This is a genomic window from Streptosporangium sp. NPDC002524, assembly GCF_040295985.1.
Lineage (GTDB): Bacteria > Actinomycetota > Actinomycetes > Streptosporangiales > Streptosporangiaceae > Streptosporangium.
Genome location: NZ_JBEOWK010000023.1, coordinates 57,216 through 114,886, shown reverse-complemented (window position 1 = coordinate 114,886; position 57,671 = coordinate 57,216). Strand labels below are relative to the sequence as shown.

Annotated in this window: 39 protein-coding genes (2 of these 39 cut by a window edge); 15 read left to right on the top strand and 24 right to left on the bottom strand. The window is 73.4% G+C overall.

Annotated elements, in window-relative coordinates; translation table 11 throughout:
- Positions 1 to 429, top strand: the 3' portion of a protein-coding gene (locus ABT053_RS32620; RefSeq protein ID WP_350974292.1) for a nuclear transport factor 2 family protein. 36 nt of this gene lie to the left of the window's left edge; only the last 429 of its 465 coding nucleotides appear in the window; the start codon falls outside the window, past its left edge; its stop codon occupies positions 427 to 429.
- A 214-nt stretch (positions 430 to 643) separates the two neighbouring features.
- Entirely contained in the window at positions 644 to 1,318 is a 675-nt protein-coding gene (locus tag ABT053_RS32615) for a pyridoxamine 5'-phosphate oxidase family protein (protein ID WP_350974291.1), read from the top strand.
- Positions 1,319 to 1,505: 187 nt separating this feature from the next.
- Here ABT053_RS32615 and ABT053_RS32610 read toward each other — a convergent pair whose 3' ends face one another.
- A complete protein-coding gene (locus tag ABT053_RS32610) occupies positions 1,506 to 2,816 on the bottom strand; it encodes a M23 family metallopeptidase (protein WP_350974290.1) in 1,311 nt (436 codons plus the stop codon).
- A gap of 310 nt (positions 2,817 to 3,126) precedes the next feature.
- Positions 3,127 to 4,353, bottom strand: a complete 1,227-nt coding sequence (locus ABT053_RS32605) for a ricin-type beta-trefoil lectin domain protein (RefSeq protein WP_350974288.1) — start codon at positions 4,351 to 4,353, stop codon at positions 3,127 to 3,129.
- Between the two features lie 174 nt (positions 4,354 to 4,527).
- On the opposite strand from ABT053_RS32605, the gene ABT053_RS32600 reads away from it, so the two are divergent.
- Both ABT053_RS32600 and ABT053_RS32595 read left to right on the top strand, forming a co-directional pair.
- A complete protein-coding gene (locus ABT053_RS32600) occupies positions 4,528 to 5,376 on the top strand; it encodes a helix-turn-helix domain-containing protein (protein WP_350974287.1) in 849 nt (282 codons plus the stop codon).
- Positions 5,377 to 5,570: 194 nt separating this feature from the next.
- Positions 5,571 to 6,212 (top strand): response regulator, encoded by a 642-nt coding sequence (locus ABT053_RS32595; RefSeq protein WP_350974286.1) that lies wholly within the window; start codon positions 5,571 to 5,573, stop codon positions 6,210 to 6,212.
- 234 nt (positions 6,213 to 6,446) lie between these two features.
- Here the strand turns inward: ABT053_RS32595 and ABT053_RS32590 are convergent, their stop codons facing one another.
- The 11 genes from ABT053_RS32590 to ABT053_RS32540 form a co-directional block, all read right to left on the bottom strand.
- Positions 6,447 to 8,174, bottom strand: a complete 1,728-nt coding sequence (locus ABT053_RS32590; protein WP_350974285.1) for a sensor histidine kinase — start codon at positions 8,172 to 8,174, stop codon at positions 6,447 to 6,449.
- Between the two features lie 72 nt (positions 8,175 to 8,246).
- Entirely contained in the window at positions 8,247 to 10,088 is a 1,842-nt protein-coding gene (locus tag ABT053_RS32585) for a hypothetical protein (protein WP_350974284.1), read from the bottom strand.
- Positions 10,089 to 10,126: 38 nt separating this feature from the next.
- Positions 10,127 to 14,407, bottom strand: a complete 4,281-nt coding sequence (locus ABT053_RS32580) for a DUF6603 domain-containing protein (RefSeq protein WP_350974283.1) — start codon at positions 14,405 to 14,407, stop codon at positions 10,127 to 10,129.
- A complete protein-coding gene (locus tag ABT053_RS32575) occupies positions 14,404 to 15,696 on the bottom strand; it encodes a ComEC/Rec2 family competence protein (RefSeq protein WP_350974281.1) in 1,293 nt (430 codons plus the stop codon). The genes ABT053_RS32580 and ABT053_RS32575 overlap by 4 nt, the downstream gene beginning before the upstream one ends.
- Positions 15,697 to 15,741: 45 nt before the next feature.
- Entirely contained in the window at positions 15,742 to 18,435 is a 2,694-nt protein-coding gene (locus ABT053_RS32570; RefSeq protein ID WP_350974279.1) for a LamG-like jellyroll fold domain-containing protein, read from the bottom strand.
- Positions 18,432 to 18,596: a hypothetical protein gene (locus ABT053_RS32565; RefSeq protein ID WP_350974277.1), complete on the bottom strand. Its 165-nt coding sequence runs from the start codon at positions 18,594 to 18,596 to the stop codon at positions 18,432 to 18,434. Before ABT053_RS32565 ends, ABT053_RS32570 begins: the two co-directional genes overlap by 4 nt.
- A gap of 230 nt (positions 18,597 to 18,826) precedes the next feature.
- The gene (locus ABT053_RS32560; protein WP_350974276.1) at positions 18,827 to 22,231 is read right to left on the bottom strand and encodes a hypothetical protein; all 3,405 of its coding nucleotides are present in this window, start codon (positions 22,229 to 22,231) and stop codon (positions 18,827 to 18,829) included.
- Positions 22,232 to 22,775: 544 nt separating this feature from the next.
- Positions 22,776 to 24,173: a helix-turn-helix domain-containing protein gene (locus ABT053_RS32555; protein ID WP_350974274.1), complete on the bottom strand. Its 1,398-nt coding sequence runs from the start codon at positions 24,171 to 24,173 to the stop codon at positions 22,776 to 22,778.
- Between the two features lie 124 nt (positions 24,174 to 24,297).
- A complete protein-coding gene (locus tag ABT053_RS32550; RefSeq protein ID WP_350974273.1) occupies positions 24,298 to 25,812 on the bottom strand; it encodes an FAD-dependent monooxygenase in 1,515 nt (504 codons plus the stop codon).
- A gap of 617 nt (positions 25,813 to 26,429) precedes the next feature.
- Positions 26,430 to 28,898 carry a hypothetical protein gene (locus ABT053_RS32545; protein ID WP_350974271.1) on the bottom strand — a complete coding sequence of 823 codons (2,469 nt, stop codon included), beginning with the start codon at positions 28,896 to 28,898 and terminating at the stop codon, positions 26,430 to 26,432.
- Positions 28,899 to 28,957: 59 nt separating this feature from the next.
- Entirely contained in the window at positions 28,958 to 32,815 is a 3,858-nt protein-coding gene (locus ABT053_RS32540; RefSeq protein ID WP_350974269.1) for a DUF5682 family protein, read from the bottom strand.
- On the opposite strand from ABT053_RS32540, the gene ABT053_RS32535 reads away from it, so the two are divergent.
- Positions 32,807 to 33,442: a hypothetical protein gene (locus ABT053_RS32535; protein WP_350974268.1), complete on the top strand. Its 636-nt coding sequence runs from the start codon at positions 32,807 to 32,809 to the stop codon at positions 33,440 to 33,442. The genes ABT053_RS32540 and ABT053_RS32535 overlap by 9 nt on opposite strands.
- Here ABT053_RS32535 and ABT053_RS32530 read toward each other — a convergent pair.
- The 4 genes from ABT053_RS32530 to ABT053_RS32515 all read right to left on the bottom strand — a co-directional run bounded on the left by ABT053_RS32530 (position 33,355) and on the right by ABT053_RS32515 (position 41,564).
- Positions 33,355 to 34,560: an ATP-binding protein gene (locus tag ABT053_RS32530; protein WP_350974266.1), complete on the bottom strand. Its 1,206-nt coding sequence runs from the start codon at positions 34,558 to 34,560 to the stop codon at positions 33,355 to 33,357. The two genes, ABT053_RS32535 and ABT053_RS32530, sit on opposite strands and share 88 nt — an antisense overlap.
- Before the next feature lie 399 nt (positions 34,561 to 34,959).
- A complete protein-coding gene (locus tag ABT053_RS32525) occupies positions 34,960 to 40,062 on the bottom strand; it encodes a DNA-binding protein (RefSeq protein WP_350974264.1) in 5,103 nt (1,700 codons plus the stop codon).
- Positions 40,059 to 40,919, bottom strand: coding sequence for a DUF4132 domain-containing protein (locus ABT053_RS32520; RefSeq protein WP_350974262.1), 861 nt, complete (start codon positions 40,917 to 40,919; stop codon positions 40,059 to 40,061). The genes ABT053_RS32525 and ABT053_RS32520 overlap by 4 nt, the downstream gene beginning before the upstream one ends.
- Positions 40,920 to 41,147: 228 nt before the next feature.
- The gene (locus ABT053_RS32515; protein WP_350974260.1) at positions 41,148 to 41,564 is read right to left on the bottom strand and encodes a winged helix-turn-helix transcriptional regulator; all 417 of its coding nucleotides are present in this window, start codon (positions 41,562 to 41,564) and stop codon (positions 41,148 to 41,150) included.
- Between the two features lie 115 nt (positions 41,565 to 41,679).
- Between ABT053_RS32515 and ABT053_RS32510 the strand changes: the two genes are divergently transcribed.
- Positions 41,680 to 42,537, top strand: a complete 858-nt coding sequence (locus ABT053_RS32510; protein ID WP_350974258.1) for an SDR family oxidoreductase — start codon at positions 41,680 to 41,682, stop codon at positions 42,535 to 42,537.
- Positions 42,538 to 42,645: 108 nt separating this feature from the next.
- Here ABT053_RS32510 and pdxR read toward each other — a convergent pair whose 3' ends face one another.
- Positions 42,646 to 44,205, bottom strand: coding sequence for a MocR-like pyridoxine biosynthesis transcription factor PdxR (gene pdxR, locus ABT053_RS32505; RefSeq protein ID WP_350974256.1), 1,560 nt, complete (start codon positions 44,203 to 44,205; stop codon positions 42,646 to 42,648).
- 311 nt (positions 44,206 to 44,516) lie between these two features.
- On the opposite strand from pdxR, the gene ABT053_RS32500 reads away from it, so the two are divergent.
- Entirely contained in the window at positions 44,517 to 45,887 is a 1,371-nt protein-coding gene (locus ABT053_RS32500) for an MFS transporter (protein ID WP_350974254.1), read from the top strand.
- Between the two features lie 223 nt (positions 45,888 to 46,110).
- Here ABT053_RS32500 and ABT053_RS32495 read toward each other — a convergent pair whose 3' ends face one another.
- The 3 genes from ABT053_RS32495 to ABT053_RS32485 all read right to left on the bottom strand — a co-directional run bounded on the left by ABT053_RS32495 (position 46,111) and on the right by ABT053_RS32485 (position 48,206).
- The gene (locus ABT053_RS32495) at positions 46,111 to 46,872 is read right to left on the bottom strand and encodes an SRPBCC family protein (protein WP_350974253.1); all 762 of its coding nucleotides are present in this window, start codon (positions 46,870 to 46,872) and stop codon (positions 46,111 to 46,113) included.
- A gap of 47 nt (positions 46,873 to 46,919) precedes the next feature.
- Positions 46,920 to 47,708, bottom strand: coding sequence for an ArsR/SmtB family transcription factor (locus ABT053_RS32490; RefSeq protein ID WP_350974251.1), 789 nt, complete (start codon positions 47,706 to 47,708; stop codon positions 46,920 to 46,922).
- Positions 47,709 to 47,849: 141 nt separating this feature from the next.
- Complete coding sequence (locus ABT053_RS32485; protein WP_350974250.1) at positions 47,850 to 48,206, bottom strand: ArsR/SmtB family transcription factor; 357 nt, start codon at positions 48,204 to 48,206, stop codon at positions 47,850 to 47,852.
- Between the two features lie 384 nt (positions 48,207 to 48,590).
- On the opposite strand from ABT053_RS32485, the gene ABT053_RS32480 reads away from it, so the two are divergent.
- The 4 genes from ABT053_RS32480 (at position 48,591) to ABT053_RS32465 (ending at position 51,406) form a co-directional block, all read left to right on the top strand.
- Positions 48,591 to 49,472 (top strand): cation diffusion facilitator family transporter, encoded by an 882-nt coding sequence (locus tag ABT053_RS32480; protein ID WP_350974248.1) that lies wholly within the window; start codon positions 48,591 to 48,593, stop codon positions 49,470 to 49,472.
- Positions 49,473 to 49,845: 373 nt separating this feature from the next.
- Positions 49,846 to 50,445, top strand: a complete 600-nt coding sequence (locus ABT053_RS32475; protein WP_350974246.1) for a hypothetical protein — start codon at positions 49,846 to 49,848, stop codon at positions 50,443 to 50,445.
- Between the two features lie 73 nt (positions 50,446 to 50,518).
- The gene (locus ABT053_RS32470; protein WP_350974245.1) at positions 50,519 to 50,746 is read left to right on the top strand and encodes a hypothetical protein; all 228 of its coding nucleotides are present in this window, start codon (positions 50,519 to 50,521) and stop codon (positions 50,744 to 50,746) included.
- A 117-nt stretch (positions 50,747 to 50,863) separates the two neighbouring features.
- On the top strand, positions 50,864 to 51,406 hold the full coding sequence (locus ABT053_RS32465) for a nucleoside/nucleotide kinase family protein (protein ID WP_350974243.1): 543 nt from the start codon (positions 50,864 to 50,866) through the stop codon (positions 51,404 to 51,406).
- Between the two features lie 326 nt (positions 51,407 to 51,732).
- Here the strand turns inward: ABT053_RS32465 and ABT053_RS32460 are convergent, their stop codons facing one another.
- Entirely contained in the window at positions 51,733 to 52,605 is an 873-nt protein-coding gene (locus tag ABT053_RS32460; protein WP_350974242.1) for an alpha/beta fold hydrolase, read from the bottom strand.
- Between the two features lie 71 nt (positions 52,606 to 52,676).
- Here ABT053_RS32460 and ABT053_RS32455 point away from each other — a divergent pair, with 71 nt between their 5' ends.
- The gene (locus tag ABT053_RS32455) at positions 52,677 to 53,198 is read left to right on the top strand and encodes a CGNR zinc finger domain-containing protein (protein WP_350974240.1); all 522 of its coding nucleotides are present in this window, start codon (positions 52,677 to 52,679) and stop codon (positions 53,196 to 53,198) included.
- 293 nt (positions 53,199 to 53,491) lie between these two features.
- The gene (locus ABT053_RS32450; RefSeq protein ID WP_350974238.1) at positions 53,492 to 54,070 is read left to right on the top strand and encodes an HAD-IA family hydrolase; all 579 of its coding nucleotides are present in this window, start codon (positions 53,492 to 53,494) and stop codon (positions 54,068 to 54,070) included.
- A 223-nt stretch (positions 54,071 to 54,293) separates the two neighbouring features.
- On the opposite strand, the gene ABT053_RS32445 is transcribed toward ABT053_RS32450, so the two are convergent.
- Positions 54,294 to 55,286 (bottom strand): sugar phosphate isomerase/epimerase family protein, encoded by a 993-nt coding sequence (locus ABT053_RS32445; RefSeq protein WP_350974235.1) that lies wholly within the window; start codon positions 55,284 to 55,286, stop codon positions 54,294 to 54,296.
- Positions 55,287 to 55,531: 245 nt separating this feature from the next.
- Here ABT053_RS32445 and ABT053_RS32440 point away from each other — a divergent pair, with 245 nt between their 5' ends.
- Positions 55,532 to 56,206: a pyridoxamine 5'-phosphate oxidase family protein gene (locus ABT053_RS32440; RefSeq protein ID WP_350974233.1), complete on the top strand. Its 675-nt coding sequence runs from the start codon at positions 55,532 to 55,534 to the stop codon at positions 56,204 to 56,206.
- Between the two features lie 114 nt (positions 56,207 to 56,320).
- Here ABT053_RS32440 and ABT053_RS32435 read toward each other — a convergent pair whose 3' ends face one another.
- Positions 56,321 to 57,226 carry a Sco1979 family transcriptional regulator gene (locus ABT053_RS32435; RefSeq protein ID WP_350974231.1) on the bottom strand — a complete coding sequence of 302 codons (906 nt, stop codon included), beginning with the start codon at positions 57,224 to 57,226 and terminating at the stop codon, positions 56,321 to 56,323.
- A 443-nt stretch (positions 57,227 to 57,669) separates the two neighbouring features.
- Here ABT053_RS32435 and ABT053_RS32430 point away from each other — a divergent pair, with 443 nt between their 5' ends.
- Positions 57,670 to 57,671 carry a 2-nt sliver of a serine/threonine protein kinase gene (locus ABT053_RS32430; RefSeq protein ID WP_350974230.1) on the top strand. 1,957 nt of this gene lie beyond the right edge of the window, so only 2 of the gene's 1,959 nt are visible here; the start codon is cut by the window's right edge — 2 of its three bases fall inside, at positions 57,670 to 57,671; its stop codon lies off the right edge, out of view.

Sequence of the window (57,671 nt, the reverse complement as noted above, 5' to 3'; positions counted from 1 at the left end):
ACCGCCCTCAGGAAGGTCCGGCTCGCGGAGGACGGGTGGAACACCCGCGACCCGGAGAAGGTGGCGCTGTCCTACACGGCGGACTCGCACTGGAGGAACCGCGCGGAGTTCGTCGACGGGCGCGACGCGATCGTCGCGTTCCTCCGGCGCAAGTGGGCGAGGGAGCTGGATTACCGGCTCATCAAGGAGTTGTGGGCGTTCGACGGGAACCGCATCGCCGTGCGCTTCGCCTACGAGTGCCACGACGACTCCGGCAACTGGTTCCGCTCCTACGGCAACGAGAACTGGGAGTTCGACGAGGAAGGGCTGATGCGCGCGAGGCACGCGTCCATCAACGACCTTCCGATCGCGGAGTCGGACCGCAGGTACCACTGGCCCCTGGGACGCCGCCCCGACGACCATCCGGGACTGAGCGACCTGGGCTTCTAGGAACCTCCCGGGGACCTTTTCAGGAATCTTCAGGAGACCTTCCGCGGGCCTTCCGGGGATCTTCTGGGGACTTCCCGGGGACCTCCCGCGGACGGACGAGCGGGCGGACGAGAGGACGGACGAAAGGCCCGCCTTCCGGGGACCTCGGCCTCTGCTCCCGGGGCCGCCGCCGGAGTGGGATGGAACCGTCCGCGACCTTCCCCTTGGAGATGTCATGATCGAACGCGTAGTGACCCCCGATGACCTGGGCAGGCGGGTGGCCCGGCTGCGCGAGTCCCTGGGCCTGAACCGCGAGCAGCTGGCCGGCCGGGCCGGGGTCGACGTCGGATACGTGGAGTACCTGGAGGAGAGCGCGGCCTCGCCGGCGGCGGAGACCGTGAGCCGCCTGGCCTCCGCCCTGGAGGTCGGCGTCGAGGAGTTGCTGGGCGCGACGGCGGACCTGCCGCCCGGTCGCGGCCGTCCCGCCGCCGGTCCCGTGCTGGAGAGGCTGACGGAGCGGGAGTGCCTGCGGCTGCTCTCCCCCGGCGGGGTGGGCCGGGTGGCCTTCAACGACCCCGGCGGACCGGCGATCCTGCCGGTCAACTACGTGCTGCGCGGGGGCTCGATCGTCTTCCGTACCGCCTTCGGCGGGCCGCTCGACGAGACCCTGCGCACGGGGGTCCGGGGCGTGGAACTCAAGATCGGCTTCGAGGTCGACCGGATCGACGAGGCCGGCCGCGCGGGCTGGAGCGTGCTCGTCAGGGGTGGCGCCCACCACGTCTCCTCCGCCGAGGAGCACGCCGCCGCGGTGGCCTCCGGTGTCCAGCCCTGGGCGGGCGGCGACCGCGAGCTGTACGTCGCGATCGCCCCCGCCGAGATCACCGGCCGCCGCATCCGGCACGCCCCCTGATCCCGTACGGGTGCGGAGGAAGGCGACGTGATCGGCCGCGGGCCGCGGCCGAGCGGCCCGTCGGAGGGGACGGTGCACGCCCGGCCGGGTGTGAGCTCGTGGCAGCGGTCCTCCGGCGAGGGAGGGTCCGGTCAGCGGATCGCGCGCGGCGCCTCCGGCGGCGCCGCGCGCGATCGTCGACGGAGGATCAGAAGATGGCCGTGGTCCCCGTGGGGTTACCCAGCCACGGTGTGCTGTAGGCGTAGTGTCCACCGGCGGTGGAGACCATCACGTAGCCGTGGGCCCCGTCCGTCCGATAGCCCACGTCGGAGATCTCGCCGGTGACCCCGCCCGGAGAGCCGCCCAGATACCGGGCATTGCCGTAGGCGTAGATCTGCCCGGCCTTGCTGACCATCACGTAACCCTGGCCGTCGCGCGTGGGCGACATGGCGACGATGGCACGGCTGAACCCCGCCGGGCTGCCGCCCAGGTACTGGGCGTTTCCGTAGGCGTAGACCTGGCCCGCGGAGGTGAGCAGCCAGTAGCCGCCCCCGTCCGGTGTCATCTCCACGTCGACGAACCTGCCCGTGTAGCCGGTCGGGCTGCCGCCGCGGTACGCGGCCGAGCCGTAGGCGTAGATCTGACCGCCCGCGCTCATCATGACGTAGCCCTGGTTGTCGGGCATCGCGGCCATGGCGACGATCTCCTGGCTGTAGCCGGTGGGGCTGCCGCCCTTGTACGGCGCGTTCCCGTACGCGTAGACCTGGCCCGCGGAGCTCAGCAGCCAGTAGCCGCCCCCGCCCGAGGTGACCTTGCCGTCGACGAAGCGGCCGGAGTAGCCGGTGGGAGAGCCGCCGTAGTAGCCGCCGTTCCAGGCGTAGACCTGGCCGGTGCTGGAGAAGTCGGTGTAGGAGTTGGGGCCGGTGACGTGGACGCCGCCGCCGTTGACCACGGCCTCCGGCGCGGGGGTGCCGGTGCCGATGCTGATCGAGGTCGGGGTACGGGCCGTGATGAGCGTGCCGGAGCCGGCGTTGGCGGAGCAGTGCACCGTGCCGTTCCTGCGGATCTCGAAGTGGACGTGCAGGCCGCTGGAGTTGCCGTTGACGGCGGTGTGGCCGATCAGCTGGCCACGGGTGACCGTGGCGCCGTTCGCGACCAGCGGGTTGCTCGGCGACTCGGCCAGGTGCGCGTAGCGGGTCGACCAGCCACCGGAGTGGACGATGTCCAGGTAGTTGCCGTACCCGCCCGGGTTCACGGGTTGCCAGGAGACGGTGCCGTCGTAGGAGGCGTAGACGGGTGTGGAGGGATTACGGGCGATGTCGATGCCCTGGTGCGTTTCCCCGGCGCGAACGACGTTGCAGGCGCTGCTGACGGAGCCGTCCGCCGGCCACCACAGATAGCCGTCCGGGGCGGCGTGCGCGGGCGCCGTGACGGCCGTCACGGCCCAGAGAAGGGCGAGCACGGCCGTGAGCACGACGGTTCTTCGCAACCGGGCCGGTGTCCGGCGGGGGTGGGCCATCGCTGGATCCGATCTCTCCGGAAGAGGGGGGAATACGGGGTCGGTCACCGGGTGACTCCTTTACGGGATGCCGCAGCGAACCGGCTGCGGCGGTGGGGGCGGTGGTGAGGTGAGGTGAGGTGCGGCGGCTGGACGCGCCGACGAGGGCGACGGCGGGAGGGCGTGCCGTGGCGGACGGACCGTGGCGGCTGTGCGCCCGGAGTGCCTGTTCGCCCGGAGTGCCTGTTCGCCCGGGATGGCTGTTCGCCCGGGGTGCGTGGCGGGGCCGCGTCCGGTGGACGCGGCGCCTTCGTGGTGCCGGGCGGGAGTGTCAGGTGCGTTCCCAGATGGAGACCCAGTCGATCTGGACGTTGCCCTTGGCGGTGTCGGCCGGCCCGTTGGGGGTCGTCTCGGTCTGCAGCACCCAGTGCATCGGCCGGTTCGGGATGAGCGCGGTGTTCGTGCTGGTGCCGATGGTGGTTCCGTCGAGGATGAACCTCACCGACTGGGGGGTCCACTCGGTGACGGCGGTGTGCCATTCGCCGTAGGTGGCGGTGGTGCGGAAGGGGTCCTGGGCCTCGGGGTCGCCCCGGTGGTGCATGAACGCCTCGATGCGGCCGTCCAGGGTTCCCTCGGGGAAGTCGATCTCCCCCTCGGACCAGTTGTCGGAGTCCGGCCAGAGCAGCCAGGCGGTCTTGTAACCGGCCACCGCGTCGGCACGGAAGCGCACCGCGTAGCGGCCGTAGGTCAGCCCGTGGTACGCGTCGGCGTGCCCGGGGATGATCGGCAGCGGCGCCGAGACGAGGTGCCTGCCGGCCTCGGTGTGCAGGTACATGTTCATCATGCCGTTGCCGACGCTGATCACTTTCTGCGGGTCGTACCAGCCGTGGCCGGATGTGTCGGAGTCGTTGCTGTAGGCGGTCCACTTGCTCGCCACCGCGGCGGGGAAGCCGCCCAGCGGTACGGGGGTGGCGAAGTCGTCGGTGAAGACCTGCCGCCATCCGGGCAGGTCGCCCCTGGGCATGGCCTGTCCCGAGGGGTCGACCGTGCCGGTGGGCACCTGCCAGAGCTGTGCCGGGCCGGCGTCACAGGTGTAGACCCAGATCGGGTTCCCGTCACCGGTGCCGGCGTGCTTGGAGGCCAGGCACAGGCCGGAGTTGGGGTTGACGAGGGTGCCGTTCGGCCGGGGGGTCCAGATCTGCGCCGGGCCGCCGTCGCAGGCGTACAGCCACACCGGGGTGGTCGAGACGGTACCGGCGCCCTTGACCGCGAGGCAGTGATTGCCCTGCACCCGGATCGTGCCGTCGCCGGGCAGGGTCCACTGCTGACGGGCTGCGCCGTCGCAGGTCCGCAACACGATCGGGTTGCCGTTGGCGGTGTTGCCGCCGGCGTTGTCCAGGCACTTGCCGGCGATGCCCTTGACCGGGCCGGTCACCGCGGCCGCGTGAGTACTGGGCGATGCGGTCATCGCGGCCGTGTGGGTGCTGGGCGACGCGGTCATCGCCGCGAGCACCGCGGTCACCGTCGCGAGCCTTTTCCAGCGCGTCGCTTTTCCCATGAGGTCTCCTTTTCCCCTGCCGTTGGCTTACTGCCTCAGAGGTTCCGGGAAACCCGGGCCGGCGAGGAACCGGTAAACGTCCCGCGTAACGTTTCAGCTCATTTACCTTCCCGAACACGGTTCCATGTGGAACGTTTCACGGAGTGAGTGACGAACCGATCACAGGGAGGAAACATGAGTCAGGAGACACCGCGCCGCCGTAGTCCCGGGCAGCTCCGAGATCTGCCGGCGGATGTGTCTCCAGCGCGCGCGGCCCTGGTTCAGGAAATGCGTAAGGGACGGGAGAGAACGAACCTGAGCCTGAACGATCTCGCCCGGGACATGTTCTCCTCCAAGGCGACCGTGAGCCGTTGGCTCAACGCCCGTTCCCTGCCCGACGAGAAGCAGGCGATCCGCTGGGCCGAGCTGTGCGGCACCGAGGTGCCGACCATGGTGGGCCTGTGGCAGCAGGCCAGCGCGCTGGAGCCCTCCGTCGAGCCAGGGGACGCGCCTTCCCCGCCGGAGCAGGACACGCCTCCCCAGCCGGAGCGGGAGAGGCGTCGCAGGAGGATTGTGGTGATCCTTTCGATCACCCTCCTGTTGTGCGTCGCCGGAGTCTCGATAACGATCTGGACGAAACGCTCCACCGCGCCGCCGTGCGCGGTGGACTATCCGGTCTCGCTGTACGTGCCGCCGCAAAGCGGAGAGGTCATGGACGTCACGGCCGAGGTTAAATGCGGGCTGGCACCGGACCGGAAATACCTTATCGTCGAGGAGGTCCCCAACGTCGACCTGCGTAATCCTCATCCGGCGTATTACGTCAAGGCCCAGGTCCTCAAAACCCGCATCGGGGAATCCTCCGTGACCCGCCTCATCTTGAAGGAACCGGTCGGTATGCGCGCGAAGTTCTACGTCATCAGCGTGGACGCCGCCGGCGAACGGCAAATGGCGCAGAACCATATCGTCGACAATGGCCTGCTGAACCTGCCCGACGGCGCTCGGCAGGAGTCGGCGGTGAGCTGGCACGTCAAGGCATGGCAATGAGGGCCTTCCCGCGTTCCCGCTTCGCCGTGACCGCCCTCCCGGCACGCCCGCCGGTCTGGCCGTACGCGGGGTGCGGTGACCGCCGGGGCCCTCGGGCGCGGACGGCGTCTCCGGACCCGTACGGCCCCCGAGGAGGCGACACCAGGGACCTTGGTCCCTACCTGCGAGGTCACGGGAGGACTAGCGTTCGAGACATGATTCGCGTGTTCCTGGTCGACGATCACGAAGTGGTACGGCGGGGCGTGGCCGCGCTGCTGGAGTCCGAGGGCGACATCGAGGTGATCGGCGAGGCGGGGACCGCCGAGTCCGCGGTGGCCCGCATCCCGGCGCTGCGGCCGGACGTCGCCGTCCTGGACGTGCGACTGCCCGACGGCAGCGGGGTGGACGTGTGCCGGGAGGTCCGCTCCAGGGTGCCGGGGCTCGCCTGCCTGATGCTGACCTCCTTCGCCGACGACGACGCCCTGTTCAACGCGGTGATGGCCGGGGCGTCCGGCTACGTGCTCAAGCAGATCCACGGCTCGGACCTGGTCGGCGCCGTGCGTACGGTCGCGGGCGGCCAGTCGCTGCTGGACCCGCAGACGACCTCGGCCATGCTGGCGCGGTTGCGCGAGCAGGCCACCCGCAAGGACCCCCTGGAGGCGCTGACGGACCAGGAGCGGCAGATCCTGGAGCTGATCGGCGAGGGCCTGACCAACCGGCAGATCGGCGAGCGGATGCACCTCGCCGAGAAGACCGTGAAGAACTACGTCTCCAACCTGCTGGCCAAGCTCAGCATGGACCGCCGCACCCAGGCTGCCGCCCTGTCGGCCCGCCTGAAGGCCCAGCGGCGAAACTGACGGCGTTCCCGCCCCCGGCCGGCCCTCCCGGCCAGGTGGAACTCCTTCCTGACCGGCGAGGATTCCGTCCCCGTCCCCGTCCCCGGGCAGCGAACCCTTCGTTCCCGGCTGACAGGGGCTCCGTTACCGACCTGCGGGCACTTCGTTCTTGGCCTGCGAGGACTCCAGTCCCGACCGGCGGAGCGGGGCCGGAGCCAGAGCCAGGGGCAGGGCCAAGGGCAGGGGCGCCGAAGGTCATCCGGGGGCCTGTGAGCCGTCCCCCTTCGGGTCGAGCGGGACGCTCCAGACCAGCCGGGTGCCGCCCCGTTCCGGGGTCTCGATGGACAGGGAGCCGCCGAGGTCCTCGGCCCGCTCCTGGAGGTTGCGCAGCCCGCTGCGCCTGCCTTCGGCGGGAAGGCCGACGCCGTCGTCCGTCACGGTGAGGACGAGCCGCTCCTCGCCGAGCTCCGCCGACACCTCCGCCCTGGAGGCCCTGGCGTGCCGCACCACGTTGGACAGCGCCTCGCGCAGCACCGCGGGCAGGTGCTCGGCGATCTCCGGGGGGACCCCGCCGTCCAGCGGTCCCTCCATGGTCAGGCCGGGCATGAAGCCGAGGTGGGCGCGTGCCCCCTCCACCAGGTCCACGATCTGGGCGCGCAGGCCGGCGTCGTCGTCGCCGGGGGCCTGCAGGGCGAAGATGGTCGAGCGGATCTGCCGGATGGTGCCGTCCAGCTCGTCGATCGCGGTGCGTAGCCGGCCCGAGGCCTCGGGCCGCTCGACGAGCCGTACGGTGCTCATCAGCGTCATGGCCACCGCGAACAGCCGCTGGATCACCACGTCGTGCAGGTCCTTGGCGATCCGGTCGCGGTCCTCCAGCAGCCCCAGCCGCTCGGCGTCGGTCCGCCTCTCCGCCAGCTCCAGGGCGATCGCGGCCTGGGCGGCGAAGGCGTGCAGGGTGCGCACCTCCGCCTGGTTGAACGGGATGCGGCCCTGGCGCTTGCCCAGCGACAGCACGCCCCGCACGCCTCCGGCCGCGCCGAACGGCACCGCGGCCACCGGGCCGAGCGAGACGTACTCGGCGATCACGATCGAGACCTCGGTCTCGGCCGGGTCGGTGACCATGACGGGCTCGCCGCCGGTGAACGCCAGGCCCGCCAGGGACCTGGCGATCGGGGCCTCCGCGTCCACCACCCGCTCGTGGTTCTCGCCGTCGGCGACGACCGCCCGCAGGACCCGGCCGCTCGCGTCCGGCAGCAGGACCGCCGCGATGTCGGCCCCGGCCATCTGCCGCGCCCGCCGCGCGATCAGCGTGAGCACCCGGCCGGGCTCGGCGCCCGACAGCAGGCTGGTGGTGACCTCCGCCGAGGCCTGCAGCCACATCTCCCTGCGCCGCGTCTCCTCGTACAGGCGGGCGTTCTCGATGGCGACGCCGGCCGCGGTGGCCAGCGCGGTCACGATCGCCTCGTCCTCCTCGTCGAACTCGCCGCCGCCGCGCTTCTCGGTGAGGTAGAGGTTGCCGAACACCTCCTCGCGCACCCGGACCGGCACCCCCAGGAACGACCCCATCGGCGGGTGGCCGGGCGGGAAGCCGTAGGACGCCCGGTGGTCGGAGATGCGCGCCAGCCGCAGGGTCCGCGGCTCCTGGATCAGCAGGCCGAGCAGGCCGAGGCCGTGCGGCCAGTGCTCGATGCCGGCGATCTCCTCCTCGCTCAGCCCCACCGGGACGAACTGGATGAGCGTGTCGTGATCTCCGGCCACGCCCAGGGCCCCGTAGGTGGCGTCGACGAGGGTGGTGGCGGTCTCCACGATCCTGCGGAGCATGGTCTCCAGATCAAGGTCGCTGCCCACCGCGACCACCGCGTCCAGCAGCGCGTGCACCCGGTCGCGGGTGGCCAACACCGCCTCCAGGCGCTCCCTCAGCTCCTCCAGCAGCTCGTCCAGCCTCATGTGCGGGATCAACGGCCCTGACTCGCCCTTCGCCATGCCTCCGAGTCTGCACCCTCGTACGCGCCCCCCACCGGCCGGGGGTGAGCGCGTACGGGGCGCGGCGGCCGGTCAGGGGGTGCGGAGGAACGTGACGCGTTCGGCGGTCTCGATCATCTGGCGGGCGAAGGCGGCCGAGTCGAGGGCGGCGGGGGGCACGTTCAGGGCCGTCGCCATCGCGTTCGCCAGGGCCGTGACGGGCACCGTCCCCGAGGCGCCGAGGGACTGGGACGGGATCGACGGGCCCGGTGAGCCGTCGGCGGCCCGCAGGGTCTTGCCGAACCGGCCCGCGAGCGGGCCCTCCGGCGGCTGTTCCACCCCGAAGTGCTGTTCCTCGGGGGCCTGGCGCAGGTCGAGACGGCCCAGCACCCCGGTGAACAGGCAGAGCAGGACCGTCGGGGAGAGCCGTTCGAGCCGCAGGAGCGGCAGCGGCGCGCTCTCGTCGGCCGAGGCGTACCCGTCGACGAGCAGCCCCGGATAGCCCGGTACGAGGTCGGAGCGGATCAGCGCCCCGGTGACCTCCGAGGTGTCCACCGGCGGCGGCCGCAGCCGGTCCCGGTCGGCGTCGGCCCCGGTGACCCGCCCGACGCTCGTCGCCCCGTCCAGCAGGTGGGCGATCCAGCGCGGGTCAAGCTGGAGGAACCTGATCGTCTCGACGGGCAGCAGCCGCTCGTCCGGCACGAGGTAGCGGTAGGGCACCCCGCGCAGCCGCGCGAGGTCGTCGAGGAAGGTCTTCACGTCGTCGGGCATCGTGTCCACGATGTCCACGATGTCCAGCGGGTGGCCGGACGGCTCGTCGCGCCCGTCGGCCATCGCCCGCCGCCGTTTCCAGGTGTATACGCTCCTGGCCACCGTGGTGTGCTGCAGCGTCAGCAGCCGCCCGAGCTGCCAGGCCGCGGCGTAGCCGATGTCGAGCATCCCAGCCGACGGGTGGTAGCGCAGCAGCTCGTCCGGGGTGCGGACGCCGAAGCGCGTGTCGGCGGAGGAGCCGCCGGAGCCGCCGGTGCCGCCGGTGACGAACGGCCCCCGGTACCAGGACGCCGTCCGCCCGCCCTGCCGCAGCGTGTGCGCGACCGGCACGTACCCCTGCCGCAGGAACGGGTCGGCCGCGGGCTCCCCGCTGTCGGGCAGCCGGAAGGGCCGCCCCTCGTGGGCGAGCGCCCGGACCAGGTAGGGGAAGGTGTGCTCCTTGGACACGGAGGAGAACCGCCAGGAGGCCAGCGTCACCAGGCGTACCAGCGCGCCGGGGGTGTCGGGGCCCGCGGCGAATCCGGAGGCGTCGTAGCGGCCCTCGACGGAGACCAGGTGGACGGCCGAGGAGACCCCCGGCGCGGGCAGCCGGTTGGCGATGACGACCGCGGTCTCGTCATCGGCCCGGCGGACGTGCGCGAGGCGTCCCAGGTCGTCCGGGCCCGGCATGATCGAGACCAGCAGGGAGCGCGGCACGTCGATCACGTTCACCGGGTCGGACGCGTTCTGTCCCCGTTCCAGGACCGGGGCCGGGATGGAGGCCCCGCCCGAGGCGAGCGTCCCGAGCGTGACGGTCTTCTGCTGCGGCCGCTCGTCGCCGCCGAACACCAGCAGCGCCAGCCAGGGCGGCGCCACAGGTGCCGCGGCGGAGGCGGCGTGCGCGCTCCGTTCCCACGGCAGCGTCGCGCGTCCGAGCACCACGTGGGGCAGCGCGGTGGAGTGCTCGCCGAGGCTCCCGTCCGGCGGGAACACCGACCGCACCGTGCCGGGCGGCAGCGTGAACCGGTCCCCGGACACGCTGAACGTCCGGGTCGTCCCGAAGGTGGTGGCGTCCACCCCGGTGGCCGGGGCGACGTTCCCCAGGTCCTGGACGACCTCGATCGTGTAGTCGCCCACCGGCAGGGACGGCTGCCGGTACGCCAGGAAGGTCAGGTCGTCAGCCATCCGAGCGCGCCTCCTGGGCCTGCGGGAAAGTCGGGTCGTCAGCCATACGAGCCCACCTCCGGGGCCTGGAGGAAGTCGGTCGCGGTCAGCCCGTTCAGGTCGATCCGCAGGTCCGGCAGCAGCTTGCCGGCGACGGCCGAGCGGGCCCGCTCCCCGGCCGCGAGGTCCAGCGTCTGGTCGGCGGCCCGGGTGAACGCCGGTTGCGCCGTCCAGGAGAAGGCCGGGTCGCTGGACAGGGACGTGGCCGCCCGCAGCCTCGACAGCGGGAGGCTCTGGACGGTCTCCGGTTCCCTCGGCGGGTTCGGCCGGACGACGTACCCGGTGAGCAGGTTCTCGCGCAGCGCGGGGCTGCCGAGCGACGGGGTGAGCCGGTCGCCCCACAGCGCGGCGGGCAGGCTCTTGCCGACCGGTTCGAACCGGAAGGCGGAGTTCACCGTGGTCCCGCCACGGGTGATCGTGATCGTCTGGACCGAGGTGAACGTGCCGGGGGCGGCCCCCACCGGCGCGATGCCGAACGGCGCGGCCCCGGTCGTGGCGAGCGCGGTCCCCGCCGACACGCCGGAGGTCGAGGGGACGGCGGCGTCGGTGAGCAGTTCCAGTCCTGCCGGGTCGACCGTGCCCAGGTGGGTGCCCGAGGAGTCCTTCGGCGAGCCGCCGCGCAGCACGACCGTGACGGCGTCGGCCGCCGGGGGCAGCTGCGCCGCCCTGAACCGGCTCCACGGGACGGGTTTCGCCGACGCGCCGGACGAGGACCCGAACGAGATGGTGAAGGAGATGACGTCCAGGTCGATCGTGGCCGTGCCGCCGAACTCCGGCCCCCAGAACCGCACGTCGGTGCCGACGTGCGCGGTGATGGTGTGGGTGCCGAAGAACTCGAACGTGTAGGAGGCGCCGACGCCGATGCGCAGCCCGGCCTCGTAGTGGTAGGGCTGCCAGGCGATGAGGAAGTCCACCGCCGCGTCGAACCAGGCCCGCAGCGAGCCGTCCTCGTAGACGGCGCTGAGCGCGGCCCCGGCCATCAGCGCGCCCGGGGTGAGCGCGTAGTAGGCCGAGCCCTTCATGCTGAGCTCCCGCGTGACCTGCCAGGAGAATCCCAGCCTCGGCACGGCCGGGTAGTGCGCGGGCACGGTGAAGTGCGGGTGGTAGCCGCCGACGGTGAGCACGAAGTCTCCCTGGTGCTCCCCGCCGAACCAGGTGACGAACGCGAACCCGCCCGTCAGGCGGCAGGCCCGCGACAGCAGGTAGGAGCTGGAGGTGAGCTGCGCCAGCAGCGAGAAGTACCCGTCGTCCGGCGCGAACGTCGCCCTCAGCGCGAGCTGGATCTCGGCGACGGGCGTGACCCCCGCCTGCGCCGCGTCCGCCACCGGCAGGACCAGGGTGGACAGGCCCAGCACGTTCATCTCGAACCGGTGCCCGAACTGGGCGGTCACCAGCAGGAACGAGTCGATCATCTTGAACGAGGTGAAGTGGATCCCCGCCGCGAGGAAGAAGTCGCCGGGCGAGGGCGGCAGGTCGTCCTCCAGGCGGGCCAGCTCGGTGGCGAGCGTGCCCGGCACGACCGTGCCGAGGGCCTCGGCCACCAGCGGGAAGTCCGCGATCCCGTCGACGGGCGGCGCGACGATCCTGCGGTTGTAGCCGAACCCGGCCGCGATCCCCTCGACGAAGAAGAACGCGGGCCCGCCGATCGGGTAGTCCAGGAAGGCGTACACGAACAGCGACGGCCCCTCGGGCAGCTGCATGTAGGAGCCGAGCGCGCCGACGGTGAACGTCTCGGTCCCGATGACGGCCTTGCCGCTGTACGCGGGCAGGTTCTTGCCCTCGTAGGAGACGGTGTTCGCCAGGAACGCCCCGCTCACCGTGACCGGACCGCCGCTGTAGGAGACGCCGAGCCCGGCGAGGTCGAACGCCGGCACTGCGGTGGGGTCGGCGAGCGACACCGCCGCCGAGAGCCCGTCGCAGGCGAGCGTGAGCCCGCCCGCCGAGATCGAGGCGTCCACCAGCACGGCGAGCCGCGCGGGCCGGTCCGGCACGTGCTCGTAGGCCAGTCCCACCCGTTCGACGTGGACCGGCCCGAAGTCGGTCTGCGCCCTGTACCACAGCACGTCGTCGGCGGTCTTGGCCCGCGCCGGCGTCACCTGGGCGGGTGTGCCGACGGGGAGTGTGACGGCCTGTTCCAGCGGCCCAAGCCGCAGGTGGCCGCTGAAGGCGAACCCCTCCGGGTACTCCCCGGACTCCAGCTTCGCCACGCCCGGCGGCAGGATCGCGTTCAGCGCGGTGACCTGCTCGGGAGTGAGCGTCCCGGTGGTGGCCAGGACGCGCAGCGGGTCGAACCCGACGACCTGGTCCCCGGTGAGGCGCGGCCCGACGACGGGCAGTTTGGACAGGTCCACCTTCGCGGTGAGGTCGACCTCGAAGACGTGGGTGTCGCCCTCGACCGCGAGCAGCGCGTCGTCGACGCCGACCACGATGTCGGCCGGGATGCCGGAGGCGGCCGAGGGCACCAGCGCCGCGACCAGCTCCTTGAGCGTGGGGGCGACGCCGCCGCGCCGGTAGGTGGCCGCGAACCGGTTCTCGGCGGCCCGCCGGGCGAAGTGCACCCCGAAGTCCAGCTCCAGGCCGGGGCGCACCAGGACCGCGATCGCCCCTTCGTACGTCCCCGCCGCCGTGTCGATCGCGACGGCCAGGTCCACCTCGGTCGTGTCGATCGGGAGGCGCATGCCGGCCGTGAAGAGGAACCGCGCGGTCCTCGTCGCGAAGGAGGCGGCCAGGTCGTGCACGGTGAGCCCGGCCAGCGGCGCGGGCAGCGGCGGCGCGCCGAACCGCGACGACAGCGATTCGATCATCTCGCCGACCGGCAGTCGCTGGCCCGGCCTGCTGCCGCCCTCGAACGCCCAGCCGTCGGCGGCGTCGTACGTCGCCGAGACGTACACGCCGACGGAGGAGACCAGCAGCGCCGCCGAGGAGGCGAACGTGACCTCGTCCCCGACGTCGAAGGCGAACCGCAGGTCCTCCAGCGCCACGCCTTCGGCGATCCTCCACTGCCCGTCGACCTCCAGCACGCCCGAGGCGGTCAGCGGGGTCGTCCCCGACGGGAGCACCGCCGACAGGTCGAAGTGCTCGACCTTGAGGTCGGGCAGGTGGGTCGCGTCGGTCTCGTTCGTGAACTCCCGCCAGACCTCGCGGATGCTCAGCGGCGGGTCGCCCTCGCGCAGGGCGCCGCCGAGCGCGAGGCGGTCGCCGAGCCCCGCGCTGATCTCCAGGGTGCCGTGCTCGCCGATCCCGAACAGGCCGGCCAGCGCGACGGTGACGCGGGCCTCGCCGAGCGGGTCGTCCACCCGGAAGGTGAGGTCCACGGCCTGCACGACGAACAGGCCGAGGTCCCACTCGTGCGACGTCTGCAGGGTGAGCGAGACGTGGGAGACCATCCGGGCGGCCCCCGGCGTGACCCGGACGGTGAGGTCGCGGGGCACCACCGGGGCGGTGACCTCGACGTCGAAGGGGATGTCCAGCGAGTCCCGCCCGAGGAAGGCGGCGACCTCCTCGAAGGCGGCCTCGCCCAGCTCGCCGAGGTCGGCCCTGAGCACGAGGCTCTCGCCCCAGCCGAAGACGTCGGCGCCGACGAGCACCTGGTGCGTCGTCCCCGACGCGGTGAACGGGATGGCGCCGGTCAGCGCGATCCGGCCGCGCGGGTCCAGGTCGCCGGTCGCGTAGTTCAGCCACGGGTCGGCGAAGATCTCGTAGCGCAGGCCGGTCAGGGTGACCAGCCCGAGGTCGAGGGTGTGGCCCTCCGGCCCGTACAGCACGATGTCCGGGACGGGCGTGAGGTCCAGGCCCAGCCCCTCGATCCCGGTGACCATCTCGATCTCGCCGGTGATCGCGTGGACCGCGCCGGGCATCATCAGGTCCAGCGGCGCCATCGGGGTGGTGATGATCAGCGTGCCGGTGAAGGCGAGCCCGTCCGGGGTGAGGTGGAGCACCGGGTGCTGAAACCGGAGCGTCTCGAAGAGGGTGGCCTTGAGCACGGGGTAGGCGGTGACGAACGTCCAGGTCTCGTCGCCGGTGCCGGTGATGTCGGCGGTGACCGCCGAGCCGTCGGTGGTGAACGTCGCGGTCACCGCGAGGCCGGTGAACGGGCCGCTCGCGCCGGTGCCCGTCACGGTCACGCCGTTCGCGAGTTCGGTGCGGCCGGTGACGGCGCCGAGGGCGAACCGTTCCCCGAGGTGGGCGGAGAGCGGGGCCGAGCCGAGGGCCGCGACGTCCAGGTCCAGGGCGGCGCCGCCGTCGCGCAGGGCCGCTTTGAGCTGGTCGGGCGTGATCACTTGTTGTCCTTGGCGAGGATCGAGTAGTGCCAGGTACCGCGCGAACCGGTGATGTAGATCGGCAGCGTGGTCTTCACCGAATCGGGGAGATAGCTGTTGAGCTTGCCCTTGGACCAGAAGTGGATGGTGTGCTCGGGGATCTTCACCGCCGCCGTCATCACGTCCGCGTACCGGTCGATGACGGCCTCGGAGGGCAGGTGGTGCATCGGGATCTGCTTGCCCGCGCTCACCAGGAGCTGCTTGGGCCTGACCGCCTCCACGTACGCGGCCAGGGACGAGGTGTTGTCGCTGGCGTGGTGGCTCGCGGTCGCCAGGTCGACGCCCTTGATCCGGGCGGAGTGGTAGTCCACCACGTACTGCTCGGTGTTGAGGGTGGCGTCCCCGGACATCAGCAGCCTCTTCTTCCCGAACAGCTCGATGAGGACCACCAGGCTGCCCCGGTTCGCGGGGGTGCTGTGGTCCTTGTGGGTGGTCGTGTTCACGTTGCCCGACAGCAGCGAGATCTTGCAGTTCGGCTCGTCGAGGACGAGGATGCCGCCCTTGCCGTCGAGCACGCCGCCCTCGGGAGGGTCCTCGTCCTCGTCCCGCTTGGGGACGGCCTCGCCGTTGAGCGCGATTACCTGGTCGCCGCCGTTCTCGTGGTGGTCCACCTCGAAGATGAGGTTCTCGTCGGCGACGTGGCTCAGGATCCACGCGCTGGTGGAACCCTTGGCGTAGGAGCCGCGCGGCTTGCTGTGGTAGACCTTCAGGAACTCGACGCCGTCGTCCATCACGGCCGAGAGCTTGTTGTAGTGGTCGGCGTCGGGGTGGGTGAGGATCAGCAGGTCCACCTTATTGCTGCCCTTGAGGAACTTCTCGTGGGTCAGGGTCCCGCTGATGATCCGCCGCAGGGCCTCCCGGTCCCCCTCCGACTCCTCCTCTTCCTCCTCCTCGCCGGCCTCCGGCAGCTCCTCCTCGTCCTTGATCACCTCGCGGTACGAGTCGGAGCCGCAGTCGACCATCACGATCCGGCCCTGGGGCGTGCACATGATCGTGCAGTCGCCCTGGCCCATCTGGACGAACGCGGCGTGGAAGTTGTCGTCGTTCCTGGTCCCGGGTGCGGCGGCGGGCCTGGCCGCGATCTCCCTGGCGCGCATCAGCGCCACGAGCTTGGCCTTCTTCCTGGCCGCCTCCGCCTCCTCCTTCTTCTTCTTGTCGCGGTCCGGCTTGGTCTTGCTGCGCGTCGAGATGCTTCCGTAGCCCTTGCTCGCGTTCTTGACGTCCGTGCGGTCGCGGGGATTGATCGGCATGTCACACCTGTCCGGGAAGGCTCGGGAGGGTTCGGGAACGGGGTCTCAGGACGGGTAGGTGATGCGCCAGCGGCCCTGGTTGATGCGGGTCTTCTGCCGCCAGGTGTAGACGTAGCGCCGGTCGTTGTCGCGCGGCTCGTAGTCGGCCGCGTAGGCGTACTCGCCCTGCTTGGTGTTGTAGAGGTCGAACTCCAGCTGGCCCGCGGCCAGGCGCTGCAGGATGCGCAGCTCGTTCTCGCCGATGGTGACGCCGCCGATCCGGAGGTTGCTGCCCACGAAGGTCTGCGCGATGACGTCGACGAGCTGGTCTATCGGGATGTTGCCGTTCTTGAACGCGATGCCCTCGGGGCGGCCCTCGATCCGGTGCCAGAACTTGTTGGCGTGGTGGAAGCGGATCGTCGGGTACGTGACGTCCGCGCCCGGCGTGTCCTCCTGGAACAGCTCCAGGTACAGCGTCTGCCCGCTCGCGCCCTGCGAGCCGTCCCTGCGCAGCTGCAGGTGGCTGTTGTCGTTCCTGATCGTCACCTTGCCGCCCAGCGGGCCCGGCGTGCCGAAGCCGATCTGGTCGGGGCCCAGCGGGTTGATCAGCAGCGGCCGGGAGCCGCCGGACTGGATCCAGGAGTAGGTCTGGTGGTGACCGATGCGCAGGTGCGCCTGGTTGACCGGGCCGACGATCACCGCGCCGCCCAGCGAGTCCTGGTTGACGTGGACGACGTGCAGCCTGCCCTGCGGGGAGCCCACCGGGCCGATGCCCACGGCGTCGCCCCTGGGGTTGAGCAGCAGGGGCCGGGAGCCGTGCGACTGGATCCAGGAGTAGTCCTGGTGGTAGCCCAGGCGCAGGTTCGACTGGTTGGTCGGCCCCAGGATCAGCGTGCCGCCCCCGGCGTCCTGGTTGGCGTGGACGACGTGCAGGCGGGTCTCGGGGGCTCCGGTGCCGATCCCGACGGAGTTGCCCAGCGGGTTGAGCGCGAGCGGCAGCCCGCTGTGCGACTGGATCCAGGTGTAGGTGCGGTCGTAGCCCAGGCGCATGTTGTGCGCGTTCTTGCGGCCGATGACCAGCGCGTCGCCGTTGGCGTCCTGGGGGATGTGGACGATCTGGAACCGCGCCTCCAGCGCGTCCGCCGCGATGTTGACCCCGGCGGAGGACTGCGAGAACAGCAGCGGGGTGCGGTCCACCATCACCGTCGCCGAGCCGTCGGCGTAGCCGGGGATGTTCTCGTACTCGACGAGGATCGGGGCGTGTCCCGGTTTGGGCAGCGCGAGGATGTTCGCGAGTTCGAGCTCGATGTACTCGCCGGGGGCGAGCACGGTGTCGGCGGTGGGCGTGACCTCCCACGTCCTGACCTTGTCCGGGCGCACCCTGGCGCTCCACCGGGTGCCGGTGACCGAGAGCCCGACGCCCCCGGCCGCGCCCACCTTGGTGAGCGCCCAGGGCGTCTTGTCGGCGTCGGCGCCGCTGTCGGCCTCGGCGTCGAACGAGACCAGGAAGGTCGAGGTCGGCAGGCCCTTCTGGAACGGGATGCCCTTGCCGGAACGCATCGTGCCGGCGATGTGCAGCCTCAGCCTGTTGGGCGTCGTGCCGTCGCTGAGCACCCGGTCGCCGCCGACGAGGCGGATGTCCAGCGGGATGTTGTGCAGGCCCCGGTGGTTGACCACGTCCAGGTACTGGATCCGGTTGCCGGCCAGCGGCATGGTCTGGCCGGAGTATCTGATGTTCCGGTACTCCAGCTCCACCTGGGTGCCGTGGGTGCCGTCCGTGCCGTCGGCGTTCAGGCCCGCCACCTCGACCGAGACGACGCCGTCCGGCGGGATCGGCCTGGCGTTCTTCCACTGGAAGTACAGGGCCGTGCCGTCGGCCTCGGGCACCATGGCCCAGTCGGCGGAGTTCGGCGTGGGGGTGAGCCCGGCGGCGAGCGTCCCCCTGCGCAGGCGCAGCGCGAAGTGGTACGTGCTGGAGGACACGCCGGTGAGCGGCATCGCCTCCACCGTGCCGCGCGAGCTGTTGGTCAGCTGAAGCGTCATCGTCTGGAGCCTGACGTCGTCGATGTACAGCACCGGCTGGGCGTCCTCGTTGACGAACGCGAAGTCCAGCGGGTGCGACCGGACGAACATCTCCAGGGGCGGCTCGTCGTCGGCCATGTCCCGCAGGATCTCCGCGGCGGTCAGCGCCCGGTCGTACGCCCGGAACTGCGCGATCAGCCCGTTGTAGGCCGCCGTGCCGTTGCCGGATCCCAGCCGGAACTCCTCCCGGTCGGCCACCCGCGAGGCGCCCCGCAGGCCCCACTCCCCCGCGAGCCCGCCGTCCACGAAGATCCGCGCGGTCACGCCGTCGTTGGTGACGGCGACGTGCTTCCAGGTGTTCGGGGGGATCGCGCCGACTCCCGAGCGGTGGCTGTCCAGGCCCCTGGTCGAGTCGTACAGGTGCTCCAGCTGCCCGTCGCCCTCCAGGCGCAGCCGGATGTTGGGCGAGCTCTTGCCGAACACGGCGACGGTCCCGCCGCCGGGCCAGTTGATCCACGCCGAGAGGGTGTAGGTGGTCAGCCCGAGGAGCGGCTGACCGGCCGGCACGGTCGCGTACTGGTTGCCGCCGCCCAGGCGCAGGCAGGCGAACTTCGGGTCGGTGACGACGGCCGGAGCCTCGGCGAAGGTGCCCGTCAGCTGGTGGGGACCGCTGTCGAGGACGGCCCTCTGCGGGGCCAGGGCGTCCAGCGGCCAGTGCAGGACCAGGGAGTCGCTCATCCGTGCCTCTCCTCGGGGACCGAGGTGAGGCCGAGCTGGCCCTGGGCCTGCTGCTGCACGGTGGCGACCAGCTCGTAGACCTGGGCGTAGGGAAGATTGCCGAGCGCGTCGAGGATCTGGTTGACCTCGGGGAGCGTCAGCGTCAGGTTGATCTTCTGCATGAAAAGGGTTCCTCCGGTCGATGTCCGGGCCTCGGTGCCCGGAACTCGGTGTCCTTGGACTCGGTGTCCTTGGACTCGGTGGCTTGGACTTGCTGTCCTGGGACTCGGTGGCCTTGGACTTGGCGTCCTTGGACTTGGTGTCCTGGATTCGTCGTCCTTGGACTCGGTGTCCTGGATGAGCTGCCGGGGTCCGGACGGGCCGGGTCCTCCGGGCGGGCCGCGCCGGTGAGCTATTCGGGGTCCGGGACGAGCGTGAGCCAGCCCTCCCTGGCCGTGGGCAGGGCGGGGGCGCCCGCGTCGTCGTGGACCGGGTCGAGCGGCCGGTCGACCCAGGTCGACGGGGTGCGCTCGCGCCAGCTCCACCGGTGCCCGGGGACGTCCGGCACGGGCAGCGCGAGGCTGTCGCCGTCCAGGAGCACGGGCGCGGTGAACTCCGGTACGCGCAACGCGTCCATCGCGGCGCGGTACTGCTCGGCGGGCAGGGTGGCCGTCTTGCCCGGCAGGAAGCCGGACGTCACGTGGATCGGGGCCCGGGGGTCGGCCAGCAGGGTGAGCGTGCGCGGCGGCAGGCCGATCCCGACGGTGAGCGGCGGCGCCGTCGTGACGGGCAGGAAGTCGCCGAGGCCGTACGGCGTGCCGGGCTCCTCGCGCCAGTACCCGACGAGCCCGTCGTTCAGCCGGTCGGCCGCGCCGACCCGCACGGGCAGCGCGACGTCCGGGTAGCCGTTGGAGTCGCGGGTGCTGCGCCGCATGTCCTGCCGGAAGACGTTCCAGTCCTGGTGGACGGCGGGCGGGCCCATGACCTGGAGGTCGAGTTCGGCGCGCAGCACGGCGAGCGGCCGGGCGGTGAGCACGTCCAGGCCGTGGTCCTCGGGTTCGACGCCCGCCGTCAGCGTGTCGAGGGCCGCCAGGAACGCCGCGAACGCGTCCGGGCCGAGCGCCTGGATCCGGGTGGCCACCGCCCGCAGGTGCGCGTTGCCGATCCGCGCGACACTGGTGACCGCGCTGCCGGGAGAGGGCAGCCAGCGGGCCAGCCCCGCGTCGGACGGCTCCGGGCTCGCGACGACCAGGCCGAGCGGGGTGCCGTCGTCGGCGTAGAAGGCGAGGCCGTCGTTCAGGTCGTCGGGGACGAGCCACCCGCACACCGGGGAGGTCACCGGCACGTCGTTCATCTCGCGCAGCTCGTGGTCGGAGTCCAGCCAGCGGAACGACAGCCGGGACGGCTGGACCAGCCTCGGCGGCATCGCGGCCCAGCCGGGGCGGCCGGGGACGCGCATCCGCGTCGTGGTGGCCGCGCCGCCGGTGTCGACGTCGCAGGCCAGCCCGAAGTTGTCGACGATCCGCAGCCGGTTCAGGCGCATCACCCCGGCGCGGATCGGGTTGAACGCCGACAAGGGCTCCGGCGCGTGCCGGGTGTCCTCGCCGACGGCCCGCGCGACCTCCGCCGCGAACCTCCGGTAATCGGGGAAGCCGAGCGGGTCGTCGATCGGGAGCTGGCGGGTGAGCCGCCGCATGAGCAGGGCGTCGTTGAAGCCGCCGAGCACCTGGGCGAGGTTGCTGTCCTCGTTCGCGGCCAGGTGCCGGTACATCGAGATGATCGTCTTGAGGCGGGCGTCCGTGCCGTTCGCGGCGTACCAGGCGATGACCGTTTCCGGGGCCTTCTGGAAGGCGGCGGGGTCGACCGTCGTCCCGTTCGCCGCGTTGTAGGCGGCGACGACGTTGCCCGCGAGGTAGCGCAGGACGCGCGCCGACATCACCGGCCTGGCGCTCCGCGACAGGACCGCGGTGCCCGAGTAGACGCTCGCGGCCCTGGTCGGGGCCTCGTACCCGGGCCTGGTCCGCAGGTCCGCCTCGCCGGGGGCGAGCTCGTAGGCGTCGGTGACGAACGTGGGCTCGTAGACGGGGTCGTCCGGGCCGAGGTTGTCGCCGCCGCCGACGGCGAGGAACTCGGCCTCCCAGTGCAGGAGCACCGGGTGCCACGGGTTGTGCGCCCAGACGTCCGGCCTCAGGCCGAGCGCGGGCAGCTCCCGCTGGAGCGTCGCGGGGTCGCGCGGGTCGGCGACGGCGAGCACCCGGCAGGGCAGCAGGCCGCCGGGGGTGTCCGCGCCGTCCTGGCCGTGCCGGTCGGAGGGGGTGGCCACCTGGCCGGTGAGCAGCACGACCGGCTCGGCGGGCAGGTAGAAATTCGGCGCCGGGACGGTGTCGAGGACGAACGTCGCGCCGGACGGTCCCGCGGTCCGGGTGTTGTAGGCCGCCAGGGCGGTGTCGAGGGCGGTACGGGCCTCGGTGACGGCGTTCACGGTGCCGCTCAGGAGGTTCGTCCGCTCGTCCAGGTGGTCGATGTGCCATTCGAGGTAGGAGCGCACCTCGTCGGGGTCGGGGTAGCTCTCGCGCAGGCCCGCGCCGGGGTAGGCGCAGATCATGTACCGGTACCAGTCGGCGAACAGCTGCTCGCGCAGGCCGACCAGCGTCTCCTCGGCGCGGTCGAGGTCCTCCTGCGCCGTGTTGAGCCGGTTGAGCAGGTCGCCGGTCTCGCGGGGCAGGGCCAGCGTCTCGCGCCGCTGGCGGGTGGCGGCGTCGGCGCCGGGGGCGTCCTCGCGGCGGATCGTCCAGAGCTTTCCGGAGGGCAGCGGCCGGAAGCCGTCGGCGTGCCGCTCCTCGGCCAGCTTGGCGCCGACGTCGAGCGGCTTGGCCTCCAGCTCGTCGGCGTGGGCGAGGGCTTCGAGCAGGTCCTCGGCCTCGTCGGGGGCGACCCCGTCGAGCACCGTGCCGAGGTGGGCGGCGAGTGCCTCGGTCGCGCTCGTGCCGACGAACACGCCGCCGTCCTGCGCGTACAGCAGCGGGTCGACGGCCCGGCCGTCCGGCCTGAACAGGAGCGACGCGTAGCAGACCGTGGACGCCGGGCGGGCGCTGCCGTCCGGGACGCCCCAGCCGAACCCGTCGGCCAGCGCGGCCCGCCACCCGGTGCCGGTGTCGAGGCCGGCGAGGGTGTCCTGCGCCTCGGCCGAGAACCAGCCCGCGACCTCGTACTGGGTGCCGCTGGGCGGGCGGGAGGCGGCGAAGTCGGTGTCGTGGAAGCCGAACACGCTGTGGCAGCCCGGGTAGAAGGCCGCGAAGGCGGGGTCGCCGTGCCCGGTCGCCGTCACCTTCGGCAGCCGGTCCCCCGGCAGGCCCGGCCGCCACGTCTCCAGCGGCACGGCCCGGCCGAGCCTGCGGAACGGGACGCCCTCGGTCGTCGGGAACGCGATCCCGGCCGCGTCCGCCTCGCCCGGCGCGGCCAGGTAGTCGCTCTCGACCACCCAGGAACGTTCCAATCGCCCGTCCCGGCGGCGCGTCACCAGCCATCGGTTCGGCACGGCGGGCACCAGCGTCTCCCGGTTCCGCTGGACGAGCCTGGTCAGCGCGTCCGGGAGGGACCAGTGCAGGTGCACCCCCGGCCCGAGGGTGAAGTCCCGGTCCTCGAAGGGGTCGGGGAGGATCTCCTCGCTGACGTACGGGGTGCCTGGCCGGACGTCCCGTTTCGTGATGGGATCGACGTACGGCAGCCTGGTGAAGTCCACCGGCTCGACGACCCCGGCCTCGTCCTCCAGATAGAGCGCCGCCAGACGCACCGGAACCACGAGCACATCAGCCATAACGTCCCTCTCTCAGCCCGGCTGCCACACAATAACGATATGCGCGACATTTCGGAAAGCCCGAAGTTCGGGGCTGTAACACGGCGAGATTTTCTCCGCAATTACCGGCGAGACTCATTCGCCTATCCCCGGAGCGGGGTCCAAGCCACCTTTCACATCGGCCTTTTCCGACCCCTCTGAGCTGGGCGGAAAATCAACCTCAACGAATTTCGCGGACCTTGTTTGTCATTCCCCGCCACAGGTCTACGTCGATTCATCCGTCGCGGCCGACCCGGAAGTCGGACGCGGCCCGCGGGGCGGTCGCATTTACCTGCACGACGTTACCTGTCGCGTTCCAGCCCAAATTCACACCCGCCGACCGGAACGCACCGGCCCTTCACGACGGCGGCCCTTCACGACGGTGGCCTTTCACGACGGCGGCCCCGCGGGTGGCCCCGTGGAACGGGAACGGCCCCTGGCCGGTGAAGGCACAGGGGCCGATCCGTCGTGCCCGGGAGCGGGGAATCAGCGGGAAGCGGGGGACGAGGGGATCAGGGAGGGGACGTCACCCGGCCTTCGACTCGTGCGAGACGCCGGGGTGCGCGGCGACCTCCGGAGCCGCCGGGACCACCTCGCGCCACGTCAAGCCGGGCGGGGTCTCCGTACGCGAGCTGACCCCGATGGTTTCGAGCGCGCTGCGGTAGGCGTTCGCCTGCCTGTCCGGCATCCCGCCCCGGCCCCACAGGTCGCCGATCTCGCGCCAGAGCCTGGCCGACTCCCGGTCGACGAAGGAGGCCACCGAGGCGACCGGGTCGGCGAGCAGCTCCTGTGCCCGCTCCAGCGCGGGACCGCCGTCTTTGGAGCGTGCCAGAGCGAGTTCGGCCAGAACGACGTGGGCCATCGCCGGCACCGTCCCCCGGACTCCGGTGAGCAGGCCGAGGGCCTGCTCGGCCAGCCCGGCGGCGGCGTCCGCGTCGCCGGAACGCAGCCGCACCCGGGAGAGCACGACCAGGCCCCGGGCGTGCTCGATCGTCCCGGGCGACAGGCGCGAGAGGATCTCGGTCGCGGAGGCGGCGAACTCGTCCGCCCGGTCGAGGCCGGCGTCCCCGGGGCGCACGGTGGCGCTCCACGCCCAGCTCAGCGCGCTCCGGACGTAGCGGACGGCCATCCGGGCGGGCCGGCCTGCGGCGACGGCGTCCGCCGCGAGCCGCGCGGCGAGCGCGGAGTCCTCCTCCGTCGCGGCCGTGCTGGCCCGCCACAGGCCGAGGACCTCCGCCTCGCGGTCGACGGCGTCGGGCGGGTGGGAGGCGCTCAGCACCCGCTCGACGTACGCGAGGTCGACCTCCATCTCGGCGAGCACGGCGGCGAGGTCGAGGGCGAGGTCGCCCCGGTCGAGCCCGAGCCGGTCGGCCTGGGCCAGGGCCTCCCTCCCGAGATCCCGGGCGCGCCGCGTGTCGCCCGCGCGGTGGTAGCAGCGGCAGAGCGCCACGACGAGCGGCAGGTCGGCGAGGCGCTCGGGGTGCGCCGCGGTCTCGTGGCGGAGCAGCTCGTAGAGCTCGACCGCGAGCGCCGTGTGCCCCTGGGCCTCCAGCGCGCGGGCCTGGCCGAAGCGCGCCTGCGCGGCGAGGGCGGCGTTGTCGCTCCCCGCGGCCCTGGCCGTGTCCGCGAAGAGCCCGGCCGCGACGGCCGGATCCCCGTGGCACAGCTCGAGCTCGGCCTGCCGCAGGGCGAGCGCGGTGTCGACGCGCTGGTGCGGCTCGATCCCGTGGAGCAGGAACTCCATGCCGCAGCCGAGCCGGTCGGCGAGCAGGCGCGTGACGACCGGGGTGGGAGTCCGCTTCCCGGACTCGATGAGCGAAACATAACTGTCAGACAGGTCTGGCCCGGCCAACTGCGCCTGGGACATGTGCCTGCTCAACCGCAATCCACGGATGCGGTCACCGATGGTTGCTTGACCGGCCATCACCAGAGCCGTTCCGTCGGCGGCACGATGAGATCCACGTCCCACTCCTTACGCACGGTTTACTGCCAATTACAGTAGATCGTACTGCCCTTCGTGGCCAACGGGGCGGTAGCGGCAGACCGATTCACCCGAGTTTCGTGGTGGACGCCACGGCAGGGCGGGCGGCGCACCACGCGGCCAGGGCCGCGCGCAGGGCGACGTCGAGGGCGACGGGGTTCCTCTCGTCGATGGCGCAGGCGATGTACCCGTCCGGGCGGACCAGCAGGACGGGGAGATCGGCGCACGCGGGAACGGCGTGGATCACCCGCTCCCCGTACGGCGAGCCCGCCGCGTCCGCCGGACCGCCCTCGGGGGCGAGGATCACGAAACGCCCGGCTCGCAGCGCCTCGTATAGCCGGATCGGCTCCCCCGCCAGGTGGATGTCCGGCACCCGCTGGCCCGCCAGCCGGTGCGCCCCCGGGAGGGCGGGATAGGAGATGCCCAGGCCCGACACGGTCTCGGCCAGCCAGCGGCCGAGGGGACGGATCCGGTTCGCGGCGAACGGGATCATGGAGCGGGCGGCCCGCGACCGCCGGGTCGAGCCCATCGCGACGGCGAGCAGGGCGCCGTGGCCCCGCAGGGCTCTCCTGCCGACCGGATGCCGCTCGGTGTGGTAGGTGTCGAGCAGGCCGTCCGGTGCCCAGCCCTGGACCCCGGCGACGAGCTTCCAGCCGAGGTTCGCCGCGTCCTGCAGGCCGGTGTTCACCCCCTGCCCGCACGCCAGCGAGTGCGCGTACGCGGTGTCGGCGGCCAGGAACACCCGGTCGACGCGATAGCGGAGCACCTGCCGCTCGTCGCTGTGGGCCCTCGACAGCCGGCGGGCGTCGTGCATGCCGAAGTCACTGCCCATGACGCGCCGGGTGGCGTCGCTGACCTCGCGGAGGCTGAGCCGGGCGCTGTCGGGAAACTGCCGCCGCCGGTCCCAGGCGACGATCTGGTACCAGCCGTCGCCGTAGGAGGAGACGAAGGAGAAGCCCTCCTCGTTGGCGAGGAGGAGCAGCTCCCGTTCCGGCCTCTCCCCCAGGAGAACTTCGGCCTGCATGACCGACTGCACGGCGGAGCGCCCCGGGAACGGGACGCCCAGCGCGTCCCGCACGACGCTGCGCAGGTCGTCGGCCCCCACGACGAACCGCGCGCGCCAGGTCCGCATCATGCCGTCGGCACGCACGTCGACGTCCACCCCGGCCGCGTCCTGGCTCAGCCCGACCGCCTCGGCGCCGCGCACGATCTCCGCTCCGAGCCGGGTGGCACGCTCCTCCAGCACCCGCTCGGCGTTGTGGCGCGGGGTGCACAGCAGGAACGGGAACCGCGACGGCAGGTGGGACAGGTCAAGATCCAGGCCGTTGAACATCCGTACCGTCTCGACGGTCGTGCCGGTGTCGATCAGCTCGTCGGCGACGTCCCGGGCGTCGAGCTGCTCAAGTGTGCGGGCGTGCAGGGGGAAGGCCCGGGTGGGCCTCGAACACCGGGGCTCCCGTTCCACGACCGTGCAGGCGACGCCTCTCGCGGCGAGGTCGCCCGCGATCAGCAGACCCGCCGGACCGGCACCAACAACCAGCACATCCGTGTCGAACGGCACCATCAGCGTCTCCAATCCCACGCGAGGCGGTTCCCCTGACGTGACCACCGGGATGAAAACCAGCGCCGATCTGTCCCTGCCCTCCCCGCACCCCTGCCTTCCCCGCACGCTGAGATCCGGCCCCTCGGCCCCTCGGACCGGCGGATCGCCGCTCCGGCACCGTCCGCCCCTCGCCGCCGCCCCGTCCGGCCGAGGTCGTACGACGACCACCGGCGGCCATCTCATGCTACGACCAGGCTTTTTCCGGCGTGTCGGCGCCCGCCCCGCCCACGGCGTGATCGCCGCACGGCCCGTACCGGACCGCCCCGCAGGTCTCACGGGTCCCACGGGCCGGCCGGAGAGGTCCCGTCGCGTACGTCTCCCGTCGCCGCGACAGGACCGGAGAGGATCCGCTCACCAGGAGGCGATGACCGGTCCCTTTCGGGGTCGAAGTCCGGATCCCGGACCACAGGCCGACGTACCAGATGTGCGGTCTCCGCGCCCGGAGCCCGGCGACCCGCTCGACCGTCTCCGGCACGGACAGCGCCGACCGGCGCTTCAGGATCGCCCGGTTGGGCGCGCGCCGGGTCAGGACCTCAGGAACGGGTCAGAATCACCACCGGGATGTCACGGGTGGTCTTGCGCTGGTAGGCGGCGTACTAGCCGTCGTCCGGGTCACCGGGATCGCGGTGGATGTGGCCGTCGTGCCAGGACGCCTGGACGAGGGCCCGTTCGGTGGCCGCGAGGTGGACCGCCGCGGCGAGCCACGCCCAGGCGTACCGGTCGCCGCCGGAGTCGGCCAGGCGGCCGAACACGTCGCGGGTGCGGCGGTCCGCCTCCTCGGTGAGCGCGGCGACGAGGTCTGCGGAGGTCCCGAAGCCCGCGCGGCGGAGCGGGGCCAGCTGGGCGAGAGAGTCGCCGTCGCGGGCGGACTCGGCGACCGCCCGCCGCCCGCCGGAGACGGCCAGCTCGACGAGGCGGCCCGCCCGCCACAAAGGTGAGTCCGCCACGGGGTCAGGGTCGGCCCCGGCCACCCCCCTCCGGGGCGGGAAGGCGTCGCGGGGCGGAAGGTGGGAGCCCTGGAGGCGGTCGTACCCGAGGTCGGCGCGGTCCAGCCACTCGGCGGGCAGGCGCAGCGTGGGCCCGGCGCCCGGAACCGGCCCGACCGCGAGCGGGCGCAGGGTGGCGGCCCTGTCGGGGTCCAACCGGCCGATCACCCGCACCCGCAGCCCCGGCCTGGACGCGAGCTGCCGCAGGTTGGCGACGTGCGCCAGCTCGGGATGGGAGTCGGCCGCCACAAGCCGGATCAACGGCCCCCGCGTCCATCCCGCCGCCGGTTCTGAGGGAGCCGGTTCGGAGGAGGCCGGCTCGGAGGAGGCCGGCTCGGAGGAGGCCGGCTCGGAGGAGGCCGGCTCGGAGGAGGCCGGCTCGGAGGAGGCCGGTTCGGGAAGGGGCGCGGCATCGGAACACCCGGGTGGGGCGGGTGACACCGGTGGCGCAGGTGGCGCAGGTGGCGCAGGTGATACGGGAAGCGGATCGGATCCAGCGCGGCCCGATCCTGTGCGGTCCGATCCGGCGTGATCCGGTCCGGCGTAGCCAGATCCGGCGTGGTCCGGTCCGGCGTGACCCGATCCTGTTCGCTCTGATCCTGCGTGGTCCGATCCCGTGCGGTCCAATCCAGTGTGATCCGATCCGGCACGATCCCGTTCCGTGGAGGGCGGTAGCTCTCTGGCGAGCAGCCGGTCCCCCTCGGCGCCGACGATCTCCAGGTCGCATCCGACCGGCTGTTCCGCTCCCCCGCCGTCCTGCGGATCGCTCCACGAGGTCCCGGAGAACACCGCGTCGGCCACCGTCGCGAGCGGCCGGGCGAACAGGGCCGCCAGCGGGCCCTCCGTCCAGGGCAGGCCCGCGACGGGGTTGGCCCGCACCCCTCGGCCCGCGCCCAGGCGTCCGTCCGGGGAGATCGTCGCACCCGAGATCTGCAGTCCCCGGCGGGCGAGCTGGGCGTGGTCGAGAGCCGCCGCGCCGATGGCGACGGTGGCGGTGGCGGCACCTCGGGCGCGGGCCGATCCCCCGGGCCTGACGTCGGCGACGGAGAACCAGCGGCCGTCCTCGGCGACGAGGTGGGTGACCACACCGCCGTAGCCGGTGGCGCTGATCACCGGCTCCCTGCAGACCCCGTACACCTTCAGTCCCTCGCCCCGCCGGTAAGCGCGGCGCGCGATTCCTACCAGGGCGGGGTCGGGGTCGGCCGCCGCGAGCCTGCCCGCGGTCAGCAGGAGTTCCCGGAGCGCGGAGACCAGGTCGGCGAGGCGGTGGCCGTCATGGCGGGCGCGGGCGGCCCGCAGCTCGCGGACGGCGCGCAGGGCGGCGGCCTCGGCCCGGTGCAGGCCCGCCACCCGGGCCGTGTGGGCCGCGCGGAGCAGTTCGGCCTGGGGAACCGCTCCGGCGCCGGGCACCCCGCCCGCGAGAACCCCGGCGGCGGCGTTCCACAACCCGGACGCGGCGGCGATCTGCCCGGCGTCGGGACCGGGGGTGGGGGCGGGGGCGGAGGGCGAGCCCGCCCCCGGGGCCGCTTTCCCGCCGGGGACCTGGACGGGATCGGTGATCGGGGACGCCGTCCCGCCGGGGACCCGGGCGGGGTCGGCGACCGGGTTCACGCTCGTGTCCGAGCTCGTACGCGAGCCGGGCCCCGTCTCCGTACCCGAACCCGAACCCGCGCCGGTGCTCGTCCCCGTACCCGAACCGGCGCCCGGATCCGGGTTCGCGGGCAGGTCCGCGGGCGGGTCCGGAGGCGCCGACAGGGCAGGGTCCGCGACCGGGCAGGCGCTGAGGACGGCCGCGCGGTGCAGGCAGCGGGGCGCGAGCAGGCAACTGCACCGGGCCGCGCCGGGGTCGGCGATCACACCGGGCGGCCCCGGTGGCCCCGGGGTGAGGGTGACCACCGCGTCCTCCCCCCAGCTGATGGACACGCTCCGACCGTCGGCGACGGCCGGAAGCCCCGCGCACCGCTCGATCGCCGCGTCGAGTTTCTTGCGCAGCCGGGGCGTGAGCTCCTCCACGGCCGAGGCGACCACGTGCGGCTCCACCGGCGGCAGCTGCCCCGCCGGAACCGGCGGGGCTTCCAAGGCTTCCGGGACTTCCGGGACTTCCGGGGTTCCCGGGGAGACGGCGGAGGCTGGGGGGTTCAACGGGTTTCTCCTCGGAGACGGTCGCCCACCCAGCGGGCGAGGGCGAGCGGGCTGAGTGCGGCGACGGGCATGCCCGCCGCGACGAGCTGCTGGGCGACGGGCACCGAGTAGCGCGGGGCTCCGCTGTCGTCCAGGGCGGCGCAGCCCAGCAGGTGGACGCCGGAGGAGACGAGGGAGCGGACCTCGCCGAGAAGCCCCCCGAGCGGGTACCCCTCCTCGAAGTCGCTGACCACCACGACGAGCGTGCGGCTCGGCACGGTGACCAGGGAGCGCGCGTGGGCGAGCCCGGCGGCGATGTGCGTGCCGCCGCCGACCCGCACGTCGAGCAGCAGGGACAACGGGTCGGCGACCCGGTCCGTCAGGTCGATCACGCTGGTGGAGAAGGCCAGGAAGTGGGTGGAGAGCGTGGGAACGCCTCCCAGGACGGCCGCGGTGAGCGCGGACCAGATCACCGAGGCCTCCATCGAGCCCGACACGTCGACCACGAAGACCAGCCGCCAGTCGGCCTCGTTGCGTACCCGGGTGGTGAAGACCGGCCGTTCCGGCACGACGAGGAGCCTGCCGTCGCCCGTCCGGCGCGTGTGCGCCAGGTTGGCCCTGAGGGTGGCGGGCAGGTTGAGCCGTCCTCCGGGGCGCCGGGTGGGACGCGGCGTCGCCAGGCCGGTCAGCGCGGGGCGCAGCCGGGTGGCGAGTTCCCTGGCCAGCTCGGCGACCAGGCGGCGGACGAGCGGCCTCAGCCGGGAGAGCCGCTGCTCGGGCAGCCCGCCCGCCAGGGACAGGACGGAGGTCAGCAGTTCGATCGACGGGCGTACCGAGTCGGGGTCGAGTTCGGCCAGCACGTCGGTCCGCCCGGCACCGGCCGCGTCGGCCAGCACCTCCTCCCGCACCTCCGCTCCGAACAGGGCGTCGAGCTCCTCGGCCCACTCGCGGGCGGAGGGGAAGGAGGCGCCCTGCCCGCCGCCGTCGCCACCGTCGCCCGGTCCGTACCCGAAGTCGCCCGCTCCCTCTCCCCGGCCCGCCCCGTACAACTCGTCCAGGGCGTGCGCGTAGCGCCTGGCTCCGGCGGGCAGCCGCCCGGTCTCCCTTCCGAGGAGCAGGCGCCACCGGTCGGCCGGGGCGAGCCGCCGCGGGACGGCCTCCCTCTCCTCACCCGGTACGGGCTCTCCTGCCTGTACGCCGCCTCCCAATACGGCCTCTTCTGGTGTCTCCCCTCCCTCCGCAGCCCCTCTCGGCGCGGCGCCCGCCTCCTCGGAAAGATCCTTTTCGGAAGGCGCGGCGGAGGGATCCGGCTCCCCTGCGGCCGTGGCCGGCCGGTCCTGGGCGGGGGTCGCGGGCGGTTCGGATGTCCCGTACCGGGCCCGCGGGAGGGAGAGGCCGGGCACGGGAAGCCGCAGGGCGGTCAGGGCGGCCCGCCCGGCGGCGTCCGCGGCGGCCCAGAGTGCCATGAGTTCGGGCGGGGCGCTCAACGCCAGGTCGAGCCGGTCACCGAGACGGTCGGTCACGGCCCGCAGCAGCCGGTCGCGCGCCGCCGGGGCGAGCGTGTCGAAGCCGCCGCGCAGCGCGGGCAGCCGGTCGAGGAACCCCTGGTCGCTAAGGCCTTCGACGCGGTCAAGCAGCGGGTCGAGGGCCCCGGCGGCCGACTGCAGGAGCGGGCCCGCGGCGACCAGCAGGCCGGTGAGCAGGCGGGACAGCCGGTGGCGTCCCGCCGGTCCGGTGGCGGTGTCGATCCATCCGGCGGCCCGGGCTCCGAGGGTGTCCGGCGCGTCCAGGTCGAGCAGGACGCGTGCCGCGAGCGCGGTCCCCTGGACGAGCGGGGAACCGGTGCGCGCCAGGGTGTCCAGCGCGTCGTCGAGGCCCAGGCCGAGCCGGTGCTCGGCGGAGCGGGTGACGAGCGCGATCAGGGCGGCGGCGTCCTCGGGCCGGTCGCTGCCCGCCAGGCCGGGCAGCGACCGTACGGCCACCTCCAGCAGGGTGCCCGCCAGCTCCGCCGCCCGGTCCCGGCTCCCCGGCGTGGTGCCGGGGAGGTGCTCGTGGCGCAGCGCCTCCAGCAGGTCGAGGGCCTGGAGCAGGTCGGGTAGTCCAGCGGTGGCGGGAAGCACGGAGGCGGCGTCCTCGAGCCGGTCGGCGACCAGGTCCCGCAGGTCGCAGGCGGCCGCGGCGCGCAGTCCGGCGAGGATCAGCTCGCAGGTGGGGCCGCCCTCGGCGGACTCCCTGCGGAAGGTCTCGCGCAGCGTCCCCTCGGCGGCCAGGGCCGCGGTGACACCCCGTACGCCCGCCAGGTCCAGCAGCGCGGCGGCCGAGGGCGTCCACGAGAGCTGCCACTTGGTGGTGAGGGCGCTCCCGTCACCGGTGCCCGTCACCTCGGCCGGTCGTCCGTAGCCGGTCCCGCAGACCAGCAGGCGTTGCAGCAGGATCTCGCGGCGGCGGTCCAGGTCCGAGCGGAGCGGGTCGAGGCGGACCTCCCGGGAACCGGGGTCGCCGGGGTGGGGCAGCCGCAGCTCCGCCAGTTCGGCCTCGACCGCCGGGCCCAGCCCGGAACGGGGGGTGCCCGGCGCGGTCCTGCCGCGTTCGGTGCCGACGAGGACCGTCTCGAGGGCGCGGGCGAGCGCCCGGCCGCGCCCCAGGGGTTCGCCCTGGCCGAGCACGGTCGTCACCGCCTCCAGCAGCTCGCCGCGCCCCGGCGCGGGCAGCCCGCGCAACCGGGCCAGGTCACAGGCGAGCCGCAGCGTCTCCACGGCCTCGCCGGTGCCCGCGGTGTGCCCGGCGGCGCGCAGCTCACGGCAGATCTCGGTGATCGTACGGGCGGCGGCGTCCCTGATCCTCCCGGGATCGCCGCCCGCGGTGAGGACCGCCTGCTGCCAGCGCGGATCCCGGATGCCCGCCGGGTAGCCGGACCTGGAGTCGAGCAGGTCGAAGGCGTACGGGACGAGCGACGTGGCGGGCGATGGAACCGCGGCACCCGCGCCAGGGACGCCCGGACCTGAAGTGACCGGGTCTGAGGTAACCGGGCCTGAGGTGATCGGGCCTGGAACGACCGGACCTGGGGCGACCGGACCTGAGGTGACCGGGCCTGGGCTGACCGGGTCATGGGTGACCAGGGCGGGGGCGTGGAAGGCGCCGATCACCGCGGCGACCCGACGGCCGCCGACGGCCGCCTTGGCGAGAACCTCACGCATGTACGCCTCGCGGGCCAGGTCGCCGGGCGGCACCCCGCCCGAGGTCTCCGCGTCCTGTCGCAGCGCCCAGCCCACGCCCAGCGCGGCGCGGCGGACCGCCTCGGGCGGGCAGCCGGGAGCGAGGACCTCGACGGCGCGGTCCCACATGTCGTCCCCCTCCCTGCCGGTGACGGAGGCGGCGAGGCCGTTGGCGAAGGCCCTGGAAGGCGCTGTCACTACGCCGGACCCGGCCGGTGGCGCCGTGTCGGACCCGGCCGGTGTCACCGCATCGGACCCGGCCGGTGGCGCCGCATCGGACCCGGCCGGTGTCACCGCATCGGTCCCGGCCGGTGTCGCCGTGTCGGTCCCGGCCGGTGTCGCCGTGTCGGAACCGGCCGGGTCGTTCGCCGACCAGGCGGGGTCGGAGAGCGGGAGGTCGCAGCAGAGGACCTCGGCCCCGCGTTCGCGCGCCCAGCGGACGGCGGCCAGCTCGGGCGAGAAATCGGCGAAGGGGTAGAAGCCGAGCCGCCCGTCGCCACCCGTACCGGCGAGGGCGACCGGGGCGAGGGTGGCCGGATCCGCTAGGTGGACCAGCCACGGCTGGAAGTCGGCGGGCAGCTCGACGCAGACCACCTCGGCCCCGGCGGCGTCGAGCAGGGCCGGGACGGCCGCCGCCAGCGCGGGACTGTGGTGGCGCACGCCGAGCAGGTAGGGCCGCCCGTCACCTTCCGTCCCCGCGAGCACCTCCACCGCCCTCCGCGGATCGACGCCGACGGCCCCACCGCGAGCATCCCCGCCAGGAAGACCAGCACCACGATCGGCCGTCACCCGGACGTCACCATCCCGAACAACCCCACGGGAAATCTCAGAGCCATTCCCGACCACCACCCGAACATCACCACCGAGGACCCCGGCACCATGCCCGGCCATCACCTCAACGTCGTCGCCTCGAACGTTCCCACCGGGCACATCGGGGCCATGCCCGGCCACCACCCGGACGTCACCGCCTCGAACGTCCCCGCCGAGAACCCCGGCACCATGCCCGGCCATCACCTCAACGTCGTCGCCTCGAACGTCCCCACCGGGCACATCGGGGCCATGCCCGGCCACCACCCGGACGTCACCGCCTCGAACGTCTCCACCGAGAGCCCCGGCACCGTGCCCGGCCACCACCTGGGCATCACCGTCTTGAGCACCGGCGTTCACCGTGGCGGGAGTGCTCGCCTGTCGGTCGTTCGTCACCGCAGGCTCTCCCGCAGGTCCCAGAGGCGACGCCACATCGCGGAGCCGTCCTCGGCGCGGCGTCGCACCGGGCCGTCCCAGTAGCCGAGCAGCCGCGCGTGGTCGGCCGGGTCGTCCTTGCGGACCACGCCGAGCAGGTGACCGGGCACCAGGTCGAGGACGTCCCCGCCGGGCAGGTAGGCCGCCGCCACCCCGAGGGAGGCCGCCACCTGCACCGCCTCGGCCGTGGACATCACGGTTCCCGGGCGCTCCACGTCCCAGCCCTCGGCCGAACGGCCGGAGCGCAGGTCGCGGAAGACGGTGACCAGCGCGTCCAGCACGGCGTCGTCGACGCCGAAGGCGGCACCGGCCCGCCGCACCACGGCGGTGGCCTGGCCGCGCACCAGGGCGGCCTCCGCGACGGGATCGGCGATGGGCTCGACGGTCTCGAAGTTGAACCGGCGCTTGAGGGCCGCCGACATCTCCGAGACACCCCGGTCACGCAGGTTGGCCGTGGCGATCACGGTGAAACCGGGGGTGGCCGCCGTCAGGGCGTCGGGCGTGCCCGCGAGTTCGGGCACGCTGAGGCGCCGGTCGGACAGGATGGACACCAGGGCGTCCTGCACCTCGGGCAGGCAGCGGGTGATCTCCTCGATCCGGACGACCTGCCCGGCCCGCATCGCGGCCAGCACCGGGGAGTCGACCAGCGCCTGGCGGCTCGGCCCCTGGGCGAGGAGCAGGGCGTAGTTCCAGCCGTACCGGAAGGCGTCCTCGGTGGTACCGGCGGTGCCCTGCACGGTGAGGGCGCTCGTGCCGCAGACGGCGGCGGCGAGGAGTTCGGAGAGCATCGACTTGGCGGTGCCGGGCTCGCCGACCAGCAGCAGGCCGCGCTCACCGGCGAGGGTGACCACGCAGCGTTCCACCAGGGAGCGCTCGCCGACGAACTTGGGGGCGATGGCGAGCCTGGCGGGTAGCGTGGCGCCGCCCTCGCCGCCGTCACCGTCGCCGCTCTTCGCCCGCCGGGATCCGGGAAGTTCGAGGGTCTCGCCCCCGCTGCCGCAGACAAAGGTGACGACCGCGCGGGGGGTCAGCGCCCAGCCGGGCGGGCGGGGGCCGTCGTCGTGGGCGGCGAGGAAGGCGAGTTCGGTGGCGTGCTGTTCCTCGGCCGGAAGCGTACGCCGGTCGGGAAGGGCCACGGGGGCCGCCTGTTCGGTCATGGTCATCGGGGGATCCTTCTGGTCTGGAAACTGCCGGGTCCGGCCGGGATGCGGTCTGGAACCACCGAGTCCGGCCGGGACCTGGTCTGAGAACTGCCGGGTCCGGGCGGAACCTGGTCTGGAAACCGCCCGGTCCGGCCGGGATGCGGTCTGGGAACCGCCGGGTCCGGGCGAAACCCGGTCGGGGAACCGCCGAGTCCGGCCGGGATTCGATCTGGAACCGCCGGGTCCTGGTGGAACCCGGTCCGGGAACCGCCGGGTCCGGGCGGAACCCGGTCCGAGGGCTGCCCGGTCCGGCCGGGACTCGGGCGACGAGCCCGCGCCCCGGCCGGATCAGGCCTGGTGAGGACGGATGCTCTCCGGCGAGAGCGATCCGTGAGAGCGATCCGTGAGAGAGGTCCCGCGTCAGCGGCGCCTGCCGCGCCGCACGCGGAGCTCCTCGAAGCGCGGGACGTCGCCGTCGCGGACCCGTCGCCACGCCCGGGTGTAGAGGTCGGCGACGGGCTCGGCGGGAACGATCACCCCCAGCACCGCGCTCTCCTCCGCGACCAGGTCGAACAGGGGAAGCTTCCACCGTTCGAGCGGGACGTTCGGCGCCCTGAGCTCGGCCCAGGCCCCCGGCAGGAAGAGCGAGCGGCCCGCGCGGGCGCGGCTCGCCTCGACCACCAGGTCGGTGGCGGCCAGCTCGGCGCGGGCCGCCTTGAACCGGGCGGGCTTCCAGCCGGTCCACCGGGTGACGTTCTTGTCGGTGGGGTCCGGCATCGCGAGCAGCGCGAGGTAGAGCGCCGCGGCGTCCGTTCCCAGCCCGTACTCCCCCGCGACCTGGGACAGCAGCGCGGGCACGGAACGGGAGGGGTCCTGCGGCCACCAGGTGCCGTCGGCCGCCCGCTCCCCCGCCACCGGGTCTCCGGGGTCGGCCAGCAGCGCCTCGAACCGCGGATCGCGGGCGGTGCGCAGCGCCAGCTCGGCGGCGAAGGGCCGCTCGGGGTGACCGGCCAGGGCGCGCAGGGCGGGCAGGTAGGGGTCGTCGCCCGACGCGTCGAGCAGGGCGACGCGCAGGCCGGGCGCGGGCCGGTCGTCATAGGTGGCCATGATCACGGCGCCGTGGCGCTCCCAGTCCTCGGCGACCTCGGTGGGAGCCCCGGCGACCTTGCGGAATCCGGGAAGGTCGACGTAGTCGCCCAGGTCGAGCAGCAGGTCGGGGTTGGCCAGCCGCTCCCTGACCGCGGCCAGCACCGCGGGCAGCGCGACCCGTACGGGATCGCCGGAGGGCAGCCGGTGGGCCAGCCACGCGCTCAGCGCGATCGTGGAGACCAGCGTGGACTGGGTGAACCCGGTGCCGCCGTCGTCGTCCGGGTAGACCCGGTCGCCCTTCACCCGCCAGTGCAGGTCCGTGCTGAACTCCGGCGCCGAGGCCGGGTCGAGCAGGGCGGGCAGCGCCCGGCTCGGCTCCCACCCGGCGCGCACCGCGCGGGTCGCCTCCCCGACGAGCCACTCGGGGACGGCGGCCCGCCGCCCCACCCTGGCGTTCCACACGCGCGCGGCGGCGGCGACGTCCGGGCCCTCGGTCCACAGCTCGGCCGGACGCTCGGGCAGCAGCGCGCCGACGACCTCCCGCCGTACGTCGGCGTCGATCTGGCGCAGCTCGTTCTTGGCCACGGCGGCGTCGGCCGCCTTCACCCCGAGGGCCGCCCGCAGCTCCGCGGGCAGGAAGCCGCGCTCGTAGGAGTCCACGTACGGCAGCCCGGCGACGACCAGCCGGGCCGTCGTCTCGGTCACCCCGGTGAGGCGCGCGAACTCCCCGGCGCTCTCCGGCCGCCAGGGCGCGGGGCCGCGTCCGGCGAGCTCGGCGAGGAACTCCCCGAGCCACCCGGCCCGCCTGGCCTCCCCGATCGGCCCCGAGGAGCGCACGGTGTACGGCTGGGGTACGGCGAAGCGGCCCGCCGGGTCGTGGAAAAGGGCGGTGAAGAGGTAGCCGTCGCCGTCGGAGACGGAGGTCAGGAACGCGATGAAAGCGCCGTCCTCCAGCGGGAGCACGTTGCGCCCGCCATCGGAACGGCCGTTGCGGGCGTTGTCGACCCAGGCGCCGTCGAGGCGCAGGAGGAAACGGCGCCACGAGGACGATTCCGTCGCGGAGGCCAGCCCGAGCGCCTCGAACTCGGAGAGCAGCTCGCGCAGCGCGCCCGCCTGCCCGGGATCGAACGCCGACGCCGTCCGGTAGGCCAGCGCGGCCGACCGGTCGGCCAGCGGCCCCCACTCCAGGGAGAGGTGCGCGAGCTCCGGCCCGTCCAGGTGGACGTGGGCGGTCCGGCCGGAGGGCGTCCGCCTCTCGTCGCCGATCGTCCGCAGCTGCTGGAAGATGCCGTGGGAGGCATCCCTCCATCCCCAGTAGGGGGGCACGGCACCGAGGCCGTTCAGCGCCTCGGTGAGCAGCCGGTCGGAGGGGCCCTCCGGCTCTCCCTCCCGCTCGCCCGCGAGGGCGGCGGCGAGCCTGGCCGCCGCCGCGTCCAGGGTGGCCCGCTGGGCGGCGGCGAACGCCACCACCCCGGCGATCCCGGCGATCAGCGCGTCGTGGGTGACCCCCGGCAGCAGGGAGCGGACCAGGTCGCGCAGCTCCTCCCGCGCCGACCTCGGGGGCTGCCCCGGCTGTCCCGGCTGTCCCGGCCGGCCGAGTTGCCCCGACTGACCGTACTGTCCGGACTGCCCGGGATGAGCGGATTCGGTGGAGGCGGACTCGACGGACGCGGCGGCCTTCAGCAGGGCCGCAGCCGTCTCCCCGTCGATCCCGCGCAGCACCGACGAGCCCTCCGGGTCGCGGGGCCGCATGTGGTGCCAGTAGCGAAGCGGCGGCAGCAGGACACTGCCCTCCGCGAAGGCCCCCGGCTCGCCCTGCGGCGAGGCCTTCGCGACGACGACGCCCTCCGGGTCGACGAGCTTGACCTCGCGGTAGCCCGTCACGACGGCACGCGGCCGGTCGTCGCCGGGGAAGGTCACCGCGCGCGACGGCCTGCCGTGCCCGTCCTCGCCGCCGCGCAGGGTGACGGCGCGCCCGGCGAGGTCCTCGCCGCGCAGCGATCCGTCGGGCAGCTCGACCACCCGCCAGCCGAGCAGGCCCCCCACCGGGACACCGGCCGGGGTGGCCTCCTCGGAGGGGGCGGGCAGCAACCAGCCGTCGCGGAAGGTGCTGCCCGGCGGTGCCGAGCGCAGCGCGTCGGCGAGGAATCCGGGCACGCTCAGCCTGCCGTCCGTCATGGTGACCGGGTCGTGCTCGCGCCAGGCCTTGACGTCGCCGTCCCAGACCCAGAAAGAGGTCCCGTCACTCATCAGGGTGCCCCTGAGGGGCACCGCGGTGTCGCCCGGGTGCAGCACACCCATGCCGGTGGCCCGCCCCCCGCCGGGCAGCGGCAGGGTGATCGTGTCGGAGCCCAGCCTCCACCAGCTGATCTCCCCCTCCATCGAGAGGGTCGTCCCGGCGGAGGAGTGCCAGTATCCGCGCAGCCCGTCACCATGGGTGCCCCAGTAGACGAGCAGCTCGCCGTCGACGTGATGGAAGCCGGGGTCGCCCCAGGCGTCGTCCGGCGCGGGGCGCAGGTCGTGGACGAGCACGGTCTCGTCCCGGCCGATGACCCTGGCCTGGGAGGGGCCGGAGACGATCAGGTTCGGCCAGGCGTCGGCGGTCTCGATCTCGTCCAGGTCCTTCGGGGCGACGAGAGCGGCGACCGCCTCCTCCCAGACCAGCCAGCCCAGCTCGTCGAGGAGCCCGCCGCGCAGCGTCCTGGCGAGCTCGGCGGCGAGGTCGGCCCGCACCGCCTCGGTGACCTCCTCCTCGGCGAGGACCAGCGCCTCGCCGGGCAGCCAGGTCAGCCGGCCGAGGGCCTCGGGCAGCTGCGGCAGGCCGGTGGCGGCCGAGCGCCGGGCGACCGTGGCCACCCACTCCGCCAGCATCGTCCGGCCGCCGGGCGAGGCCGCCAGGCGGCGTACGGCCCGGTGCCCGTCGGTGTCGTCGCCGAACGCCTCGGCGGCGCGGTGGAACGCGCGCCGGAACCGGGGGGCGGCGGCCAGCGCGAGCAGGTCGCGCCCGTCCTCTTCGCGCGCCCATGGCTCCAGCAGCAGGCGCGCGTCGTCGTCCGGGTCGGCGACCGGTATCTCCAGCGACAGCAGGAGGTCGACCAGGTCGGGGTCGGGCTTGAACGGCACGGTCCGGCCCGTCGCGGCGAGCTCGGCGCGCAGCCGTCCCGCCACCCGCTCGACCAGGGCGTACAGGCCGGGCAGCGCCGTTCCCCGCCAGCCGGGGTTCCAGATGGCCAGGAAGCGCTCCAGCCAGCCCGCCGTGCCGTCGGCGGGACGTTCGCGCTCGGGCACCTCGGCCTCTCCCAGGCCCGCGGTGGCGCCCGACTCCTCCAGCACCGCCAGCCAGAGGGCGGGCATGTCGTCGTCGCGGTTGGCCGGCATCGTGTTCAGCAGCGTCCCGCGGAAGGCGGGCTCCCGCCGGGCGAGGTTCACCAGGGCCGGGCGGTGCGCCTTCCACCAGCCCGGCGCCGCCCCGGAGGTGGCGGGCAGGGCGAGCAGGTCCACGAGGTACGACTGCTCCTCGATGTCCGCGTCCCGCCCGGCGGCCCTGGCCAGGCGGCGCAGCTCGACGGCCATCTGCGCGGACGGCGACAGCCCGCCCGCCGTACGGCGCACGCACAGCCGGTGGATCCTGCGCAGGGCCTCGTCGGCGGGCACCCGGCCCGCCAGCTCCTTGGCGTACACGGACAGCGCCTTCACCGGCAGGGCCCCGGCGAGCGCGAACTCCAGGAACACCGCGTCGAGCCGGTCCTCGTCGACGGGCAGGCCGTGCTCGGTCTCGGCCCTGCGCGCCTGGACGAACATCTGCGCCGCGTAGGTGGCGTTCTCCACCGAGAGGAACACCCGGCCCGCCTGTTCGAGGAACGTCGGCAGGAAGTGCGGGACGGACCCGGCCAGCTGGGTGGCGAGCCGCTGGTAGGCGTCGAGGGCGGCCTTCGGCTTGGACTTCGCCTGCCGGCCCGCGCGGTCCAGCTCCGGAACCAGGGCGAGCGCGTGGTGACCGTCGCCGGGGTGGTGCACGAGCACCCACTCGGGGAATCCGAGCGAGCGCCGCAGGTCCACCCCGACGACGGCCGGTTCGCCGTCCGGCTCCAGCCCGAGGAAGGCCGCCGCGGCGTCCTCCGCCGCGCCCAGCTCCTCGGCGACCAGGCGGACCACCACCCGGTCCTCCAGGCCGGGGTGCCGGTAGGCGCGCGCGGTCAGCGGAACCGCCCGCTCGCCGCCGTCCGTGCCCGGCGGAAGGACCGCCCCGGCCTCCAGCAGCTCCTTCGCCTCGGCGATGCCCGCTGCCTCCCCCGGCTCGGCGATGCCCGCGGCTTCTCTCGACTCGGCGATGCCCTCGGCATCCCTCAGCTCCGCGAGGCTCGCGGCCTCACGGGACCCGGGCGCCGCGGTCCGGGCCGCGGGGGTGTTCGCTGACGACGTGGCGCCGCTCACGCGTTCGTTCCTTCCTCGACGTCGCGGCCGGCGTACAGCGCCGCGGCCATGCGCATTCCCTCGGACCAGGCCACCGGGCCGACCTCCCGCAGGGGAAGCCGCCTGCCGTCAGGGGTGTTCCAGGTCAGGTTGCCGGTCTCGGTGTCACCGTCCCAGTAGGGTTCTCCGATCCACACCGACGCCTCGGCGCTCCGCCCGGCGTCGCGCACCGCGCAGGTGGCGTAGCCGCCCGACACGCGGTAGCCGAGCGAGGTCGCGCGGGCGGCGAGACCGAACCGGGAGGCGAACCTCCCCCCGGCGAACTCCGTCACCTCGGTCGCCTTCTCCGCGTGCTCGGCGGGCTTCTCCCAGGTCGCCCGGTGGATCTGCTCGACGCGCTGGGTCACCCCCAGCTCCGCCGCGAACTCCCGCAGGTCCTCCAGGTCGGGGAGCAGCACCGGGTGGGGCAGGGTCACGGTCTCCGGGGACATCCGGACGGTCTCGCCATCCAGGTTCACCGTCCGCAGCTCGCCCGACGCGGTGACGTCCCGCAGGAAGCCCGCCTCGTCGTCGCCGACCACCACGAGGTCGCGCAGCACCGACCGCCACGCCTCGTCCGGCCACACCCGGGCCACCAGCCCGGTGGGAACGGGCAGGGACGACACCATCCAGGCGTCCACCCGTGCCACGCAGGCCGCCTCGTGCCGGTCGAGCCACTCGGCCAGACGGCGCAGCCGCTCGACCTCGGGGTGCTCGCGCACCTGTTTGGGCAGCGACTTCAGCCGTCGTCCCGCCGCCCGGCCCGTGGTGGCTCTCGCCGCCACCCGGCCCTCCACCAGGGCGACCTCGTAACCGTCGCCCGCCGCCAGCCAGCCCAAAGGGTCCCGCCTTTCACCATGGAAGGATCGCCGACGCCCGCGGGGATTTCGTCACCCGCGACCGTGATGCGCGGAACGCTAACGCCCCTGACCGACAAACCTGTACTCGGCGTCGCGCGGGTCCCCCGCAACGGCGCCGGAACCTTCGCAGAGCGGTCGGATCGCGACACAATCGCCGGATTCCCGCACGACAGGCGGACCCCGGCGCAACGGGCGAAGGACCTGGGCCTACGTCTCCCGCCGGCCTTCTCTGGCCTGGTCGTGGCGTGCGCGCGCCTCCATCACCGCGGGCATCTCGCCCTCCAGCCACTCGATGAGGTCGAGCAGGCGCCGGGCGGCCTCGCCGCCGAGCGGCGTGAGGCTGTACTCGACCTTCGGGGGGATGGTCGGCTCGGCCTCGCGGTGGACCAGGCCGTCACGCTCCAGGGCCTGCAGGGTCTGGGCGAGCATCTTCTCGCTCACCCCGTCGACCCGGCGGCGCAGGGCGTTGAAGCGGTAGGTGCCCTCGTGGAGCGCGACCATGACCAGGATGCCCCAGCGGCCGGTCATGTGCTCCATCGTCTCGCGCGAGAAGCATCCGCGCACGAAGACGTCGAAGGTGAGCTGGCTGAACTCGTCCAGCGGGATCGCGGCCTGGTCGTCCATCCGTCCACTTTACTTTCTCGCCGCACCGCACAAAAGAAAGCACTAACTTTTAGTTGGCGCTGCGGATTAGTTAGTACTAACCTGACGGCGACCCCTTCGAACGAGGAGAAGCGAAATGATCGTTGTCACCGGTGCCACCGGCCGGCTCGGCCGCCTGGTGGTGGACGGCCTGCTGGAGAGGGTGCCCGCGGACCAGGTCGCGGCGGCCGTACGGAACCCCGGCAAGGCCGCCGACCTGGCCGCGCGCGGCGTCGAGATCAGGGAGGCCGACTACGACCGGCCGGAGACGCTGGAGCGGGCCTTCGCCCCCGGTGACACGGTCCTGCTCATCTCCGGCGACGCCGTCGGGCGGCGCCTCGAACAGCACCAGGCCGTGGTGGACGCGGCCAGGGCGGCCGGGGTCGCCCGCATCGCCTACACCAGCGTGCTGCACGCCGACACCACTCCCCTGGGGCTGGCCATCGAGCACCGGGGCACCGAGGAGCACATCCGCGCCTCCGGGATCCCGTTCACCTTCCTGCGCAACGGCTGGTACACCGAGGTCTACGCGGCGTCCGTCCTGCAGGGCGTCGAGCACGGCGCGATCCTCGGCGCGGCCGGTGACGGCCGCGTCGCCGGCGCGTCCCGTGCCGACTACGCGGCCGCGGCCGTCGCCGCGCTCACCGGCGAGGAGGACGGCGACAGGATCTACGAGCTCTCCGGCGACACCGCGTGGAGCCTGTCCGAGCTGGCCGCCGAGACGTCGGCGGTCTCCGGCAGGCCGGTCGTCTACCGGGACCTGCCGCACGCCGACTACCTCAGGGCCCTGATCGACGCGGGCCTGCCGGAGCCGGTGGCGACCATGTACGCCGACATCGACCTCGACATCGCCCAGGGGGTCCTCTCCCACACGCCCGGCGAGCTCAGCGCCCTCATCGGCCGCCCCACCACGCCGCTGCGCGAGTCGGTGATCGCGATCCTCAAGGAGGCGTGAACTCCGGCGATGAGCTCACCGTCCGGAAGCCACCCGGAGGCCACCTGGAAGCGGGCGCGCGCACCGTCGTGGAGAACCGGCACCGGCCGGCTCGGGACCCACGGCGCCTCAGTCGCCCCGCAGCAGGTCCGCGACGGTGGCGATGCCGTGGGAGACGGCGTCCGGGGTCAGGTTGCCGAACCCGAGAACGAGCCGCGCGGGAGACGTCCGCCGTTCCGGCGGGTCGAGGAGATAGCCGCTGATCCCGTACAGCGCGACGGACCGGCGGCGGGCGGCCTCGACCACGGCGCGCTCGTCCGTGCCCGGCGGCAGCTGGGCGACGGCGTGGAACCCGGCGGCCAGGCCGCGCACCTCGACCTCGGGCGCGTACCGCCCCAGCGCGTCCACGAGGGCCGCGCGCCGGGCGGCGTAGCGTGTCCGCATGTGGCGCAGGTGACGGTCGTAATGACCCGACCGCAGCAGGTCCGCGAGCGCGAACTGGTCGAGGACCGGCGAGCCGCGGTCGGCGAGCCGCTTCTGGCGCGCGACGTCGGCGGACAGCCGGGGCGGGCAGAGGATCCATCCGAGGCGCAGGGCCGGGGCGAGCGACTTGCTGACCGAGCCGAGGAGCGCCACCCGGTCCGGGGCGAGCCCCTGCAGCGCCCCGACCGGTTCGCGGTCGTAGCGGAACTCGGCGTCGTAGTCGTCCTCGACGATCGTCGCGTCGCGGGCGACGGCCCAGGCGATCAGCGCCTGCCTGCGGCCGGGAGCCAGTACGACCCCGGTGGGCGACTGATGGGCGGGGGTGAGCAGCACGGCACGCGCACCGGTGGCCGCGAGCGCGCCGGTGTCGACACCGTGCTCGTCGACGGGTACCGCGACGATGTCGAGTCCCGCCGTCGCGGCGGCGGCGCGGTGGTCGGGGTCGCCGGGATCCTCCACGGCCACGACCCGCACGCCCTCCCCCGCCAGCGCGCGCAGGACGAGCTGCAGCCCCTGCGCGTACCCCGCGCACACGACGGTGTGGGCCGCGTCGGCGGCGGCCCCGCGAACCCGCCGCAGGTAGGCGGCGAGCACCTCGCGCAACATCGGGTCTCCGTACGGGTCGCCGTAGCCGAGCAGGTCACTGGGCACGTCACGGCACGCGCGCCGAAGGGCGCGACTCCATCGCTCACGGGGAAAACTCGACAGGTCGGGCACACCGGGCCGGAAGTCGATCCCGACGGGTCCAACCGACCCGGCGAACCCGGCGAGCCCGGCGAGCCCGGCGGGCGCGGAGGTCCTCGCAGACGCGGAGGATCCGGCGAGCGCGGAGGGTCCGGCAGGGGCGGAGGGTCCGGCGAGCACAGGGGTCCCGGCAGGCGCGGGGAGCCCGGCGGGCGTGGGGGGCGGTGACGGCGCGTCCACCGGCGGGCGGGCGGTGGCGGCCACGCGGGTGGCCGAGCCGCCGCGCGTGACGAGGTATCCCTCTGCCTGCAGTTGCGCGTAGCACTCGGTCACCAGGCCGCGAGAGACGCCGAGGTCGCGGGCGAGGGCGCGCGAGGACGGGAGCCGCTCACCGGCGGCCAGCCGACCGTCGCGGATGCTCTCGCGCAGCGCGCCTTCCAGCTGCTCGCGCAAGGGTTCCGGCCGGTTCCTGTCAACCCGCAACAGGAGTTCCGGCCCCGAACCGGTCCACTCGATCGACATGAAACCGGACCTTACCGCTGAGCCGGTTTCCGTCCTAGGGTCGGCCCATGACTCACCAGAAGAGCGCCGACGACGCGGCCCGGGAGGACGCCGGAGAGACTCAGGGGGGCGCCCTTGAAACCCGGGGAGACGACGGGGGGACACGGGAGAACAGCGGGAAGACTCAAGGGAAGAGTGCGGAAACCCGGAGAGACGGCGGGAAGACGCAGGAGAACGGCCAGGAGACTCAGGGGGAGGGCGGAAACCCTCAGCGGAGGGAGTTTCGGGGAGAGGGCGCCCGCGTTCCGGGTCCTCGCATCCTGACTCGCCCGGTGGTCCTGCTGCTGGCCGCCTCGCTCGGTGCCCTCGGCGGCTTCTACCTGCTGGCGCCCGTCGTCCCCCTGTACGCGGCCACGTCCGGCGCGGGCGGTGTGGGCGCGGGCCTGGCGACCGGCACCATGATGCTGGGAACCGTGCTGACGGAGTTCGCGGCACCCGGCCTGCTGCGCGCGTACGGCTACCGGGCGGTCATGGGACTCGGCCTGCTCCTGCTCGGGGCACCCGCCCTCCTGCTGCCGGCGTCGGCGTCGATGCTTCCGGTGCTGGGGATCTGCCTGGCGCGGGGTGCCGGGCTCGGGCTCGTGGTGGTGGCCGGCGCGGCCCTGATGGCCGAGCTGGTACCGGCCGACCGTCGTGGCGAGGGGCTGGGACTGTACGGGGTGGCCGTCGGGATTCCCTCCATCGCGTGCCTGCCGCTGGGTCTCTGGCTGAGCGAGCACGTCGGTTACGGGCCCGTCTTCGTCGCCGGGGCGGCGCTGTCGCTGCTCGCGCTGGCCGCCGTACCCGGCCTGCCCTCCCTGCGAGCAGGGACCGAACGGCACAGCGGGACCGGGACCCCGGCCGGAAACCTGAGCGGAACCCACGACGAAACCCGGAGCGGGCCCTTGGGCGCAAGCCCGAGCGGGACCCGAGACGGAATCCGGAGCAGGTCCCGGGACGGAAACCCGAGCAGGTCCCGGGACGGAAACCCGAGCAGGTCCCGGGACGGAAACCCGAGCAGGTCCCGGGACGGAAACCCGAGCGGGACGCGGGGCCGAAGCGGAGTCCGGAGCGGGATCCTCGGCGTCCTCCGTGACGGCGGCGTCGCCAGGCCCGCGATCGTCTTCGCCATGGTGACGCCGGCGGCCGGTGTCCTGCTGACCTTCCTCCCGCTGGCCGCGTCGGAGCGGTCACGCGACCTGGTCGCGCTGGCCCTGCTCACGCAGTCCTGCGTCACGCCGCTCGCGCGCTGGATGGCGGGCCGGTACGGCGACCGCCACGGCCCCGCCCGCCTGCTCGTCCCCGCCGTCCTGGCCGCCGCTCTCGGCACGGCCGGACTCTGCCGGGTGGACGACCCCCTCGCGATGATCGTCGGTATGGGCCTGTTCGGGGCGGGGTTCGGCATGGCCCAGAACGCGACCCTGGCGCTGATGTTCGAACGCGCCCCCCAATCCGCCCTCGGCCAGGTGAGCGCCGCGTGGAACCTCGCCTACGACGCCGGGCTCGGCGCCGGCGCGGTCGGGTTCGGGCTCCTGGCCGGGTCGGTGGGCTACCCGGCGGGGTTCGCCGTCACCGCCGCCGTGCTGTTCACCGCGCTCGTCCCCGCCCTGTACGACCGCACGGCGGGCAGCCCGGCGAGGGTGGCGGAGGAGGCCGCGACATGACCGTCGTACGCCTCCCGCCGACCCCGGAGGACACACGCCGACCGGCGACCTGGGCTGCGGCCACCATGACGCGGTCCCGCGTGGTGAGGTAGGGGCCCTTCCAACCGGAGCCCCTTCAACCGGAGGCGGGAACCGCCCCTCGCCTCCCCGGACGCCGCGCTTCCGCGCCTCCCCGCCCCCGTGAACGAGCCCGCCACGTGGGCGGGGAGGACGACGGCCGGTGTCACCCGTTCGGGGCCCGCTCCGCGTCGGCGGGGGCGTCTTCGTCGTTCGCGGCGGGCGCCGGGAAGCTCCGTCCCCACCACGCGTTCCAGCGGGATTCGAGATCGGCGAACGCGGCGTCGTCCAGGCCGTACGTGGTGAGCACCATCATGGCGCCGCCTCCGGGGTGGGCGGCCGAGGGTGGGGTCTGGGCCGCGACCAGCAGGCCGTCGCCCCAGCCGTCGACGGTGAGGCCGACCTGGTTGGCCGAGCGGAACCGGACCTCACCGCGCAACGTCTCCCCGGCGGGCCCCTCCAGCTCGTACGGGCTCCCCTGGGGCAGCCCGGCCACCCCCGCGAGACCGGCGGCCTCCAGCACCGGCGTGACCGCCGCGCCGGAGAGGAAGACCGTGCGCCGGTCGGCGCCCGGGTGCCGTTCCAGGGCGAACGCGAGCTGGTGGACGAAGGTGATCCAGCCCTCGGTGATGTCGTCGTAGTAGGCGTCCCACTCGGGGTCGCCGCCTCGCGGGGCACGGGTTACCCGCAGGCGCGTACGGTCGCCGAGGTCGGTCAGCTCGAACAGGTCGCCGCCCTGGAGCTCCAGCCGGTGCTCGGTGGCCGACTCCACGACGTTCTGGTGGTAGATGACCTCGATCTCCTTGTCGAGGCCGTCGAAGTGCCAGCCGTGCCAGCGCCGGATCGACTCGGGATCGCGCAGCGCGCTCCACACGTCGTCGACGGGTACGCCGATGGTGACCTCGAAGGAGAACGGCTCGTCTGTCATCGGATGCCTCTCGACGGGGAACCTGGATCCTGGTTCCGGGGTGGGTGTCAACGGCCGGTGTCCGGCGATCCGGGGGCCGGGAGTCCAGCGCTCCCTCCCGTGCCGGGAGAGGCGCCGGTCTCCGGCGTACCGGGGGCGGGAGGCCCGGCGGTTTCTCGCGTCCCCGGTACGCCGGGGGCCGGATGTCCGCCCGCGACGAGGCGGTAGGGCCGCCCGCCGGGGGTGTCGAAGCGGGCCGCGACCCGAGAGAGGGCGTCGGCGAGCGCGTCGGTGAAGTCGTGCACGTCACCGGGCTCGGCGAAGCGCACCCGCGCCTCGAGAGTGAACGTCAGCAGCCGGACGCCCTGCCGGTCGGCGGCGGCGGCCATGCGGGCGACGTCGCGCACGGTCCCGGCGGCCACCTCGACGAGATGCTCGGCGGCGTACTGGTCGGCGACACGGCGGAACCCCTCGTCCGCCTCGGCCACCTTGTCCACCTTGTCCACCTCGGTGGACTCGGTGGGCTCGCCACCGTCACCGCCGGTTTCAGGGGATCCGTCGGCTTCGCCGGGTGCGTCGAGCACCCCGGGGTCGACGAGGAAGGCGTTCGCGGTGACGCCCATGACGCGCTCGACGAAACCGCGCCGAGGGCGCTCCTCCACCAGCTCGACCAGCCCCGCCTCCTCCAGCACCCTGAGGTGGTAGCCGACCCGCTGGCGCGGCAGGTCGAACTCGGCCGCGAGCTGGACGGCCGAGGCGGGCTCGCGCAGGCGGGCGAGGAGCCGTCGGCGGATCGGGGTGAGCGCGACCCGCAGACGGTCGGGCTCGTCCATGAGCGTCATCTCGGTCGCGGCCACGACCACATGGAACCATTGGACAAATTAATCTGTCAATTGGCATCGTGACCGGACGTGACCGCGAGAAACCGACGAACCGGGTCGCCGTCATCCGACGCACACCGACCGAACGCTTTCGTGTACGCAGGCCGGGCGGCTCCCTCAGTCGTGGCGCGGGATGCCGGAGACCTCGTGGTCGGCGTGGAACAGAGCCTCGCCGATGAGCGCGCGGACGTGGGCGTCACGCGCACGGTAGAGCACGCGACGACCGTCCCTGCGGGTGCGCACCAGCCCGGCGAGACGGAGTTTCGCCAGGTGCTGGGAGACCGACGGGCGCGCGACCCCGATGGCCTCGGCGAGCGAGCCGACGTCGTACTCCCCCGACGAGAGCAGCCACATCAGGCGCAACCTGGTGGCGTCACTGAGCATCCGGAACGCCTCGATGGCGGTCTCCACCTGGGCGCCGGTGGGTTGCTCCTGCGACGGGTTGGCACCTGATTCGTTGTCGCGTGCGTACATGACTACATATACTCCGGGAAAAGGGCACCGGCAGCAAACGAGGTAGCCATGTCCGACCAGCAGGACGCCGGTAATCCGTCCCCCGACGGACTCACCGGCCCCGGTTCTCCCCATGGTCAGGGCCACGAGCCCGCGCACGAACACACACCCGTACACGGACACGGTCACGAGTCCGCGCACGAACACGGACACGGGGCCGCGCGTGAACACGGTCACGGTCATCAGCACGGTCACGGTCACGGGCACGAGCACGGCCACGAGGGACGGCAACCGGCGGGCCGTCGGCTCGGAAGGCTGCTCTCACGAGCCCGTCACGCCCTCACCCCGCACAGCCACGACAGCGCGAGCAGGACCGACACCGCCCTGGAGTCCAGCAGTCGCGGGATGCGCGTACTGGCCGTCTCCTTCGCCGTGCTCATGGTGACCGCCGCCGTCCAGGCGGTGATCGTCGTCTTCTCCAGCTCGGTCGCCCTCCTCGGTGACACGCTGCACAACGTCGCCGACGCGCTGACCGCGCTGCCGCTGGCGATCGCCTTCTCCCTCGGGCGCCGGGCGGCCACCCGCAGGTTCACCTACGGCTACGGCAGGGCCGAGGACCTGGCCGGGATCGCGATCGTCCTGGTCATCGCCGCCTCCGCCGCGCTCGCCGGTTACGAGGCCGCGCGGCGCCTGGTCGACCCCCAGGAGGTACGGGCGCTCGGCTGGGTCGCGGCGGCGGCCGTGATCGGCTTCGCGGGCAACGAGTGGGTGGCCCGCTACCGGATCGCGGTCGGGCGCCGGATCGGATCGGCCGCGCTGGTCGCCGACGGGCTGCACGCCCGCACCGACGCCCTCACCTCGCTGGCCGTGCTGCTCGGCGCGGGCGGCTCGGCACTGGGCTACCCGATCGCCGACCCGATCGTCGGCCTGCTGATCACGGTGGCCATCTGCCTCGTCCTCAGGGACGCGGCCCGCGAGATCTACCACCGACTGATGGACGCGGTCGATCCGGCACTCGTCGACGGTGCGGAGCGGATCCTGGCCGCCACCTCCGGCGTACGGCGGGTGGGGTCGGTGCGACTGCGCTGGGTGGGCCACACGCTGCGCGCCGAGGTGGACATCGTGGTCGGCGAGGACCTGTCCCTGCTCCAGGCGCACGCCGTGTCGGTGGAGGCCGAGCACCGGCTCATCCACCACCTGCCCCGGCTGAGCGCCGCCACCGTGCACGCCGACCCGGACGGCCGGGAGGGCGCCGACCACCACGCCGTCCTGGCCGGACACCGATAGGCCGGGCCCGTACCGGACACCGATAGGCCGGGCCCCTACCGGAAGACAGGCCGGGTCCGCAGGAAGGTGGACCGGCCCGTACCGGATGGTCACCGGATCGCCCCGCCGGACACCTTCACCCCGCCCGCGAACCGGCGGGCGCGCCACGTCCGGGAACCAGAGCCGGCGGAGCGAGCCGGGAGCGCGACGGACGCGAACGCGTACCCACACGGCCGAAAGGGCGTGAGATGCGAACGTGTACTCGCACGGACCGGGCGCGGGGGGAGGTAGTCTCGCGTGATCACCGTCGCGCCCTGCGGACCGGCTCGCCCGGCCCGGCCCGCAGACCGTGGCGGATCCCCCCCGACCCCCCAATCCAGGAGAAGCGGCTGCGTTGGCCGACCACAGCAGAGGACGCCCCGGCTGGCTGCACGTCGGCCCACTGGAGGTGCGGCTGACGCGCACCTGGGAGCCTGGCACGTTCCCACCGGCGGAGACACTCCTCGCGATACTGACGCTGGCGGCCGTGCCGCAGGCTCTCGCCACCCGCCTGACCACCCACCTGAGCGGCGGCATCGTGGTGGGGCCCGGATCGGTGCCCGACCTTCCCGGCTTCGAGTGGCTGCGCGGCGTCGCGCTGCCCCTGCAGGCGGGTCTCTGGGAACGCAGCGCGGGCGTCTACGATCCCCGGCAGCGGCGCATCGGGGTGGGGAGCGCCCCTTCGCCCTCGGTGTCGGTGTGCGGGCACGAGATCGGCCACGCCACCGACCACATGGACCGGCTGCCCTCGCACTCCCCGTTCTGGACCGGCCTGCACGCCCGCACCCGGGGCCGCCTTCGGCCGCCCTACCGCGACGACGTCACCGAGCTGTTCGCCGAGGCCTTCGCCTGCGTGCTCACCCGGCGGGCGACCCGGCTGCTCCACCTGATCGGCGCGGAGGCGGAGGCCGAGCGGGTGTATCACCAGCTGTCCGGGCAGTACGGCATCGGGTGACCGTGGGCGTGCCACGACCCCCGGAGCTATGCTGGGCGAACAGCGGACAGAGAGACGACGGAAAGGCCACGCCATGAACGTGACCATGCTGCCGGGAGGCACCCTCCGCGTCCCCGCGACGACCACGCTGGCCAACGGCACCAAGATCGACGGCACCCGCGACATAGGCCGCGACGACCCCGAATACTCCGAATGGCTCGCCCTGGCGCAGGACGAGGACGAGCAGCGCCGCCGCGACGTCGAGGAGCGCGACTCCGACCGTGAGATCCTGACCCGCTGGCGCACCCGCCGGAGCGCGTGACCACGCCCTCCGCTCCCGGAACACGCCGCGAGGCCACCGGAGCACACCGTGCACATCGTGCACGCCGTGAGGCCACCCGGAACACCCTGTGACACCGACACACCCTGTGACACCGACGTGAACGACCACGTGCCGCGGATCTCGCGCTGGCTGCGCGCCCGCCCCGCCCGAGCGGGCCGTACCCGCGTCCTGGCGGTCGAGGGCCGCTCGGGATCGGGCAAGTCCACCCTCGCCACCGCCGTGGCCACGGAACTGGCCGCGCCCGTCGTACGGATGGACGATCTCTATCTGGGATGGGACGGCCTGCTGGGAGGAGTCGACGCGCTGGTCGGGTGGGTCCTGCGACCGCTGAGCCTGGACCGGCCCGCGCGGTGGCGCCGCTACGACTGGGCGGCGGGCGCTTACGCGGAATGGCACGAGGTCCCGGGCGCCGGGATCCTGGTCCTCGACGGCACCGGCTCCGGCGCCCTCGCCGCCGCGCCGTACCTGAGCGGCCTGCTGTGGCTGGAGGCTGCCGACGAGGTGCGCAAGGCCCGCGCGCTGGAGCGCGACGGCGATCTCTACGCCCCGCACTGGGACCGCTGGGCGGCTCAGGAGGAGCGTTTCCACGCCCGCGACGACGTCCGCGCCCGCGCGGACCTGACGATCACCACCACCTGAGGCGCGGACGGGGAACCCCGAGGCCCGGGTGGAACGACGGCACCTGAGGACCGCGCGAAGCGAACGGGACGGCGGAGGACCGGCCCGGGTCAGGTGGAAGCCGGACAGGAGGACGAGCCGGGATCAGCGGCCCAGGTCAGACGGAAACAGGCGGAAGGACGAGCCGGGATCAGGGGCCCAGGTCAGGTAGAAACGGGCGAGCGGGCGGATCATCGGTTCTCCTCGTCGTACGGCGCCACGCGTCACGTGACCGCCTCCCATCCTTCCTCCCCGGCCCCTCGGACGCGCCGCGGGTGGCCGGCCCGGCCCCGGCCCGGTCGGCGAAGTCAGCGGGGAAGCCTGCGGCCGAGGAAGTCGTCGACGAGCCGGGCGATCTGGGCCCCGTGGCTCTCCAGCGCGAAGTGACCGGCGGGAAGCAGGTGGATCTCCGCGTCGGGCAGGTCGCGCCGGAAGGCCGTGGCGCCGTCCGGCCCGAAGATCTCGTCGTGGGCTCCCCAGGCGGCGAGCAGCGGGACCCGGCTCGCGCGGAAGTACTCCTGGAAGGCCGGGTAGAGATCGATGTTGGTGACGTAGTCGCGGGCGAGCCGGAGCTGGACGTCGACGTTGCCCGGACGCCGCAGCAGCGCGAAGTCGTGGTGCCAGGTGTCGGGGCTGACGAGGCTCTCGTCGGGCACGCCGTGGGTGTACTGCCAGCGGATCGCCTCGAGGGTCTGGAACTGTCGTACGGGAGCCTCGGTGGCCGGGGACGGGTCGGTGCCGTAGGCCCGGATCGGGGCCCAGAACTCCTCGTCCAGGCCGTCGAGGTAGGCGTTGCCGTTCTGGGTGACGATCGCGGTGACGCGCTCCGGGTGGGCGGTGGCGAGCCGCCAGCCGATGGGCGCGCCGTAGTCCTGCACGTACATGGCGAAGCGCGACAGGCCGAGCCGCTCGGTGAAGGCGGCGGTAATCTCGGCCAGGTTCGCGAAGGTGTAGTCGAAGTCGTCCACGGACGGGGCCGCGGAGTAGCCGAAGCCGAGGTGGTCGGGGGCGACGAGCCGGTACCGGGCGGCCAGCCTCGGGATGAGGTCGCGGAACATGTGGGAGCTCGTCGGGTAGCCGTGCAGCAGGAGCAGGACCGGCGCGTCCGGGTTCCCGGCCTCCCGGTAGAAGATCTCCTGCCCGCGTACGACGGCGGTGCGGTAGTGGACCATCTCGTCCATGCCTAACCCCTTTGACTCATTGAGGGAGTTACTCATGGCCAGCGAAGCACCGTCACTGCTAACCTGTCAACATGCTCAAGGTGGTTATAGAGGACGTTGACCTCCTCGTGGAACTGCTCAACACCACCCCCGTGGTCGACGGCGTCCCCACGGACGCGCTGGAGGACCGGAGCGAGGCCGCCCGCTGGCTGGGCGAACGCGGCCTGCCCCGCTCACCGGCCGCCGTCGCCTCGGCCCGCCGCGTCAGGGACGCGGTCGCCCGCGTCGTCAGGGGCGAGGAGCCCGCCCGGACGCTGGAGCCCTTCCTCGAAGGGGTGTCGCGGACCCCGTCGGTCGGCGACGACGGCGTGCGCTGGGAGCTGAGCACCGGCTCCGCCGACCCGTTCGGTCTCCGGTGCGTGCTGGCCTGGGCACACCTCCAGGAGGCCCTGCCCGGCCGCTTGCGCCCGTGCGCCAACGACGACTGCCGCCTGTTCCTCGTCGACCACAGCCGGGCCAACACCCGGCGCTGGTGCTCGATGGCCGCCTGCGGCAACCGCCTCAAGGCCCGGCGCCACCACCGGCGCGCGGCGAACCGGGACGGCGACGCCTGACCGACGCGCCGCGAACCGGCAGGCGTACGACACCGGGCGGGCGCACGGCCGAGGAATGCCGGGACGGGACCCCTTTCCCGCCGGGGTGATCGAGATCTACATCTTGAAATCAAACACGAAGTACGATCGAATGAACACGAAAGAGTTCCGGAACGGCCCCGAACGATCAATGATCATCCTCGTCCCACCGAGCGCGAGACGCGTCCGGGCCGGGCGGGCGGGGTCCCACCCGCCACCTCGGGGGTGACACCGGAGCCGCCGGCGCAGGACCGTTCCGACGACGAGGAGAGCTCGTGACCACGTGGATGCTGCTGGACTACGGCGAGGTCATCTCCATGCGGCAGCCCTCCGACGCGACGACCTCCATGGCGGAGCTGCTCGGCCAGGACCAGGCGACCTTCCACGACCGCTACTGGCGCCACCGCGACGCCTACGACCTCGGCCAGGCCTCCCACCTCTACTGGGGCGCGGTTCTCGGCAAGGCGCTCGCCGACGACGACCCCCTCGTCGCCAAGCTCGACGCGGCCGACGTCGAGAGCTGGTCCCACCTGAACCCGGAGAGCCTGCGCGGCATCGAGGACCTCGCGGGACGCCACAGGCTCGCCCTGCTGTCCAACGCCCCCGAGCCGCTGGCGGCGGCCATCGACGAGGCCCCGTGGGCGGCGGCGTTCGCCCATCGCTTCTACAGCTGCCGCATGGCCCTGTCCAAGCCGGACCCCGCCATCTTCGAGGAGGTCCTGCGCCGGCTCGGCGCCGCCCCCGGTGACGTCACCTTCCTCGACGACCGGGCCGTCAACGTCGACGCCGCGGCGGCGCTCGGCATCAACGCCCTCCTCTACCCGGAGTGGCCCGCCGCCCCGCACACGGGCTGACGGGCCCGCGTACGACCGCGAGCCGCCCGGAGCCGGTCCGCCCCGGCTCCGGACGGCCGATCACGGGACGACGTCACGCCCGGCGGGCGGTCACAACGAAACCCGGCGCGATCACGACAAGAACCGGCGCGGTTACTACGAAAACCCGGTGAGGTCACGACGAGAACCGGTGCGCGATCACGACGAGAAGTGGCGAGCGGTCACGACGAGAACCGGCGCGCGGTTACGACGAGAAGCGGGCGACCCACTCGCGGGCTCCGGGGAGGATCTCCTCCACCGGGGCCACGTGCGGGTACCACGTGCGCTCCCACTCCAGGGAGACCCAGCCCCCGAAACCGCGCAGCAGCTCGCCGCACTCGTCGAGGGGGACCCCGCCCGCCCACATCGGCACCGGGGTCGTGTCGGCGGCCGAGACCGCGTCCTTGATCTGCACGTACGCCAGATGCCCGGCCAGCGCCGCCAGGGTCTCCGCGGGCTCCTCGCCGTGGCGCCACGGGTGCAGCACGTCCCACAGCGCGCCCGCCGCCCCGGGGACGCCCGCCGCGTCCAGCAGCCGCCCGACCGCGGCTCCGGTCGGCATCGCGTCATGGGTCTCCACCAGCACCCGTACCCCCGACTCCAGGCACAGGTCCGCGACCGCGCGCAGCCGCCGCGCCCCCGCCTCGACGTCGTCTCCCCCGGGGAACACCCGCACGGCGGGCGCGCCCAGGTCGGCGGCGAGCGTCAGGTCGTCCCGCAGCGCCCGCACGACGGGTTCGTCCGGTCCCGGCGCGGCGATCCTGACGTATCCGGCGAGGGCGGAGACCTCCGGCCGGACGGTCCCTGACGGGCCGCCACCGGCGGGACGCGCGGCACCCGGCGCACCTTCTCCCCCGCCAACCGATGCCCTTTCCCCGCCATCGCCCGGCGCGCCTTCTCCCCCATCGCCCGGCGCCCTGACGCTTCCTGATGACCTGGCGCCTTCCGGGGAGCCGCCCGACGGCCCGGTGTCCTCCCGGTGGTCACCCGGCGCCCCCGTGGCGGCCGGGTGACCCTCCGGCGATCCGGCGAGGATCGCGCGGACCGTCGCACGCCGTGCCGGGGAGAGCCCGGCGTGGACTCCGGTGTCGGGGTGGAGGCGGAGTTCGAGCCCGGCGCACCCGTACTCCAGGGCCGTCGCGACGGCCTCGCGCAGGCCCTGCCCCGGCATGCCGAGCGTGCTGAACGCCAACTTCATCGAGGCTCCCTCACCGCCGTTGCTCGGAAAGCGCTTCCCGAGGAGGTCCATCGTAGACGCCGCGCCACCCCGCGCGTGCCGGGGGCGGCGGGGCCCCGCCAGGTGAGGCCGCGAGGCGGGCCCTCTGCCACCCGGATTAGGGGCGCGCGACTGCGGGGAGGCCTCAGGTGATGCCGATCGGGGGACGCGGAGCCGGAGGAGCCCCGGACTCGCAGCGACATCGATCTTCTCAGCTGGAGAATCCCATGACTGGACGCGTATCGGCCCCGGGCGACCTCGGCCGCCGGATAGCCAGGCGGCGCGAGGACCTCGGTCTCACCCGGGACGAGCTGGCGAGGCGGGCCGGGATCGATCCGGGCTACCTCGCCTACCTGGAGGACGCCGTGGCCTCGCCGAACACCGGCACCGTGAACCGCGTGGCCACCGCCCTGGACACCAGGCCCGAGGACCTTCTAGGCGGGAACGCCGACCTGTTTCCCGGCCGGGGCCGGCCGGGCTCCAGACCCCAGATGGAGAAGCTGGACCGGGACGAGTGCCTGCGGCTCATCACCCCCGGCGGGGTGGGGCGGATCGCCTTCGAGGAGATCGACGGGCCGGTGATCCTGCCGGTCAACTACGCCCTGCACGGCAGCTCGGTGATCTTCCGCACCGCTTTCGGCGGCCCGCTCGACGACGCCCTGCGCACCGGGGTCCAGGGGGTCGAGTCCAAGGTGGCCTTCGAGGTCGACCGGATCGACGACGCCGGCCGCGAGGGCTGGAGCGTGCTGGTGCGCGGCGGGATCCACCACGTCTCCTCGGAGGAGGACCGGGCCGCCCTGGCGGCGCTGGGCGTCCGGCCGTGGGCGGGAGGCGAGCGGGAGCTGTACGTGAGGATCGCCGCCACCGAGGTCACCGGCCGTCGCATCCGGCGCGACCCCTGATCGTCGCGGGGCCTCCGGGACGGTCTCCTCCGTACCGCCGCACCGGAAGCCCCGCCGGAAGCCCCGCCGAAAGCTCCGCCGGAAGTCCCGCCGAGGTCTCAGGTGTCGAGGGTCTCAGGTGTTCTTGAGGACGCGGCGCAGGAGGTCCTTCGTCGCGACCGGTTGCTCGGCCTCGATGCCCAGGCGGTTCATGACGTGCCAGTAGCGCTCGACGTCGGCGAGCTTCTCCAGGTAGATGGCGCCGGTGAGCTGTTCGAGATAGACGACGTCGGGCAGCTCGCCCTCGGGGAAGCGCAGGAGCGTCGCGGGGCCCGTCGCCGCGGCGGCCTCTCCGGCGCTGAACGGCATGACCTGGAGGGTGACGTGGCCGAGCTCGGCGATCTCCGTGAGGTGCCGGAGCTGGGCGCGCAGCACCTCGGGCCCCCCGACGGGGCGGTGCAGCACCGCCTCGTCGACGACGCTCCAGAGCGTGGCGGGCTCCCGCCGGGTGAGGAGCCGCTGGCGCTCCATCCGCAGGGCGACGCGGCGCTCGACCTCGGACTCCGGGGCGCCCGGGCAGGCGGGCCGGATGAGGGCGCGGGCGTAGTCCTCGGTCTGCAGCAGCTCGGGGACGAACTGGACCTCGTAGCCGCGGATGAGAGAGGCGGCCTGTTCCAGCCCGAGGTAGGCGTCGAACCAGGAGGGGACCACGTCGCCGTAGGCGTGCCACCAGCCGGGCCTGTTGGCCTCCGCGGCCAGGGCGAGCAGCGGGGCGCGCTCGTCCTCGGCGACGACCCCGTAGAGGGTGAGGAGGTCGGCCACGTCGCGCTGCTTGAAGCCGGTCCGCCCCAGCTCCAGACGGCTGATCTTGGAGTGTGACGCGCGGATCGCCTCCCCGGCCTCCTCGCGCGTGATGTGGCCGTCCTCGCGCAGCTTCCGGAGCTGCGCGCCGACCAGCATGCGGACCACGGTGGGCCCGGCCTGCCGGTGGTCCGGGCTGTGACCCTCGGCTTGTTCGCTCGTCGCCCGAACAACGCGCAAGTTCGCTCCCTTCAACGCGACCGGCCGGCCTGTGAGTGTTCAAGCCTTTCACGTCCGGGTGGTTCACCGCAGTGAGACACGGACTCCGCGCGGCGAGCTCGCGGCGGATCTCTCCGCACCCCTCCGCACCCCTCCGCGCCCCTCCGCGTTCTTCCGTGTCTATCGGCGTCCTTCTGTGTCCCTCTGTGTCCCTCTGTGTTCCTCTGCGTCTTTCCATGTCCCTGCGCGTTCCCCGTGTCGCCGCGCACCCACGCACCCGCGCACCCACGCCGGACGGACCGCGTTCACGCCGGTTTCCGCCGCCCCCGCGCCGGATCCCGCCACGCCGCGTGGGCGCGGCGCCCGGAGAAGTCTGCATCTCTTCTCCAGAGTTCTCCACTTTAGGCGAGTAAATCTTCATAATTGGTGATCTCGAATGGACTCCTCGGAGAGGAAGCCAGACCAT

Excerpts from the sequence above, each read along its gene's own strand:
- ABT053_RS32615 (WP_350974291.1), top strand. The coding sequence starts at position 644 with ATGATCGAACGCGTAGTGACCCCCGATGACCTGGGCAGGCGGGTGGCC.
- ABT053_RS32610 (WP_350974290.1), bottom strand. The coding sequence starts at position 2,816 with ATGGCCCACCCCCGCCGGACACCGGCCCGGTTGCGAAGAACCGTCGTG.
- ABT053_RS32605 (WP_350974288.1), bottom strand. The coding sequence starts at position 4,353 with ATGGGAAAAGCGACGCGCTGGAAAAGGCTCGCGACGGTGACCGCGGTG.
- ABT053_RS32600 (WP_350974287.1), top strand. The coding sequence starts at position 4,528 with ATGAGTCAGGAGACACCGCGCCGCCGTAGTCCCGGGCAGCTCCGAGAT.
- ABT053_RS32595 (WP_350974286.1), top strand. The coding sequence starts at position 5,571 with ATGATTCGCGTGTTCCTGGTCGACGATCACGAAGTGGTACGGCGGGGC.
- ABT053_RS32590 (WP_350974285.1), bottom strand. The coding sequence starts at position 8,174 with ATGGCGAAGGGCGAGTCAGGGCCGTTGATCCCGCACATGAGGCTGGAC.
- ABT053_RS32585 (WP_350974284.1), bottom strand. The coding sequence starts at position 10,088 with ATGGCTGACGACCTGACCTTCCTGGCGTACCGGCAGCCGTCCCTGCCG.
- ABT053_RS32575 (WP_350974281.1), bottom strand. The coding sequence starts at position 15,696 with ATGCCGATCAATCCCCGCGACCGCACGGACGTCAAGAACGCGAGCAAG.
- ABT053_RS32570 (WP_350974279.1), bottom strand. The coding sequence starts at position 18,435 with ATGAGCGACTCCCTGGTCCTGCACTGGCCGCTGGACGCCCTGGCCCCG.
- ABT053_RS32565 (WP_350974277.1), bottom strand. The coding sequence starts at position 18,596 with ATGCAGAAGATCAACCTGACGCTGACGCTCCCCGAGGTCAACCAGATC.
- ABT053_RS32560 (WP_350974276.1), bottom strand. The coding sequence starts at position 22,231 with ATGGCTGATGTGCTCGTGGTTCCGGTGCGTCTGGCGGCGCTCTATCTG.
- ABT053_RS32555 (WP_350974274.1), bottom strand. The coding sequence starts at position 24,173 with ATGGCCGGTCAAGCAACCATCGGTGACCGCATCCGTGGATTGCGGTTG.
- ABT053_RS32530 (WP_350974266.1), bottom strand. The coding sequence starts at position 34,560 with ATGACCATGACCGAACAGGCGGCCCCCGTGGCCCTTCCCGACCGGCGT.
- ABT053_RS32515 (WP_350974260.1), bottom strand. The coding sequence starts at position 41,564 with ATGGACGACCAGGCCGCGATCCCGCTGGACGAGTTCAGCCAGCTCACC.
- ABT053_RS32510 (WP_350974258.1), top strand. The coding sequence starts at position 41,680 with ATGATCGTTGTCACCGGTGCCACCGGCCGGCTCGGCCGCCTGGTGGTG.
- pdxR (WP_350974256.1), bottom strand. The coding sequence starts at position 44,205 with ATGTCGATCGAGTGGACCGGTTCGGGGCCGGAACTCCTGTTGCGGGTT.
- ABT053_RS32495 (WP_350974253.1), bottom strand. The coding sequence starts at position 46,872 with ATGACAGACGAGCCGTTCTCCTTCGAGGTCACCATCGGCGTACCCGTC.
- ABT053_RS32485 (WP_350974250.1), bottom strand. The coding sequence starts at position 48,206 with ATGTACGCACGCGACAACGAATCAGGTGCCAACCCGTCGCAGGAGCAA.
- ABT053_RS32480 (WP_350974248.1), top strand. The coding sequence starts at position 48,591 with ATGCGCGTACTGGCCGTCTCCTTCGCCGTGCTCATGGTGACCGCCGCC.
- ABT053_RS32470 (WP_350974245.1), top strand. The coding sequence starts at position 50,519 with ATGAACGTGACCATGCTGCCGGGAGGCACCCTCCGCGTCCCCGCGACG.
- ABT053_RS32460 (WP_350974242.1), bottom strand. The coding sequence starts at position 52,605 with ATGGACGAGATGGTCCACTACCGCACCGCCGTCGTACGCGGGCAGGAG.
- ABT053_RS32455 (WP_350974240.1), top strand. The coding sequence starts at position 52,677 with ATGCTCAAGGTGGTTATAGAGGACGTTGACCTCCTCGTGGAACTGCTC.
- ABT053_RS32445 (WP_350974235.1), bottom strand. The coding sequence starts at position 55,286 with ATGAAGTTGGCGTTCAGCACGCTCGGCATGCCGGGGCAGGGCCTGCGC.
- ABT053_RS32440 (WP_350974233.1), top strand. The coding sequence starts at position 55,532 with ATGACTGGACGCGTATCGGCCCCGGGCGACCTCGGCCGCCGGATAGCC.